The sequence below is a fragment of the Acinetobacter sp. MB5 genome, from assembly GCF_003261585.1.
GTDB lineage: Bacteria > Pseudomonadota > Gammaproteobacteria > Pseudomonadales > Moraxellaceae > Acinetobacter.
Map to the genome: position 1 here is coordinate 403341 of NZ_POVU01000002.1, position 57671 is coordinate 461011.

Genomic DNA, 57671 nt, shown 5'->3' on the forward strand with positions numbered 1-57671 from the left:
AGCGCAATCAAGGAGGTTGCTTCGGCAGGTTTTAAAATTACAGCATTACCACCTGCCAACGCAGGCGCCAGTTTTTGCACTTCGCTGGCAATCGGTGAATTCCACGGGGTAATCGCCGCGACCACACCTACAGGCTCATGCACACTCATGCTCATGAAGTCGGGTGCACGTTGTGAGGTCAGTTCATCATTCATGGTTTCACAAGCAGCAGCCACATAACGCGCTGTTGCTGCGGCACTCATGACCAAGCCACGCGTTTCCGCTAATGGCTTGCCATTATCACGAGTTTGTAACTGCGACAGTTCATCAACACGCGCTTCAATAATGTCAGCGACTTTATATAAAATTTTGGCACGCTCATGCGGCAAGCTGTTACGCCATGTTGGTTCACGCCAAGCCTGATCTGCTTTTTGAATCGCTTCTTCAATATCTTCCGCGCTTGCTGTTGAAATTTCAGCATTCACCGAATTGTCTGCAGGAAATGTGCTTTGGATGACATTGCCTCGACCCAAACGCCATTCACCTGCAATATAAAGTTCCTTCACCATGACTTTATCCTTCTTAAATCTGAATCGTTCCAACACTATTACGGCATGCGCGAATCACGCTCAGTGCCGCTAATGTTGAAGTCTTTGGGTTTGAAGCGAGCGGCACGCCCATCAGTTCAATGGTCATTTGTCCAAAACGACCTTCTGCGACGATGGTATGTTTGTTTTTGCTGATACTTGGATCAACCGTAAGCTCAACCGTGGTCTCATCCATGCCCATGCCTGCAAGAGCAATGGTCGCTGCGACATTGGCATTGGCTGGAAATTTCAACGCAGCTTCGCGTGCAGTTCCACGATAGAACACCGTAGCTTCAGTCACTTCATCCAGATTGACCAACTGCTCGGCATAACTCCCACGCCAGCTATTCGGGCTTTTACAACCCTTATAAACCACCTTGTCGAGACCACCTTCTTTCGCTGCGGCAATGCCATCAATCCCCGCAATGGCGCCTGCCAATAAATGCAAGTGCGCTTCATGTTGCTGAGCGGTTTCTTTCAGCTCTGCAAGAAACTCGCTGTCTGCCAAAGTCCCAACGGAGATCAGACCAATCGTCCAGCCTTTTTCTAATACCTTTTTGGCGTGTTCTTTCACCGCAGCCTGACCCGCGACTTCAATCACATAATCTGGCGTGCCAACACATTGATTCACATCTGAAATCACATGCACGCTGTCTGATAATTTTGCTTGCACATCGGCAATGCTCGACTCAGGCACCACAACCCATTTCAATTCGAGGTCATGCGGCAAATGGGTATAGACTTCTGACGCCATTGCGCCAAATCCAATCATCATGAGTTGCTTCATGGTGTCCCTCAAATATGTTTGTTAAAACCGCCAGAAACATCGAGTGCTGTTCCTGTGGTATATGAAGCCAGTGGAGATGCCAAGAACACCAGTGCATGTGCAGGTTCGTCGGGCTTACCTAAACGCTGCATCGGAATCCCGCGTTTTTTGGCAATATTGCCGATCCATTCTTCCCAAGACTGGTTCAGATCTGAACGGTTTTCATAACGGCGTTTCCATTGTGCCGACTCAACCATGCCCAATAAAATGGAGTTGACGCGAATGCCGTACTGCATAAATTCATGTGACAACGAGTGCGTTAAATTCAACAAGGCTGCACGTGCTGCCGAGGTCGCAATCATGTGTGGTTCAGGTTGCAGTGCCAGCAATGAATTAACATTGGTCACCGAACCGATTGCAGAGACTTTCAGATTGTCTAAAAATGCCCGAATCGGGTGTAACACACTGAAATATTTCAGCTCGATTTCTTTCATCCAGTCTTCATCTTGTGTGTTGTCAAAATTGGATACACGACCTTGTCCAGCGTTGTTAATCAACATATCGACATTGCCAAGATGCTGTGTCACCGCTTGTGCGAAGGTATCAACTTCAGCCTGATTCAGCACGTTACAGCTTTGGGTAAACACATTGGCATGCGGATATTTTTCTAAAATATAAAGTTTAGATTCAGCAAGGCGTTGTTCATCCCGACCACACCATGCCACTTTGGCACCTTCAGCCACTAAAATTTCGACAGCAGCCAAACCAATGCCTGAAGAGCCACCTGTGACAACTGCTACTTTCCCTTCTACTTGGAAGCTCATAATTGATCTCTCATCTCAATGCTGCTTTGCAGACAAAATAATTGCGTTAAAGGCTTTCGGTTGATCGACATAACTGAGATGTCCTGCTTCTGCAATCTCAATATAATTTTGGCAATCCATTTCCTGAGCCAGTTCTGCAATCGCTTGCGGTGGGGTAATGCTGTCTTGCTGTCCAGCAACGATCACGCATTGCCCACCAAAATCTTTTAAATAATTTCGAATTTCGTCATAAGCCAATAAGTACGATGCTTGAGTAAAACCGCCCAATTGCAGGTTTTGCATCACACATTCAATCAGCTCAATGGTCTGTGGTAATTTCAAATAGGTGAGATTTGGACCGCGGGTTTGGGCCAATCCCAAATTTCCTAGCTCTGCGAGCATCTTTGGTCGTTTCGCATAAACTTCGGCCTGTTTTTCAGCCGAATAACGTTGGTAGCCTTGTGCCACATTTGCAATCACTAACTGTTTCACGAAGTGGGGATACAAGCGAGCAAATGCGCTCGCCTGCAAAGCCCCTAAGGAATGCCCTACAACAATGGCTTGTTCAATTTTTAATGCCGTAAACAAAGCCGCCAAGCGCTGTGCATAATCTTCAGCATTGGGAGTTGACGTTGTTAAAGCATCTGACAAGCCATAGCCTGGAGCATCCCATGCAACTACATGGAAATGCTGACTTAACTCGTCGAGTTGATTGACCCACGAGCCAGAACCAGAACTGATACCGTGTAATAGCACCAGATACTGATCGCCTGTTCCGGCTTCCCGATACGCCTGCTGATAGCCATTAATATCAACGTGCTGAATCGGAAATTGTTTCAATTTTTCGGTGAGTGTCATCTGCATTTCCCTGTATTACATTAGTTACGCTTGATCTGAGACAACGGATGCTCAGGCGGATAATTTGGAATGGTTGGTTTGCCTGCACCGAGCATCACACACATCAAGGCATCTTCTGTTCCCGGGTTAAACAAACCACGGTAAATACCTGGTGGAATTGAAATCAGGTCACGCTCTTTCAGACGGGTCTGGAACTTTTCACCGTTATGTTCAATGAACAGATCAATCTCACCGCGCAGCATAAAAAACACTTCTTCAACGTCATGGTGAATGTGTAACGGGCCTTCACACTGCGGAGGTAAAACCATGGTAGAAAAGGTAAAGTTTTCTGCTGGTACAGTGTTGCTATCGTTGGCAACACCTGTTGCACCTGTACCCATGTAACGCATTTGCGCACGGCGATATTTCGGGTCGTAATCGGCTTGGAATTTCAAGGCATCAAAGTCATATTTACGTGTTTCAAAACGTGCAATACGGGTATTCAACCATTCTTCTAAATTTGTGCCTTCTGGCTGTGTCCATGTTTCAAATTGCTGAGTACTCATGTCCTACTCCTACTGAAAAAATTGAATTAATAACGTTTAAGCAAGGGTGCGAGGAAAAATGAACCTGCAACTGCAACCACAGCCAAGAACGTAATTCCTAAATTAAAACTGCCTGTTTTCATCACAATCATGCCGATGAGTACTGGGGCAATCGCACTGGCAAAGTTAGCAAGTCCATTGAAAATCCCACCTGCGGTTGCACCGACATCTGCGGTTGTGACGCGGGCCAACAAGGCAAATACCGCAGCAACTCCAAATCCCCATGACATTGCACTGACAGACATTGCAGCAATAATTAACAGTGGATTGGTCATGGCCACCATGACGTAAAGTGAAATCCCTGCCACCAGCAATCCACCAAAAACCTGAACCGCACGTTTACCTAATTTGTCTGAGAACACTGCGCCAATCACTTCACCAATCAACATGGAAATGAAAGGCAGGCTTGAATAAAAACCGAATTCTTTTAAGTTGAAGCCTTTGTCCTGCATCAGGTAAGACGGCACCCAACTATTGAGTCCCCATAAATAGGTCATGAGGGCGATATTGAAGAAGCAGACCAACCAAAAAGAGCCATTTTTCAACAATGTTTTGGTATTGAATACATGATCTTGGAAGCTCACGCGCTTGCCAGAGTTTTCAAGATCAATGGTTTTACGAAGTTTCAAGTTACGTAACCCGACAACCACCAGAATCATCACGATCAGCGTTAAGCCTGCCATGACAAAGAACGTCCCGTGCCAGTCATGTTTCGCCAGTACAGCCGCCGTAATCGGAAACCCTAAAAATGCGCCAATCGGTGTGCCGAGCAAAAACATGGTCGATGCACGTGCCTGCTGATGATCGGTATAGGTTTGTTTCACGATGCTATAGGCCAAGGCAAAGAGCGGGCCTTCAGCAATCCCAAGCAATACGCGTAAAAACAACATCGTGCCGTAGTGGGTGGTGAAGCCCATAAACAACATGAGGATGCCCCATAAAGTCACGCTCCAGAACAGCATTTTCTTCGGGTTAAAAATATCCCCAAGAAAACTTAAAAAAACTGAGGAAAATCCATAGGCTAAAAGGAAGCTCGTCATTAACCAGCCAAGTTTTGCCTTGTCTTGTGCAATCCCCATTGCATCTTGAAAGTGCGGATCTGAGAACAACACTGCAATACTAATCTTGTCAAAAAAAGCGAGTACGACACACGCCATAAGCACAAAAGCGGGTATCCAATGCCTCAAACCTTTCTTTTCTTCTACATCGTTCAGCATGTTTACATTCCTTCGATCTGGCTCAACGTGGTGAAAAAAAACGCTATGGTTTTAATTTCATGACATTAAAGTCAGGGTTTTTAAGTTGTTCAGGATCTAAAACTGTTCCGTTTTGAATCCAGCGTTTTGCCAGCTTGACCAGCTTGGAATCATTCACGGCGATCATGTTGATCAGTCTTTGTTGTTCGTCCAAATACAAATAACTTTTTTGCGTTGGACTTGTTTCGCGCACCACCAGCATCGGTTGACGATCTGGCTGATACGTCCCCAAAATTTGAATATTGAAGTGATATTGATCAGACCATAACCACGGAATATCGGCGTATTCGGTTGCTATTCCCAACATGGACTTGGCTGCGGCAATCGCCTGATTTTGTGCATTTGCCCATGACTGGATGCAGTAACCCAAGATCGGATGGATCGCCACATCACCTGCGGCATAAATATCCTGATCGGAAGTCTGACCATAAGTGTTAACTACTATGCCGTCTCTCACTTCCAAGCCAGCATCGCTTCCCAATTCTTTGGCAATTTCAGCCCCTGCACCGACCACAACACAGTCAAACATCTGACTTGGCTCTGGCAGGTTTTGAACTTCAACCGTTTGGTTTTGGGATTCGTTCAAATTAAGTTGCTTGCTATTTAAATGAATGACTGTGCCTGCGTCAGTGTGAATCTGCTTTAGAAAATCCGACACTTCAGGGCTGACACTACGACCACAGAGACGATCGGCATACTCATACACATGGACGGTTTTGCCTTGCTTGCGTGCTGTTGCTGCGATTTCCAGCCCGATCCAGCCACCGCCCACGATCGCAATAGACTCAGCCTGTTCAAGCCGTGCCGATAAACGCTCACAATCTTGGACACCGCGTAACGTCATGACATTGGGAATCTGATTCCACGTTGCGACAGGTACACGTGCACGACTTCCTGTCGCGATTAATAACTTGTCGTAAGGCAAAACTTTTCCACTTTCCAAGAAGACTTGCTTTGCATCCCGATCAATACGCTGCGCTAAATCTGGCTTGTGTAAATTGAGTGCAAAACCCTCAATTTGCTCTGAAGAAAACAGATTTAAACTTTCATAACTCGCATCTTTCGAGAGGACTTGTTTTGACAAGGGTGGACGCTCATAAAATACCTGATGTTCATTTGACACCACATGAATTTCACCTGCATATCCATTTTGTCGCAACGTACTGACTGCCCAGCCTGCTGCTTGTCCTGCACCTACAACAACGATTCGTTCCATGACTTTCACCTTTTACCTTACGTTACGCTTTCACCTGACGGCGGGTTTCATGATCTAAACCACCTTCAATCGCCCATTCGGTAAAGAGTTCCAAAGTATGCTCTTCAATGCGTGGCTGCCAAGCTTCCGTCAAATAGTCATCGTTGGTGTAATACTCAAACGCCCCGCCAAGTGGTGAATGCACATACCAGAAATACGCTGAAGAAATCGGGTGACGACCTGGGCCAATAAAGGTTGACCAGTCCGCACGGTTCATATTCAAACCACCACCAATCACCTCATGAATGTCACGAACCACAAATGCAACATGATTTAAACCTGCGGCTTTATTTGGCAGTGAAAGCAAGAACAAATCATGGTGATAACCTTCACCACGGCAGCGTAAAAACGCACCACGATTACGGTAAGCATCGGACAAATGAAAACCCAACTTCTCTTTATAAAAGTTTTCTGTGGTTTCTAAATCTGGAGTGAAGAACACCACATGCCCAATCGCAACAGGTTCACCTTTATCATAGACAGGGCTTGCCGCATTGATACGTTGAATATTGCCGTACTGGTTAATCCCTTCGGTTTTCTTGTCAGGCAATTCTTTGGTAATCGAATGCTGAAAAACGATGGTCATGCCGTTCGGATCACGACATTGAACGTGATGGTCAGATTGTTCAAAACCGTCTACATCTTTCAGGTTGTGTGCAAGCTGCTGCAAATCGGCATCACTTTCTACACCCCAAGTGACTTCGCGTAGAGTAGAACCTGCTTCAATCGCTTGAGGCAAACGAGTGTCAGCAAGATCAAATACATAGATTTTGCTGCCATTTTGGGTTTGAAACAGCTCAGTCTGTTCAATATCACTCGTGGTTTGAGATAAGCCAAAGTCAGTCAAGAACTTGATGGCTTTCGCTTTATCTTCAACACCAAATTTTAGAATTTCAATTCCTGTAATCATCTTCTTGCTTCCTTAGTTAAAGACAAAGCCACCATTGACGGGAATGTTCTGACCTGTCACAAATGAAGCCAGATCAGACAGCAAATACAATGCTGTACCGTTTAAATCGTCTGGATGCTGTTGTCTTTGAATTGCCCGACCAGTGACATAAAGACGATGACGTTCTTCAGGGACATATTCGGTGGCTTCGACCAAAGTCAGACCTGGTGAAAGCGTATTGACACAAATGTTAAATTCACCGAGTTCTCGTGCCATGGAACGGGTCATGGAAATAATTGCACCTTTACTTGCAACATAAGCCATCAACTTTGGTGCACCCCAAAGCGCAGTATCCGATGCCACATTGACAATTTTTCCAGCACGTGACTGTTTCAGGTAAGGCGTACAGGCTTTCACCATCAACCATGTCCCTTTTACATTCACCGTCATGACCCGATCCCAAAGTTCAGGGTCATATTCTGTTAAATCCTTACCACCGACGCCTGTTGCCAATGCCGCACAATTCACCAAGCCATCTAAACCACCGAGCTGCGCTACAGTAAATTGAACTGCTGAAGTAATGGATTCAGCCTGTGCCAAATCCAACGCAACTGCATGCACCTGCAAACCTTGTTGCTGTAGCTTTGTCGCTTCCTCGGTTACCAAGTCCAATAAAATATCAGCCATGACAACCCGAGCGCCTGCTTGTGCAATCGCCTCAGAAAATGCCAAGCCCAAGCCACGTGCTGCACCTGTCACCAAGATTTTTTTGCCGTGTAGTAATGCGTTACTGGTCATAGCACAATCCTTATGGCGTCTCTGGTAAAGCAGACGTATCGAGCACTGCAATTTTCTTGAGTTGCTTCTCTGCTTCTTTCTTCATCAAACGGCGTAAACGAGCCAGACCAACATCGTGCTGATACAGAAATTCCTTTTCTTTGGCATTTGGCGCAAGGTTTTCTAAAATGATTCGGTCTTGTTCAAGAACGTCCCAATGTAGTTTTTCAAGATGATTACGATACAAGAAACGCCATACATTACGTTGCCATCCACTCACCTTGCGGCAGCGCCAGAAAAATACGCGAGTATTGTTCGCATCAATCGGTGTTGCAAAACCAACGATCCAGAATTCCCCCCCTGGGCCAAACTGCTTGCGATATGGAATCGACAAACGTAACCAGCTTGCACCTGTATTGGCATATTCCACCCAGTCAAAGTTGACACCAGTCTGACCTTCTTTTTCAAAGATAAAACCGTTTTCCGTAGTGCGGTGTTTCATTTCAGCAGTACGTTCACCATCTGCCATAGAATGTGATGTGCAGTGTAAATATGTGCCGTGCATCGGATCCATCACATTGTCAATCGCATACTGGTGATTCACTTTCCAGTCCGCCTGACACAAGAATGAACTCCATTCTTCGCTTGCCAGTTGCTCTGGAAACTCAAGCGGTTGTGCTGCTTCATTTGGGTCAATGCCAAACCAGAGGAAAATTGCACCGTGCTGTTCAATCACTGGATAGTTTTTTAAACATTTGGTGCCTGTCATTGGACATTCATGGACTGCAGGGACATCGGCCACCACTCCATCACCACGTACTTCAACACCGTGATACCAACACGCAATACGATCGCCCAGATTCCAGCCTAAAGAAAGACGTGCGCCGCGGTGCGGACAACGGTCTTCTAGCGCATGGATTTGACCTTCTGCATCACGCCAAACCACAATGTTTTCACCTAAACGGGTAATCCCGACAGGATTAGCTGCCACTTCCCAACTGGCCAACACTGGATGCCATTGATCACGGAGTCCTAGTGCTAAATATTCATCGGTTGTTTGCGCAACTGCTACAACTGCATTCATGTTTACATTCCTTAGATCAATAGCCGAGGCGTTGCATTTCTTCAGAGAAGGTTTCTGTTGTCCATTTTTCACCAGACTCAGAACGGAAGCCTTGCTGGTTCAATGCCTGAACAACATCATCTAATTCAGTCACACCACTGGAAAAAACATCCATCAGTTGTGTGACAAAATCCTGTTCATAAACGGTGGGTTCTTTATAGCGAGTTTGCCAAACCAAGAGTTCAGACTGACCTGGAATCTGAATGTTATTGATCCCTGCTTCACTGGCTGGTGTTGCATGAATCCAACTGGCTAGCTTTTCATTAAATGTTTTCATGGCACTTCCTTATTTCGATCCTAAAACTGGATCTGGATTTCCTGTCCTTCAACACGAACAGGATAGGTACATAAATGGCGGCAGCCCGGCCCACTGATTAACTCACCTGTCGTGAAATCAAATACTGCTTCATGCAATGGACACTCGACGGTCTGATCCTCAATAAAACCTTCTGTCAGTAAGGCATAGGCATGTGGACAAACGTTTTCGATTGCAAAGTAGTGATCATTGATCACAAATACGCCAATTTTCTTTTCGTTTACATCCACTGCTTTAGGTTCATCTTCCGAGACATCATCAATGCCACAAACTGAAATCCAACTCATCGTTTGAGCCCTCGATTGTGTTTTATATACAAAACTTTGGTTTATTTTCAAAACGTACAAAAAGAATAATATCAATTTAGTTTTTATGTCAAAATTATTAAAAACATATATTTCAATTATTTAATTAATTTAAAACATATTGTTACGTTTTAAATAAAAAAATATGTTTTGCATGTAAATATTGATTTGTGTATTTTTATCTATAAAATAGAGCCAAAATAAAGCAGTATGCACCAATTCATACCACCTTTTTAAATGCAGGAATTTTGTTCAATGAGCATAATGATTGACGAAGATGTAACCGAATCTGAAGAAAGCAAAAATGACGAGCGCTACCTTGTACCAGGGCTTGTACGCGGTCTGGCCATTCTGCAAGCTTTTAACAAAGAAGCGCAGGAAATGACCATTTCGGAAATTGCAGAAATTTTAGATGTGAACCGTTCTAGTGCATTTCGATTGATTTATACGCTGGAATCTTGCGGCTATTTGAGAAAAGCATCGCAAAAAACTTATGCACTCGATTCAAAGGTCATGGAGCTTGGCTTTAACAGTTTATCCAAACTTTCCTTGCTCGATTTATCTACACCATTGATGAAAGAATTACGTGATAAAACCAAAACAGCTGTTCATTTATCAATTTTGGAAGGTACACACATTGTTTTTGTAAACAATATTCAGTCTACTGGGCCTTTCACCAGCACCATTACTTTTGGTACGCGCTGGCCTGCACATGCAACCGTGATTGGACAACTGTTACTTTCAAGTTTACCCGATGCCGAGATTCGTCAACGCTACCGTAAATTTAACGAGTGGGATACCTATTCAGAACTGACACCAAGCAATTTAAAAGAACTGATGACACGTCTGGAGTATGTAAAAACTCAACCATTTATGGTGAGTTGGGGACATTACAATCACGATATGGCCGCATGTGCAGCACCGATTTATAAACAATCGACCAATGAGATGGTGGCAGTGATCTCAGTAAGCGGGCCGATTACGTCTTATGAAGAAAGTATTTTCAAAAATGAAATAGCCAAACAAGTGGTTGAGACAGCCAATAAAATTTCAAAATTTATTTATTAATTCGTTATTCAATTTGGGCAAAGGATTGCCTTACTTCTTCACCTCTTTGACAAATAAAAAATACATTTACCCTCACGTATTCAAATCCTCATTCCCATACAAAAAAGTATGTTAGCGTAAGACTTGCCTGATATTGCCTTCTTTATTCAAAGCTACAGATTAAACTGCACTTCAAGGACACCTGACTTATGTTGATTCATGCGGATTTTTCTCAATCCATTATACTAACACCTGAACAATATGAATGGATTGCCTCACCCCAAAAAGGGGTTGATCGCGTCATGCTCGATCGTATTGGGGCTGAAAAAGCGAGAGCAACCAGTCTTGTTCGTTATGCACCTAATTCTATTTTTCCACCGCATAGTCATCCCCAAGGTGAAGAAATTCTTGTTCTTGAAGGAACTTTTTCAGAGCAAGATCATGACTATCCCGCTGGATGGTATTTGCGTAATCCCGATGGCACGTCTCACCAACCGTTCAGTCATGAGGGTGCTGTCATTTTTGTTAAATTACGTCAGATGAGTCGTGATGATCAGCAAACTGTTCGGATCAATACCAACCTTTCTGAAGCTTGGCATGTAGAGAATAATCAAAAAATTTGCTCACTTTTTCAAAATCATAATGAACAGGTCGAATTACGCCAAATACATCAAAATGATCAATTAAACATTGCACCCGATCTATTGACTGAAATTTTAATTCTAGATGGAACACTGAAAATCAATCAGCAAGTATTACCAACAGGGAGCTGGATTCGATTGGCGAAGGGTTCAAGCGGTTGGCAAATCACAGCAGAGACACAGGTGAAGCTCTATATCAAAACCATGAAAAAGATCACCAATCTTGACTAAATTGGCGTTGTTAAATGTTTGATCGTACGTACGCACCACTCGATTTTTATTTTTTAGATTTAGCTTAAATTAGCCTAGCAAATACATAAGCAACAAAAATGCTTAAATACCAGCGCGAACTGCTTTTTCAATTTCTGATTTAAAGAATCAATTGAGACTTTAAAATAAAAAAGCCCTGACATTGTCAGGGCTTTTTGAATTTGGCGGAAGCGGTGAGATTCGAACTCACGGAGGACTCACACCCTCGTCGGTTTTCAAGACCGGTGCATTAAACCGCTCTGCCACGCTTCCATGTGCGTAAGAATACAAAGACTCTTATTTTAATTCAAGAAAAATTTTCACAAAGCTGCATCAAACGCATATTATTTCATCAAAAACCATCAAACTTATGCTATCTTGTTTATTTTTAAAACAATTTATATAAATAACCTGCAATATTCAAAATCAACTCACATAAAAAAACCACATCCTGAGATGTAGTTTAAATGAAATTACTCAATATTTTATGCAGTCACACGGCGCAACTTCATTTGTTTAAACAAAGTCAAAACCGTAATCAGACTTAAAACCGCAGCAAACATCAACCAAAATGCAGGTGAAGTTTTACTACCCGTCTGTTGCACAATAAAGGTTGCAATCACAGGGGTTAAGCCACCAAAGACCGAGGTTGCCAAACTATACGCCACAGAAAAACCCGAGGTACGCACATCACGTGGCATAATTTCGGTTAATGTCACCACCATTGCGCCATTATAGAAACTATAGAGCAATGACAACCACAACAAGCTGATCATCAAGTGACCCAAGCTAATGCTATGCGTTAACCAGTTCAATAACGGATAAGCCGTCACTAAAATCAAGAATGAGGTTGCAAGCAATAAAGTACGGCGTCCAAACTTATCCGATAAATGCCCACCAATTGGAAGGAAAATAAAGTTACTCACGCCCACCATAATGGTCGCAATCAAACTTTCTTTGGTGGTTAAGTGTAGAACTTCTTTACCAAATGTTGGCGTATAAACCGTAATAAAGTAGAACATGGTGGTGGTGGTTGCGACCAGCAGCATACCTGAGATCACAATACGCCAATTGCTCGCCAAATTACTCAAAATTTCTTTAGTGGTTGGATGGTGCTGACGCGAAGCAAAATCTTCCGTTTCTTTTAAAGAACGGCGCATCATGAAAATCATCGGGATAATCATACAACCCACAATAAATGGGATACGCCATGCCCAATCATGAACTTGCGCTTTGGTAAACACAATACTCATGCCATAACCCAACAGCGCGGCAAATACCACGGCAACCTGCTGGCTGGCAGACTGCCAACTGGTAATAAAACCACGGTTATTATCTTTAGCAATTTCAGACAGATATACGGAAACACCACCCAGCTCCACACCTGCCGAGAAACCTTGTGCCAGACGACCGACAAAAATCAAAACCGCAGCAGCAATACCGAGTGTTTGATAGCCTGGTGTAAAGGCAATAATCACTGAACCCAAAGCCATAATGCTTAAGGTCACCATCAAGCCTTTACGGCGTCCAATACGGTCAACATAAGGACCGAGAACCAATGCGCCAATCGGGCGCATCAGGAAACTGACTGCAAAAATCAGAAAGGTTTTGATCAATGCTGCATAAGCACTGTCTGACTGGAAAAAAGTTTCACCAATAAATTTGGCGTATAAACCAAACAGGAAAAAATCGTATTGTTCTAGAAAGTTACCACTGGTGACATTAAAAATGGCACGCACTTGGGACTGTTTCTTTTCAGCGACCTCTGTGGTTTGCATAGTTGATTCTCCATAATCAATAAACAGAAACTCTTTGAGCATAAGTAAGCAATATTGATGGAAACTTAAAATAAAATTAATAATGTGTTTTTTCTAAACAATTGATCTCGATTTTTTGTAATTTTTATCTTTTGGTTAACTATTCAAAATAAATAATTTATAAATATCTAATTTAATTATTTATAACTCAAAATATTGAAATAAAAATCAAAGAAGTGATACAAGTCACATTTAAATTAAATCAAGTGATTGGAATTTAATTATCAATATAAACTACACAATAACTCACTTAAAAACTTAATTTTATGTGAATTTTACTGTATCTTTAAAATCTACCTGCTGCATGTTTTTCATGAGTTGCTGCATAAATAATTGCGCTGCACGTGACAACTGACGCTTAGGCGCAACGCAGAGTGCAAGGGTCACAGGTTGAATTGCCGCATCCTGATAAGGAATAAAATACAGTTCACCACGTTGCACATGAGTATAGACATCGAGCCAGCTCATCAAGGCAATTCCGACATTTTTCTTGAGCAAAGACAACATGGTCCGAATGTCATTCGATTCAATTTTTTGCTGCGGTAACATTTGCTGACGTTTATAAATGGCATCGACACGATCATGAATCACCAATGGCGCTTGGGCGATAATATGCCGATCTGCATAAGTTTGTGACAAGCTGAGTTGGCTATGCTGTGCCAGTGGATGTTCAGGCGACATCACAAAACCCAGTGGCAGTTCAACAAAAGACAAGACATCCAAATGCGCATGCTGTACAGGGTCGAGAATCATGCCGAAGTCTAGTTCAGCCTGCATAATCTGCTGGGCAATCATCTGACTGTCCTGAATCTGGATTTCAAAATTCAGCCACGGATGTTGCTGTTGTAATTCGACAATACTCTCAATCACAAAACCATCGCTGAGCGCAGCAATCAAGCCAAACTGAATCGAACCACGGTTTAAGCCCTGAATTTCATCTAAACGGATACAGGTTTGCTGAAAGTCTTTTTGCCAACGCAGTAAATCGCTATACAGTAACTCACCTGCCAAAGTCAGCTTTAAACCACTGGGCAAGCGTTCAAACAACGGCACACCAAACTGTTCTTCGGCCAGCACAATTTGCCGATGCACAGCCGACACCGAAATAAACAGTTGTTCTGCGGCTTTACGCAGACTGCCTGTTTTAGCCACCACCATAAAATATTCTGAAAAACGCGAAAACGGCATTGAGTTGTGCATAGGCATTCTAAAAATTAGAACAGATAATCAAAATCATTGTAATAGACGAGAATGGATTTTGGAATCATAGTGAAAACAGTTCAAAAATAATTCTTCTAGGCAGGTTCTATGAACTCACCGATTGCATTTCAAACACTCAGCTTACCAGCTCATTGCAGCTTTCATGAAGCGGACTGGTTTCTGCTGGCGAAATACTGGTATCCGATTGCCCGCAGTGTCGATGTTGGTGAACAGCCTGTTAAAGCCACTTTGCTCGATGAAGCTTTAGTGATATATCGCATCAACCAAGAAATGGTCGTTGCTAAAGATGCTTGCCCACATCGTGGGGTGCCACTGACTTTAGGCAAACATGATGGTGAAGGTGTGGTCTGCCCTTATCATGGTCTACGCTTTGGCGAACACGGACACTGTAACCGCATTCCATCGAGTCCAAACCAAGCCATTCCAAGCAAGCTGAATTTAACCACGTTCCCAAGTGTTGAGCGCTACGGACTAATCTGGACGTGCCTGCTCCCCCAAAGCGACACAGATGTTCCATCTATGCCTTTGTGGGATGAAATTGACGTTCAGCACGTCATCTGCCCAGCGGTCGATATTGCAGCATTTGCGGGTCGTCAGGTCGAAGGCTTCTTAGACGTTGCACATTTTGCTTGGGTACATTCAGGTACCTTTGCTGATGCCGACAATCAACTGGTCAACGACTACCATCCAACCGAAACCGCATACGGTTTTGCTGCCGATTACTGGAGTACGGTTGGCAACTACCCTGCCAGTGAACACTATAAAGGCACGCCTGACTTTAAATGGTTACGACACTTTGAGTTACATGTCCCTTTTACTGCCACTTTGACCATCCATTTTCGTCATGGCGGGAAAATGGTGATTATGAATGCAGCCTGCCCTGTTTCAGCCAAAAAAACCCGTCTATTTGCCCCTCTAGTAAAAAACTTCGACCTTGAGGATGATGAACAAGCCATTATTGACTACAACCTGAAAATCTTTGAAGAAGACCGTCTAGTGGTCGAATCTCAAAAACCTGAACGCTTGCCACTCGATCTCAGCTTAGAAGCTCATATTCCTGCTGACCGCAGCTCGGTAATGTTTCGGCGCTGCTTAAAAAAAGCAGGGTTTGGTGATTTCTTTTTGGTTTAAACCTGACTCGGATTTTAATCATACTTTGGTTCAAATCTTGCAAGGTTTTCTCATCACAATAAAAAGGATAAGCACATGGAAAAGTTAAAAGTGGTTGTCGATAGTATTGGTCGTCAAGGAGAAGGCAATTTAGCCATCACGCTACTGCCTGTACAACCCCACAACTTGCCAGCATGGCAGGCAGGTGCACATATTGATATTTATTTACCTAATCAAATGACACGTCAGTATTCGTTGACAGGCAATCCAACCCAGCAAGATCAGTATGTGATTTGCGTTAAAAAGGAACAACTGTCGCGTGGTGGTTCACAGTACATTCATGAACATTTACGCGTTGGGCAACACATTGAAATTTCTCCGCCACGCAATCTATTTCCGCTTAAAACGGCTGAGGAATATTTACTGGTTGCCGCAGGCATCGGGATTACCCCAATCTTGGCAATGGCAGAACAACTTGAAGCACAGAAGAAAACTTTTGAGTTGTATTACTGTGTCAAAACTCCGCTGCATTTGGCATTTACTAGCCGTTGGCGACAAGGGTTTAAATTTGGAAAAATCCATGTGCTGTACAGTTCTTTAGGTGAAAGTCTCCGAATTGAACATCCCGAAAGTTTGCAACAACCTTTAGCAAGCAAACGCCTGTACTTGTGCGGCCCAGAAAGCTTTATGCATGAATATCAACAATATGCCATGCAACTAGGTTGGCAAGCCGATCAAATTCACTTGGAAGCCTTCCATCCACCACAACGGCAACCGAGTTCACTCGACAGTGCTGCCGATGCTGGGTTTCAAATTAAATTGCAACGTTCAGGACAAATTTTTCATGTGCCTGAACAGAAAAGTATCGCTTCAGTACTGCTTGAACATCAGGTCAGTATTCCCTTATCGTGTGAAATGGGCATGTGTGGTGCATGTCTGACCCGCGTCTTGGCAGGCGAAGTTGACCACCGAGACAGTGTACAAAGCGAAAATGAAAAAAATGCCAGTGAACAGTACATTGCCTTGTGTTGTTCACGCGCCAAAAGCCCAGTGCTTGAGCTGGATTTATAAACAAGATAGAGAAAAAAATTAGGGGTCACTATGAACGCAATTCCAGTCACGCAACTGCTCAACAAACCTTGCTACAGCCAATTTGACAGCGACGATTGGGATATTTTGGCACAACATTGGTATCCCGTTGCCCGTATTGAAGATGTCAGCAGCACACCGCAACAGGTCATGTTGCTCGATGTCAAACTTGCCTTATATAAAACTGAAAGCGGCCTGATTCGCTTGGTTCGGGACATTTGCCCGCATCGTGGTGTACCACTGACCAAAGGCTGGGTGGAAGGTGAAGAAATTATTTGTCCTTATCATGGCTTACATTACAACAGTGAAGGTAAATGCACCTTAATTCCAGCACAACCAGAACTCACCAAAATCTCGGATCGCTTCTCACTGACCAGTTTTCCAGTGGTTGAAAAATATGGTTTGATTTGGACAAGTATTCTCAGTCGTGACGAAACTAAAGCCAACTTTCCTGTACTCGATACTTGGGATCAACCTGAACATCAGGCAATTTTACCGCCATTTGTGGATATTGCAGGTTCAAGTGGTCGTCAGTTAGAAGGCTTTATCGATGTTGCCCATTTCGCTTGGGTACATCACAGAGCCTTTGCCAACCGTGACAATCCTGTTGTACCTAAATATTCAACGGTCAAAACCGATTATGGTCTACATACCGAATACGTCAGCAATGTCAGTAACTATCCACATGGAATGCAACATCTTGCGCCTGACGATTTTTTATGGAAACGTACTTTTGATGTTTATCCACCCTTTTCAGCGATCTTAACCGTTGATTTTCCGAACGATGGCGTTTTAAAAATCCTCAATGCCTGCTGTCCTGTGTCGCACAACAAAACCCGTTTGTTCGTGCCACTGACCCGTAACTTTGATACCACAGGTGACTTGCAAGCGGTGTATGACTTTAATGCACAGATTTTTGCTGAAGATCAGGACATGGTTGAATCACAAAAACCTGAAGAATTACCCCTAGATTTGACTATGGAAGCCCACTTTGAAGCCGATCGTTCATCGACCACATATCGACGTATTTTGGCGGACTGGGGCTTAAGCAAACGCTATACCGTCTAATCATCGCAACGTTGTTGATTGCAAGATCCGTGACCTGTCACGGATTTTTGCTTTTCAATTCCAGAAATTTTCGGCAAACTTTATTCGAGCTGTTCTTTAGCCCAATTTTTAGTCAAAACTGCTGTATGAAATCTGCTTTCATCGGCATTTTTAGCAAAAACATCTGTGGTGAAAAGTGCTACAATAAAACGTTTACAGATTTTTCAGGGTAGCCAATTCGCGGCACCTATTTATAAGTTAGGACTAGCAATGACTGATAATGCAACGATCTTGCAGCATGTACCAGTAGGCAAAAAAGTGGGTATTGCCTTTTCTGGTGGTTTAGACACTTCAGCAGCTTTATTGTGGATGAAACAAAAAGGCGCTGAACCATATGCTTATACTGCAAACTTGGGTCAGCCTGATGAAGACGACTACGATGCCATTCCAAAGAAAGCAGAACAATATGGCGCTGTAAAAGCACGCTTGATTGACTGCCGTATGCAACTTGCGCTTGAAGGTATCGCAGCGATTCAATGTGGCGCGTTCCATATCAGCACTGGTGGTATTCCTTACTTCAACACCACACCATTGGGTCGTGCAGTTACAGGGACAATGCTTGTCACTGCCATGAAAGAAGACGACGTCAACATCTGGGGTGACGGTTCAACGTATAAAGGCAACGACATTGAGCGTTTCTACCGTTATGGTTTGTTGACTAACCCGAACCTTAAAATCTATAAACCTTGGTTAGACCAACAGTTTATCGATGAGTTGGGTGGTCGTGCAGAAATGTCACAATTCCTGATCGACAACGGCTTTGACTACAAAATGTCAAAAGAAAAAGCCTACTCAACTGACTCAAACATGCTGGGCGCAACGCATGAAGCAAAAGATCTTGAATACCTCAATGCAGGCATCAAAATCGTAGACCCAATCATGGGCGTTGCGTTCTGGAAAGAAGACGTTCAAATCAAACCTGAAGAAGTTTCAGTGACTTTTGAAGAAGGTATGCCTGTTGCACTGAACGGTCAACGCTTCGAAAATCCGGTTGAATTGATTCTTGAAGCAAACCGTATCGGTGGTCGTCATGGTCTAGGTATGTCGGATCAAATCGAAAACCGTATCATTGAAGCTAAATCTCGCGGCATCTATGAAGCTCCAGGGATGGCACTTCTTCACACCGCTTACGAGCGTTTAGTGACTGGTATTCACAATGAAGATACCATCGAACAATACCGCATCAACGGTTTACGTTTAGGTCGTTTGTTGTACCAAGGTCGCTGGTTCGATTCACAAGCGCTTATGCTTCGTGAAACTGCTCAACGTTGGGTTGCAAAAGCAATCACTGGTACAGTTACAATTGAGCTTCGTCGTGGTAATGACTACACCATCATGAACACTGAATCTCCTAACCTCACTTATGAAGCTGAGCGTTTAACCATGGAGAAAGGTAACTCAATGTTCACTCCAATGGATCGTATCGGTCAATTGACGATGCGTAACCTCGACATCACGGACACTCGTGCCAAACTTGGTCTTTATACCGAAACTGGCTTGTTGTCACTTGGTCAAGGTTCAGCAGTTCCTCAACTTGAAAATAAAAGTAAATAATTGATTTTATTTTGAGTTTAAAAAGCCACCTGAACTTAGGTGGCTTTTTTTTGTGCCTCAACATCATCATAATCCCGTATCTCATGCTGGCTGATTTGATGTCGGCCACAAGCCTTTGCCCGATACAATGCCTGATCGGCAAAATATAATAACTGCTGGGACGAAATCTGGTGCTCGGTACTATACACAGCGACTCCCAAGCTAATCGTAATATGTGGGGAAATCTCTGATTTTGCATGATGAATCTGCAATTCATCTACAGCTTTGGAAATGTGCGATGCAATCCTATATGCCTGATGTACGTCAGTATTTGGCAACAAAACTACAAATTCCTCACCACCATAACGCGCAACAAAATCTTGATCACGAACTGTATTTTGAATTGCATGCGCAATGGCTTTTAAAACAGCATCACCTTGAGGATGTCCATAATAATCATTATAAAATTTAAAATAATCGATATCGATAAACACTACGGCCAACGGCTGTTGTTCTGATTGTGCCAAAGCATGATAACGCTCTAGGGTTGCATCCAAACTCCGCCGATTTGAAACATTGGTCAAGCCATCAAATTGACTCAATGTTAAAAGCTGGTCGTTATATTCTTTTAAAATTTGCTGATCGACGCCAATCAATTTGGTCTTTAAAAAACTCATCCGTTCCTGATGATTCATAATTTTGGTAATGCCAAAACCAATCATATTGCTCCCAACAAAAACCCTCAGACAGACGACTAGATCAAACTTAACCTGAAAATAAAAAAACGTGGCAAAAATAGCAGCACTAGAAATCAAACCAACCACAAACATATGTAGTGGTTTCACACCTGTCATCACATAACCAAAAATAAAAACAAAAGCTATAAAAACAAATTGTTGTCGAATTGAAGAAGTATATTGAGATAAGGTTAAAACGGCGGTCAAATAAATTGCCCAGCCTATAATAAACAAGGCGACATAACCAAAATAATGCTGAGCTTTGGGATGACGGGCAATCAGCACCAGAAGGGATAGACAGAATGCCCCATTCGATGCACTAAGCAAACCTCGCCAATAATCATGTTCAATATAGAGTGCTGGAATAATAAAATAATTGCGAAATACTATAAAAATAGCACAACAAAGGTAAATGATTCCGCCAATTTTTGAGAAACTTAGAAAACTACTGATTGCTCGTTTTTGATGATAGACCCAAAATTCAGTTTCATAAGGTTGAGGTAAACTACGCCCTGCCCGCTGTTCATGCTCAGCGAGAATGGTCTCAATATCTTGCTTTTGTAATTGTAATATCTTGATGTTTTGGTGATTGGCTATCATAAAATGCAAACCAACGGAGTTCTTATTAAAGTTAGCACACTTTTTATCTAGACAATGCTTTTCTTGTCAGATTTCCTCATCTCTAAAATTACCATTCTGCGGTAAATTGCATTATCATTTGTTTTATTTCTTAGCCTGAACCCCCTTGAAGACATTAACTCTTATTCAGCCAGATGATTGGCACGCTCACCTGCGTGATGGTTTAGCCCTCAAGCGCACAGTTCCAGACCTTGCAAATCAATTCGCTCGTGCGATTTGTATGCCGAATCTTGTTCCACCTGTAAAAACTGTGGAAGAAGCCAATGCTTACCGTGAACGCATCATGCAACACGTCCCAGAGGGTGTGCATTTTGACCCGCGCATGGTGTTGTACTTTACTGACCATACCTCACCAGATGAAGTGATTAAAATTAAAGAGTCTGAGCATGTTAATGCCATCAAACTCTATCCTGCGGGTGCAACCACCAACTCTGACAATGGCGTGAGCGACATTCGTAAAGTGTATGCAGTCATTGAGCAACTTGAAAAACATCAAGTGCCATTATTGCTACATGGTGAAGTAACGCATTCACATGTCGATATCTTTGACCGTGAAAAACGCTTTATCGACGAGATTCTCTCTCCAATCTTGAAGCAATTCCCTGCGCTTAAAGTCGTGCTTGAACACATCACCACCAGCGATGCTGCACAGTTTGTACTTGAGCAAGACCGCAATATCGCAGCAACCATTACACCGCAACATTTATTGTTTAACCGCAACGACATGTTGGTGGGTGGGATCAAACCGCATTTCTACTGCTTGCCAATTTTGAAGCGCCAGACGCATCAAAAAACCTTGCTTGAAGTGGCAACCAGCGGCAACCCGAAATTCTTCTTGGGTACTGACAGTGCTCCACATGCTCAAAATGCCAAAGAAAATGCATGCGGCTGTGCAGGTTGCTATAGCGCTCCAACAGCGATTGAACTTTATGCACAAGCATTTGATCAGGTTGGTAAAATTGAACGTCTTGAAGGCTTTGCCAGCTTCTTTGGTGCAGACTTCTACGGTTTACCACGCAACACCAGCACTATTACCCTCGTCAAAGAAGACCAAGTGATCCCTGAAAGTTTCGACTATTTGGAAGATCAAAAAATTATCCCGCTTCACGCTGGAAAAACCATCCATTGGAGAAAAGTGTGACCGATTCTACTGCACCCTTAATGGGTCAGCGTTTTCGTGGTTTTTTGCCTGTGGTGGTCGATGTTGAAACCGCAGGCTTTAATGCCCAAACCGATGCTTTACTCGAAATTGCCTGTATTCCAATTGTTTACAATGAACAAGGTGAATTCGTCCCAGGTCAAGCATTTCATGCACACATCAATCCATTTGAAGGTGCTCACCTTGACCGTCGCTCACTCGACTTTATCGGGATTGATCCTTTTAGCCCGCTGCGCGTGGCGATGGCCGAAGATGAAAAGTCAGCGCTCAAACGTATCTTTAAATCTTTGACTGAAGTCCGTCGTGCCCAGCAATGTACCCATGCGGTACTGGTCGGTCACAATGCACACTTCGACTTGGGCTTTTTACAAGCCGCAGTTGCACGTACTGGTACCAAAAACCAAAGCCCATTCCACAGTTTTTCTGTATTCGATACGGTGACTTTAAGTGCCCTAATGTTCGGTCAAACGGTTTTGGCGAAGTCGTGCATTCAGGCAGGAATTGAGTTCGACGGTAAAGAAGCACACTCTGCTTTATACGATACGCAAAAGACTGCTGAACTGTTTTGCTATATTTTGAACAAACTGTCTCCGCACCTGCTTGACAGTTTAACGGCGGATCACTAAGATACCGCCATCCTCGCAACGTCCCTATCGTCTAGAGGCCTAGGACATCGCCCTTTCACGGCGGTAACCGGGGTTCGAATCCCCGTAGGGACGCCATCTACTTGATTATTCAATCATTTTAATGACGCAAACAGCACAATCAAAAACGGTGCGATCAACGTCAAAATAAATCCACTAAACAAAGCCAATTGAACATCACTACTGCGACAGTTTTGCTTAATAAATGGCAAAGTTGAATCCATAGCCGTTGCACCACAGACACCGATCACACTTCGCGGCAAACTGCGCCCACATAAAAACAGCAATAAAATCCCGTAAAACTCACGGATTAGATCAGTGAGCAAGGCAAAGCTACCCATTTCTTTACCCAACAAATTCGCCACCAAAGAACCTGACAAACTAAACCAGCCAAAACCACTTGCAACCGTTAATAATGCAGTAAATGAATGCGGTAACAGCCAATGTGCAATATACGCTGCGATAAAAATCGCGAGCAGCATGGCACAAGGTACCCAAATCTGCTGTCTGGTTAAACGCGCTAAACGAACAGTCGATAAATCAATGCCGATCAAGACAATTAAAATCAGCAACAAGACATGTGAGAATTGAGCAGCATGCAAATCATGCGGCAAGACCCAATAACTCAGCATACCTAGTCCAACCATCAGCATGGCCATACAGCATTCCTGCAAGGGTTTGAGCAAGTCACGAAAATCACGCGTTGAATTTTCAACACCATGCTCTTGAACAGGTCGGGCAAGCAACAATAAAAAACTGCTGACCGATAAAATACTGGCGTAGATGAAGCTTTCACGTAAGACTTTCCAACCAACATTGGGTTGAAATAACACATCTGCAAACTGATAGCCAATCACCATGAGCAAAGCCCAGACCAAATAACCAATACTGCCAATTGCCAATGTTTTGATCGGTAGAGTCAGCACCCGACCCAATAGCCATCCACCGAGCAAGGCAAGCAAGATGGGTACAATAGAACTCAATAAAAGTGTAGCCATATTCGATTAAATGATTAAAAATGCAGTATATCATGCACTTTTTTTAGCCTTTTGTTCAAAAAAACTTAAAAATCACATTTAGATATTTTTGAATTTCATTGCCCATTTCTCAAATTTAACAAAAACTGGACGGCTATTGCACATTTAATGGTTTTCTCTAAAATAACCCGCTTCATTTTTTGTATTTCTCATTTCCCATGCAGTCATCTCACTCTCCGAATGATGCGTCGCATCAGGGCAATTCTGCGCCACTTAAACGCGCTATGAGTACTCGACACCTAGTTATGCTGTCATTAGGCGGTGCCATTGGTACTGGTCTATTTCTGGGTTCGGGTGAAGTCATTGCACAAACGGGGCCTGTAGGTGCCATTATTTCTTATTTTCTTGGTGGCCTAATCGCCTATATGGTGATGCTGTGTTTAGGCGAACTGGCTGTACATATGCCTGTTTCAGGCTCTTTTGGCGAATATGCCAACAAGTACATTGGACCAGGCACAGGTTACATGATTACCTGGTTATATTGGCTAACATGGACAGCCACACTAGGCACAGAATTTACTGCTGCCGCGCTCCTCATGCAAGAATGGTTCCCCCATATTTCCATGTGGATCTGGACTGTTATTTTTGCAGCGATTGTTTTTATCTTAAATATTAGTTCGACTCGCATGTTTGCTGAGTCTGAATTTTGGCTGGCTTTGGTTAAAGTGGTCACAGTCATTAGCTTTATTTTGCTGGGGCTTTTGGCAATTTTTGGCGTGATTTCTTATCACGGTGAAACCCACGCGCCATTGTTCAACAACCTGCTGGCTCAAGGCTGGTTCCCGAAAGGCTTTATGCCAATCTTTGCGACCATGCTGATTGTGAATTTCGCCTTTTCTGGTACGGAATTGATTGGTGTTGCGGCTGGCGAGACTGAAGATCCTGCTCGAAATGTCCCTAAAGCAATCAATGCAGCAATCTGGCGTCTGTTGATTTTCTTTGTGGGGACAATTGTCGTGATCTGCGCATTGTTACCTTACCAACAAGCAGGATTGAGTTCTGACCACGTCAGTAACAGTCCTTTCGTGACCGTATTCAGTTATATGGGAATTCCCTATGCTGAAGATATTATTCGCTTTGTGATTATTACGGCACTGTTGTCTGCGGCAAACTCTGGCTTATATGCTGCATCTCGCATGATGTGGGCATTGTCAATGAAGCGTCAATTACCTGCGATTTTCTCCAAACTGACCAAACATGGCACACCCATTATTGCCATTATTGTCACCATGTTTGGTGCCATTCCAGGCTTATTGTCTGAACAATTCGCACCAGAAACCATCTTTAAGAACTTGTTGGGTGTTGCTGCCTTTACCATGGTGATTGTCTGGACAGCGATTTGTGTGTGCCAGTTCAATTTCCGTCGCCAGTGGTATAAAACTGGACACAGCATTGCTGACTTACGTTTTGCTGCACCGTTGTTCCCAATTACACCAATTCTCGGTTTTGTCTTCTGTGTGATCACCTGTATCAGCATGACGCAAGACAGCTCAATGCTACCTGGCTTCTATAGTTGCCTGATTTTTATTGCTTTGTGTTATGTAAGTCACTACTTCTTATACCGAGATAAAGACTGATTAACAGGACAACTGTGTTTTATTATAAAAGTGTAGCTCTGCTACACTTTTTTTTTATTGTTTTTATAATCAAATACAACAGTTTATTAAAAGTAAGACTGAACCGATGAAAATTATTTTTATTCATGGCATTAAACAGCAAAATTTTGACGCCAGCTCATTTCAGGAGCATTGGCTCAATGTGTTTAATACAGGCATGAATAAAATTGAGCCTGAAGTCACGGTTGACCAACTTGATCTCGCCTTTCCTTTTTATGGCGATATCCTCGATGAGTTCAATCACCGTAAAGCCATCAACCTCGAAACCTTAAACCCCAATTGGTCATTCTTTGCGAGATTGCCGCGTATCCGTCAGCAACATAGCGATGCACTCAAACAGGCGCTCGAAGAAATTCCTTTACTCCCTCACTATGCTGAGCTAGAACCTTATTCGCTGAAAAACCGATTTTTTGTGCTATCACAGCTCGCAAAAGACCGCATGCTCAAAGAAATGGTGATGCTACTCAATCATTTTCCAGATCTTCATGAATCACTCATCCAAAAGTTTCTGTGTGAGGTCTATCTGTACTGGTATAACCCAGAATTTAAACAGCAAGTTCATGAGCGAATTTTATCTTGCTTTGAACCCAATCAGCATCATATTGTGATTGCCCACTCACTCGGCACCGTGATTGCCTACAACTTACTGCACGAACTTCCTGCCGATTATGAGATTAAACGCTTTATCACCTTGGCATCACCATTGCCTTTTAATGTGATTCAAAAGCATTTGCCTCATCCGATACATCGTCCCAAAGCCTTGAGTGGTGACTGGCACAACTTTTATTCTGAAGATGATTACTTAACCACCTTCCCAATGCTACCTCCACTTTTTAATCTCTCTCCACAAATCAACAATAAGCTCATCACGACTTTTATCGACAAACCTCATGAGATTATCGGTTATCTGCAACACCCGATGGTGATTCGACGAGTATTGGAATTAATTTATGATATGCCTCAATTTCAAGCGCGTGCTTGATTGAATGCAAACACATGTTTAAAACTTAAATTCAGCATTTTGTTGAAAAAACATACGTAAAATCATAAAAATAGCGAATTTCGATTATTTAACATTCATTCATAACTATTTTTCATATTTTTTCATAAAAAATATTTGACATACTTTTAGATTAACCCTATTATACGCCCACCTTCTGATGTGTCCCTATCGTCTAGAGGCCTAGGACATCGCCCTTTCACGGCGGTAACCGGGGTTCGAATCCCCGTAGGGACGCCACTTAATATCAGAATACTCTAGAAGTCCCTATCGTCTAGAGGCCTAGGACATCGCCCTTTCACGGCGGTAACCGGGGTTCGAATCCCCGTAGGGACGCCAAATTCAAAAAAGCCCAGTATTTATTACTGGGCTTTTTTTATGACTGAAATTTATATCAATATCATTGACACTATCGAGCCACACCGTTTATTTAGCTCGCCAATTTTAAAAAATCCTGTTTGATCTGCTGAATGTCAGGTGTGCGCTTATATCGAATTACCTCATAACCTGCTTCTGCAATTAATGCATCTCGATTTGCATCCTGAGCTTCATTGCCTTTATGGCTTGAGTCATCCAGCTCCACAATCGCAACAATATTAAAATGCTGATCGAGAACCACAAAATCTGCAATTTTTCGATTAAACAGACTTCGAGTTGAATATCCTTTTGCCGTCATAAATGCACTAAAAGCAACCTGTGCGAGCACAATATGGTCAGGCAACGCCTCTTTTAATCTTAGGAATGTGGGCTGTTCATTCATAGTTAAAATCCGTTTACCTTTAATTGGGGTTCGTTCTTTCTGATTGCCTTGCTTTTTAAACGCTCCCAACACCACCCCAATGACCAACACCAGTACAATAACCCAAAGTAGCATCATCAATTATTTTCCTTTTATTATTCAGAATATTTTAGGCTCACTAAATTTATATTTACTTTAAATCGCAACACATATCAATCTAAGTCAAATAAAATGCGAAGCGTCATTTAATAGATCACTTTCACAAATATTCAATTAGAGAAAAACATAGATCTCTATTTAAACTCAGTACTGACTCGCCTGAATCAATTGCCGCGTATATTCAGTTTGTGGTTGTAAAAATAATTGTTCAGTCGGCTGTAATTCCACCACTTTGGCATGATGTAACACGAGTACCTGCTGACACAACGCCCGAACAACTTGTAAATCATGACTAATAAACAAATAACTAATCTGTAACTTTTGCTGCAAATCACGCAATAATTTCACAATGGCTTTTTGTGTGGTGCGATCCAGTGCTGACGTAGGTTCATCTAAAATTAATAATTTCGGCTGTAAGACCAATGTCCGTGCCAAAGCCACACGCTGACGCTGACCTCCCGAAAGCTGATGCGGATAACGTAATTTAAAACTGACAGGTAATTCGACTTGCTGTAATGCCTGTTCAATCCGCTGCTGCATGTCTATTTCAGACATATTGAACACACTCAGACCTTCAGCAATCAGTTGTTCAACGTTCATGCGAGGATTTAAGCTGCTATACGGATCTTGGAACACCATTTGAAAATTACGGCGTAATGGACGCAACAGGCTTTCATTACAACGATTCAGGTCTTGCCCCAACAGTACAATTTCCCCATCACTTGCAACCAAACGTGCAATTGCCAGTGCCAACGAGGTTTTACCTGAACCACTCTCGCCCACAATCCCGATTGACTCACCTTCTGCCAAAGACAAATCTAAAGGTTCAACTGCAACTACATAATCTTTGATTCGATTCAATAAACCTTGCTTAATGGGGAAACGCACACCTAATTGTTTTAATTCAAGCAAAACTGAACTGTTTGGCGCTGGCAATGCCTGACCAAAATCATGATCCAGTAATTCTCGGGTATATGCCGTCTGTGGGGATTCAAAAATTTGCTGTACCGAACCTGTTTCCTCGATCCTACCTTGATTCAGCACCACAATGTCATCGGCATAACGACGCACTAAGCCCAAATCATGACTAATCAAAATCATCGCCATTTGACGTTTGCTTTGTAGTTGTTTCAGTAGTTGTAACACTTGCGCCTGCAACAACACATCAAGTGCTGTGGTCGGCTCATCGGCAATTAAAATTTCAGGCTCCAAAGCCAGCGCCATCGCGATCATCACCCGTTGCCTTTGCCCACCTGAAAGTTCATGTGGATAGCGTTTGAGTTTTTGTTCAGGCTCAGGCATGCCAACATCGATGAGCAATTCAATCACACGCTGCCGAACTTGCTGTTTAGACAAACCCTGTAACAGCAGACTTTCACCAATTAACTTTTCAACCCGATGTAAGGGGTTCAAAGCCGTCATCGGTTCCTGAAAAATCATGGCGACTTGATGTCCACGCAGCGCACGCAATTGTATCGGTGACATCTGCAAAACATTTTTCCCATGGAGCTGAATCTGTCCTGTCACCCGCAAATGATGCGGCAACAGGCCCAAAATCGCCAAGCTACTGATCGATTTTCCTGAACCACTTTCACCCACCAAGGCAACCGTCTGTCCTGCATGCAGGGTTAAATGAAAATCTTGCAACAACGGTTGTTGCTGAGGATTTAAAATCGACAGTTGCTCAATCTGAAGAATTGGAGATTTAGTTGCGTCTTGGGTCAAATGCATCACGCGCTGCCTCTCCAATATAAATCAGTAACGATAAAACCAGTGCCAGACTGACAAAACCTGAGAGCGCGAGCCACGGCGCATTCAGATTATTTTTCCCTTGTAGCAATAACTCTCCGAGGGATGCCGCATCGGGCGGTAAGCCATAACCTAAAAAATCCAGTGCAGTCAGTGCAGTAATATTCGCAGTCAACATAAATGGAAGTTGTGACAAACTTGAACTGAGAGCATTGGGCAAAATGTGCCGTAAAATAATTCGACCATCTCGCACACCCAGAGCACGCGCAGCACGAACATAATCGAGATGTCGTGCACGTAAAAATTCAGCCCGCACCAAGCCCACCAAGGTTGGCCAGCCAAAAATCAGCATGATCAGGAATAACCAGTACACATTCGGGGTAAACATACTCACCAAGATCATCACCATGAACAGCATCGGCAAGCCACCCCAGACTTCTAAAATGCGCTGTCCAAATAAATCCACCCAGCCACCGTAATAACCTTGAATCGCCCCAACCAAAATACCAATCAACGCAGAAAAGAACGTCAATGCAAAACCAAACAGCAAAGACACCCGCAAACCATAGAGCACTCGGGCAAACACATCACGCCCCTGATCATCCGTTCCCAACCAGTTTTCTGTGGTCGGTGGTGATGGTACAGGCACAGCCAATTCCAAGTTCGGCGTTTGATAGGAATAATGCACAATCGGCCAGATTTGCCAGCCCTGTGCATCAATCATGTGCTGGACAGCGGGATCACGATAATCCGCTTCGGTTTCAAATACGCCACCAAAAGTGGTTTCAGGGTAGCTTTTGATCACAGGAAAATAAAAATGCTGCTGATAACGCACCAACAGCGGTTTATCATTAGCAATCAGCTCGACTGCACTGGATAAAACAAAAATAATCAGAAAGACAATCAGACAGAAAAAGCCGAGTCGATTTTGTTTAAAGCGTTGAATACCTTGTTGCAACATCGGTGACATGATTACATCCCCCGAGCATCAAAATTAATTCGAGGATCAATCACCTGATACAGCACATCACTAATCAAACGCAGCACTAAACCGAGCAAGGTAAATAAAAATAATGTCCCAAAAATCACAGGATAATCACGCTGGCTAATCGCTTCAAAACCCAACAGGCCAATACCGTCCAGATTAAAAATAATTTCGATAAAGAAATTCCCGACAAAAAACATACCAACCAAAGCTTCGGGCAAACCTGCAATCACAATCAGCATTGCATTACGAAAAATATGCCCGTACAGCACCCGATTTTCACTCAGCCCCTTGGCTTGTGCTGCCAAGACATACTGTTTCCCCATTTCTTCCATAAAAGAATATTTGGTGAGATAGGTCAGACTGGCAAAACCACCGAGTACCATCGTCAATAACGGTAAAGCCATATGCCAGAAATAATCGCGAATTTTGCCAAGAAAGCTCAGTTGGGCAAAGTTATCAGACACCAAGCCCTGTAGTGGGAACCATTGCCAATAGCTACCGCCTGCAAAAAACACAATCAGTAAAATCGCAAAGACAAAGGTCGGCACGGCATAACCCACCGCAAGCAATAGCGACGTGGTTTTATCGAACAACATGCCATGCCGTTTGGCTTTTTGAATCCCCAAGGGAATCGAAATCAGATAAATCAGCAAGGTACTCCATAACCCCAAAGAAACTGTGACAGGCATACGCTCCCACAACAACGTCGTCACTGGTTTATCTTTAAAAAAACTCGTTCCAAAATCAAAACTGGCATAACCTTTGAGCATTTTAAAGAAACGGATATAAGCAGGCTGATCAAAACCATATTGTGCCTTAATCTGCTCCACCATTTCAGGGCTTAAACCACGTGCCCCTTGATAATGGGTATCGGCATTGGCAAGCGTTTCTGCGCCAGCGACCGTTTTATTGACCCCTTGAAAGCTTTCAGCTTGTTGAATGGCTTGCTCAACAGGCCCACCCGGGGCAATCTGAATCACCACAAAATTGATCAGCAAAATACACAACAGCGTCGGAATAATCAGTAATAGCCGCTTTAAAATATACGTGCCCATCTGCACTCCTTGTTGTTTTAGTGCTGGCGCAAATAGCTGGTGATCTTTTGGGTTTGCTTCGGATCAGCCCACCAATAATCAATTCCCGCAGAGAGTTTTGGCTTGACGCTTGGCTGGCGATACATATTCCAGTAGGCATACCAGTTTTCACCTTTACCATAGGTCAAAATCTGATAATAACCTGCACGCAACAAGCGATCGAGTACACGCGTATACAGCACCAATTGCGGACGATTAGGCGCTTGTACCAAATGCTGAATCGTTGCATCGATGGCAGGATTTTTAATGCCTGAATAATTATAATTCCCAACCTGATCGGCTGCGGCACTACCCCACATTTGGAATTGTTCATTGCCCGGAGTCAAGCCTTGCGGAATACCGCCTGTGGTCAGGTCATAATCATAACGGCGCATCCGTTCCAAATACTGTGGCACATCCACCTGACGAATACTCACGCTAATGCCTAATTTTTTGAGATTTCTGACAAAGGGCATCAAGGTACGTTGTAAACCATCCTGATGAATCAAAAACTCAAGGTGAATCGGTCGACCTTTTAAATCCAACAATTGCTGATTTTGAAAGCGATAGCCTGCCTTGAGGAGCAATTGTCGTGCTATCAGTAAATTATTACGGTTGAAACCACTGGCATCGGAAACGGAGTATTTCCAGTTTGTCAGTACACCTTGACGCATCACAGGGTCAAGCTTTGGCAACCATGGTTTTAAAATAGTCAGTTCTGCGGCGCTTGGTCGTCCTGTCGCAGCCAGTTCACTGTTGGCAAAATAACTTTGTAAGCGTTGATACTGTCCATAAAACAAGGCTTTATTTTGCCATTCAAAATCATAAGCATAAGTAAGGGCTTGACGAAAGCGAATGTCATTGAGCGGTGGACGACGCGTATTGAACATGAAACTTTGTGCCGTAATCGGGTTATGGTGCTGAAAACGGTATTTCACTACCAAGCCTGCTTTAAAGGCAGGAAAGTTATATTGTGTCACCCATTTACGTGCAGTAAATTCTTCATGCAAGGTGTATTGCCCTGACTTAAAGCCTTCAAACGCAATATCCAAATTACGGTAGTAAATATACTTCAGTTGATTAAAGTTATAGCGCCCACGATTCACAGGTAGATCTTTGGCCCAGTAATTGGGATTGCGCTGATACGTAATACTTCGCCCCGGATCAATCCGAGCAATGGTATAAGGACCTGAACCTAAAATCGGATCCAAAATTACACGGGTAAAATCTTTATGTCGCCAATCATTTTGTGAATAGATCGGCATACTGGCCAAGATCGAAGGCATTTCAGGGTTATTTTTTGATTTAAAAGTACACTTCACCTGATATTTGGATAGCACTTCGGTTTTTTCCAGATCCGCCAGATACATTTGCAAACCAGGATTGGATTTGGTCTGGAAGGTATCAAAACTGAATTTGACATCTTGCGCCGTAACAGGCTGACCATTGCTAAAACGGGCTTTGGGATTGAGCTGAAAAATCACAAACTGGGTATGTTCAGGGTCAAAGGTAACTTTTTCAGCCAAAAGCGGATACATCACGCCAGGCTCATCCAGTGAATTCGACATGAGACTATCAAACAGATAGTTCACACCATCAGCTTCACTCCCCTTACCATTCATGCTGTTTAAATTATCAAATGTCCCATTGCTTGGACGAATCAGATAACCGCCTTTGGGTGCATTCGGATTGGCATAAGGCATATTGAACGCATGGCTATATAACGGCTGTGTCCGAATAGCAATATAATTTGTCGTCTGTAACTGAGCCTGTAAGTTTGAACTTAATAAGAGTAACAGACTTCCCCAATAGGCAAATTTCACGCAATTTCAACCTTGAATAATCACAGCACAATCACTGTATTTTTATTATAGAAAAAATCCCTCTGTCGAGGGATTTTTGGTCTTTGTTTTATGAGTTTGGCACTTGCAGTGTCGTTCCTAAACGCAGTTGTGCATCTGGCTCTATATTGTTCATTTGTGCCAGTTGCTTCACGTCCATATTGTATTTATTGGCAATACGAATGAGTGAATCTCCAGATTTGACTTTATAAGTCGTGGTCAATTTTGGAACCAAAATCGTCTGACCGAGACGTAAACCCGCTTTTGCACTCATATCATTTAGATCTGCCAGATCTTTGGTGCTTAAACCATAACGACGTGCAATCGCGTTCAGTGACTCACCAGATTTCACCGCATAACTTTCAGTATTTGCAGTATCACTGGATTTTACTTTGGTCGTCACTACTGAAGATTTGGTATTGGATTTTTTCTGATTTTCATCCGTCAGTTGCAGTTTTTGTCCTGCACGTAATTGACTTGAAACAGATAAGTTATTCCAATCAGCAATATTTTTAGTTTGCAAATGATATTTCTTGGCAATACTGATTAATGTTTCGCCACGTTTTACCGTGTAGGTATCTGGTGTGTCCGCAACATCATCACTCACTTTGCTAGAACTTGAATCACCCATCAATTTAAGGCGCTGTCCTGGATAAATATTCAGTGATTTACCCAAACTATTCCACTCAACCAAGTCATCTTGTGAAATACCATATTTACTTGCGATTAAACCGACTGAATCACCACGTTGTACCGTATAGTATTCAGGTGTTTTTGTGCCGTTACTCGATGACACTGTTGTTTCAGACGTCATTGAGCCTGCTGGGACTTTCAGAAGCTGTCCAACCATGATTGGCGCATCAACTTTAATATCATTCAGTTTGGCTAAATCTGTTACAGACATATTGGCTTTGCTTGCAATCACACCCAGTGAATCACCACTTTGAACCTTATAGTTCTCAGTTTTAACTGACTTGCTGTCATTCTCAGCAGTTGGCTGATCAGCCTCACTTTGGCTCACTTCATGTAGAGGAACATTGATTTTTTGTCCAACCAATACATTACTACTAATGTTTAAACCTGGTGTTAAATCCGCCAACTCCTGTACCGACAAGCCATAACGATCAGCAATGACTTTGAGATATTCCCCACGTTTCACGCTATAGCTTTTGGTTTTAATCTTAACTGATTTGTTACGAGCAGTTGAGGTATCGGCTGTTTTGCTTTCTGCTGGTTGTTTCAACGTCAACTTCTGACCAACCATTAAATTGCTAGACAATGAAAGATTATTCCAATCTGCCAAATCTTTAAGACTTAAACCAAACTGATCTGCAATTGCTGTCAAACTATCATTCGGCTTGACTGTATAACTCTCTGGGCGTGTTGATTTGCTGCTCGCACTTGCCTGCTGTTGCGGTTTTGCATCATATAAATACAATACTGTTCCCACAAACAATGGTGCATCTGGATCAATCTGATTCCATTTAGCAATATCTCGCCACGACACTCCATTTTTCATGGCAATAATGGCTAAAGTATCACCTGCAATGACTTTATAGTTACTGCGCTTGCCTTTAGGTGCAACCACCACAACATCCGTGTCGGTCTTAACAACATTTTTGCCTTGGTTACGTTTCGCATCTTCTGAATCTGGAGAAACTGATTCTGCTAACTCTTTCGGATAGGAGAAGCTTTTACTGACTTCTTTACCTTGCTTCTCTGCGACTGACAAACTGGTTTGAATCGCTGTCAGCTTAATCTTACCATCATACGGATCGACAATTTCTGTTCCAGCAGGCGCAATCGCTTTAATCTCGTCAACAACTTGCTGTTTTTCAGCATTGGATGCTACTGGCTGCAACACTTTTGCCAGTGTTTCTGCCTTCTCATCTTGCTGTTTAATTTCAGTTTGAATCCGATCTTTTTCTGCATCAGAAATTGGCGGCTCAATCGAAATTGGTTTTTTAACATTACTCGCTGTCGTCACCGCAACTGGAATACGTGGTGCACTTGGAACATCAGCATTATTCGCAAATGCTGCCAATGCATCCGCGCCTTTAGGCGTTGGCATACGACTACTGCCCCCAACCGAATTCCTTGTCGATGTACTCCGTGCAGTTGTGCTGACTGAAACATTACTACTCGGCTGACTAATTGCAGCTGCGGTTGTATTATTCTGAATATCTGGTGGTGTTGTATGCGTTGGTGTTAATACCTGATCACGACTTGAAGTGGTCGTATTATTACTTGCCCAGAACCCACCCGAACCCGAACTTGATTTTAATGCCAATAAGCGCTTATCAATCACTGGGCTGATGTCAGATGGAATTAAAATTCGTCCAGGGCTTGCAGGGTCGATGGTATCACCACGATAGCCTGGGTTAAGCGAATATAATTCTGTACGGCTTAAACCTGCGGTTGCTGCAATAGCATCCAATGACACGCCTGCTGCAACTTTGACTTCTCTAAAGTGAGGACGGTTCGCAATTGGCGGCAGACTGACCCCATACTCTCTTGGATTCTTCACAATCTGAGCAACCGCCAAAAACCGTGGTACATAGTTCATGGTTTCTTGCGGCAATTTCAACGACCAATAATCCGTTGGTAAACCCAGTGCCTGATTTCGGTTAATTGCCTGTTGAACACGCCCAGGGCCTGCATTGTATGCGGCCAGTGCCAATTCCCAAGAACCAAACTGGTTATATAAACTGCCTAAAAATTCATAAGCAGCACGAGTAGACTCGACAACATCACGACGTGCGTCATACGTTCCACTTTGCTGTAATCCGTAAATACGACCTGTACTTGGAATAAACTGCCACAAACCAGCTGCAGAGGCTGAACTGGTTGCCGCAGGGTCATACGAGCTTTCAATCACAGGCAATAAGGCCAATTCAGTTGGCATACCACGGCGTTCAGCTTCTTTAACGGTATGATACAAATATCGGCTGGCACGCGCACTCATGCGGTTTAGGTAAGGCTGACGCGATACAAACCAGTTACGCTGCGCCTCAATACGTGGGTCCCAATGTGTTTCATCCATTTTAAAACCGACTGTCATGCGCTTCCACACATCACCATGTTTTAAAACCTGTAGACGATCCCCTTCCACCGCACTCATATCTGTTGCTGAAAGTAAATCTTGTAAAGAGTCTAGTGAATCTGCATCTAAGTAATCAGAACCGACTTGTTTGGATTTATTTGGCATTTGTGTTGTTGTTGCCGAACTACATCCCGTAGTTAAAGCGATTGCAGCAACTGTAGAACTTAAAAAAGAAATTTTAAAAATTTGCGGTGCGGAAAGTTGCCACAATGCTGTGGTAGGTTTAAACATATAGGGTTCCAAACAAAATCGTGAGACTTGCAATATTCACATAGCATTGTATTTAAGCGTGTCTATCACACAAGGCTCAATCCTACGCTGATCTTCATATAAATGTTACAAGAAATTAAAAAATGTTCAGTGATTACTGAATCCAGCTATTTTGCGCGTTAGAATAAGGTATTTTTGCAGTTCACTAAGTTTGGGTTTTGTATCATGTCACAAACAATCACACTTTACGTAGACGGCGCTTGCCGTGGCAATCCTGGTTTAGGTGGTTGGGGAGCCTATATTTTAGAGGATGAAATCCAGCATGAAATTTGCGGTGGCGAAGCTGAAACCACCAACAACCGTATGGAGCTCACCGCTGCTATCGAAGGCATTAAGTTTTGCCCTAAAGAAGCCAACCTGATCATTTGGACAGATTCCAACTATGTAAAACAAGGCATTACCGAATGGATTCACGGCTGGAAAAAGAAGAACTGGAAAGATGTCAAAAACCCTGATTTATGGAAATTGCTAGATGCAACCTGCGCAGGTCGCAACATTGAATGGAACTGGATTAAGGGACATGCTGGACATGCTGGTAACGAAAAAGCCGATCAGTTAGCCAATCGCGGCGCAGACCAAACTGCCGCTAAACTAAAACAACCTGCTCAATCGCAAGATATAAAAAAGCCTGCAACTGAAACCACAGACTGGCTGCTAAATGACCCCTTTGGTTTGGACTTCGGCAGTGAGGATGTCATTGAACCAGACCTTTCAAACGAGCCAGTTTTGGCAGATGAATCAATGCCAGAAACTCAAACTGAAATAGCAAACTCACACCCACAAATTAAAATTACAACGGCAACCATCGAACAGCATGGGCCTCGTCAGTTCATTCTCGATACAGAAACCACAGGTTTTTATTACCAAGATGGCGACCGCATCATTGAGGTTGGTGCAATTGAAATGATCAATCGCAAACTCACTGGCAGCTCGATTCACATTTACATCAACCCTGAAAAGCCTGTGGGAGATTCAGTACAAGTCCACGGTATTACCGATGAGTTCCTCACCGACAAACCTAAATATGCCGAAATTGCTCAGGTGCTTTTTGACTATTTACACGGTGGAGAAATCATTGCACATAATGCCAGCTTCGATATGAACTTCCTCGACATGGAATTCCGGAAAGTTGGCTTACCTGCCCTTTCTGAAGTCTGTGGTGTGATTGATACACTAGCCTTAGCCAAAAGTAAGCATCCCGGACAAAAGAACTCACTCGATGCTCTTGTTCGTCGTTATGAAATTCCTGCACGTGACCGTACCTTCCACGGTGCCTTACTCGATGCCGAGATTTTATCTGACGTTTATCTCGCCATGACGGGTGGACAAGTTTCCTTTGATATGGATGCCTTGTCACATAATGATCAACAAAACAGTACCTCTATTCGTCGGGTACAATTTGATGTTACGCTTCCTGTGATTTTACCTTCTGCTGAAGAAAATGAAGCACATGAAAACTGGGTGAAGCAATATCAGGAAAAAAATGGGGAACCCTGTTTATTTGCTAAATAAATTACCATTTTCATGAAGGGAAGCGCTTTCACTGCCACTGTTTTCAGTTATATTATTGTAAATAACATCAGTGGCTTAATTCTCACTGCGACAAGACACAGCATAATTACAGGACAGGTGCAGATTTATGTCTTACCAAACCTCGATTCATTTTGATCCAACCGCATTATTAATTATAAAAAATGAGGTCGATAACTCAATTAAACTTGTTGAATCCGCAGTTGCAACGCTGGTTGAAGAACAACAATTGCCTTTTGGTATTGATGATGCCTTACTCCAACTTGAACAATGCTCTCAAATCCTGTTGCTGATTGATCTTCCTGATATTGCTCAGATTGCTCAATATAGTGCTGAGCTCATGCGCAAAATCATGAGTAACCCTCAAGAGATTATTACTAGCGATATTCAGCATCTGAGTGAAGGTGTTACAACCTTAAAATGCTACATTGAATTCAGTTGTGTCCAACAGGTTTCTATTCCGCAGTTTTTATTGCAAAGCCTGAATCAACTTGAGCTTTCATTGAACAAGCCACTTACTCGTGAAGGCTATCAGGTTCAAAAAGAACTCGACTGTGTTTCACCTGAACTTAATCTTCCTGTAGAAACGGCACTTGAAAAAAGTGACCATATCCACCGCCTCTACAAAAACTGTTTATTAAAGTTATTGACCAACAAAGCACAAAAACTAGATTTTGAAGGCTTTAAACTGGTGGGTAGCTACGTTTCTGGTATTGCACAGCAAACACAAAGCGAACAATATTGGAACTTGGTTCGCATTGTTTTCACACATCTAAGCGATACGTTAGTGACTGAACCACGCTTACGAGTTCTGATTAATCTTGAAACTCAAATTGCTCAGTTTTTAGCACAACCCCTCGGTTTCATGCCATCTACAAGTGACATGTCTGACATTCTCACGCTCTGTATCACACAAGATAATCAGCATTCTGATTATCTACGTCAGCAATTGAGCATTGGTGATGAAATTTTGTCTGACTCAGAGTTGTATTTGTATCGTAAGCAACTATTTGGTCCTAATCAGGAAACCATGCACACTGTATGCAACCTGCTGAGTGATGAAATTACAGTGATTCGTAAAGACATTGAATTTAATTACATGACATTCAATGACGAGCATACAGCCGAAATCAAGCAACAATTGCTGAATGTATGTAACACATTAAGCATTTTAAATTTAACTGAAATTAGCCAGCAGCTTGCCGAACAGCTTAAACGTCTTCATTCTGCACATGACTTTCAAGATGAATCACTCACCCAATCCATCATGAATAGCTTACTGACAGCACTCAATGATTTAGGTTTGCTAATTCGTCAATATCGTTCAAACCTATTACAATATCCTGTCCACAATCCAAATATTGCCCTTGATCGCCTAGATAATGCCTATAAAGTGTTAGTGACCGAGCTTAAAGCACTAGTCGATCTATCCAGTCAAAGTGTAATTACATACGCACAATCTCAAGACAACATGCTGCTTGAAAATCTGGCTAGCCAATTTAAAGAAATTGCAGGAGCGGTGTTGTTCTTATTGCAATACGATAACCTTTATCATGCATTTATGAACTGTGCGACGTTTATTGAGCAACAAGTTGAAGCAGAAAAAGGGCTTGAAGCTGATCAAATTAAAGACATCTTGGATGTTTGCGCAAGTGCTGATATGCTCATTGACACAATTCATCAGCATCATCCAATCATGTACCGCATGTTTGATGTTGCCTTTAATAGTAGCCAAAAACTAAAAAGTGTAGCCTAATGTCTGAATTATCACTTGCTTATATTTTTCAAAATCAACAGTTGTTAGTCGACCAAAATCTACAGCTTCCAAAAGTTGAGAAATTGGCAAGTGATTTAATTTTTAGCTCGGGAGATCAGGTGATCGCCCGAGATCTTAAAGAAGATGAAGCGATTCCTGAAGGTTTCCAGCTTCTACCTATTCGTCAACTCATTACCCAATGGTCGACCACAGAGTTTGAGCAAGCCAGCCGTGCCATGCAACTCCTCGAATGGCGCAGAAACCACCGTTTCTGTAGTCATTGTGGCGAAAAAACTCATGCTCATGCTACTGAATATTGTATGGTCTGCCCTACATGCGGTTATCACCAATATCCACGTATTCAACCTTGCGTCATTACCATTATCACCAAAGGTTCTGACCAACTCTTGCTGGCAAAATCAGTCCGTCAAAAAACCATGTATGGCTTAATTGCAGGTTTTGTTGAAGTTGGTGAAACTCTAGAACAAGCTGTTGCTCGTGAAACTCTGGAAGAAGTTGGGGTAACAGTGAAAAATGTGCGTTACTTGTCAAGCCAGCCTTGGCCCTTTCCAAGTAACCTGATGCTCGCTTTTCATGCCGAATATGACAATGGTGACATTCAGCTTCAAGAAGAAGAAATTCAGGATGCTCAATTTTTCCATTTTGATCAACTTCCTGAAATTCCACATGAAGGCAGCATTGCTTACCGCATGATTATGCATATCACTCAAGGGCAAGCACTCTAAATTTAGCGTGGTGGAAAGAGTTGGTTCAGTTGTTTGAGAATTACGGCTTTAGTTTGAAAATAGCGACTAAACCAGCTCGATACTGTTGCAATAATGGTAATATGCCCCGTTCGAGGGATCACAAAAACTTCACTATGATTCCCCACTTCATTTAAACGGCGGTGCATATCGTAGGTATTGTAATCACCGACCAAGTTATCTGCCTCAGCCAATAATAAAAAGTGGCGAATTGAGTTCGATTCTACAAAATAATATGGCATCACCTGCTGATAAGGCACCCCAATATCAAAAGCAGGCTCAGCATATTGATCGCCTTTATAATCAAAATGATATGGCCCAGCAATTCCCACAACAGCACGAATTCCATCTCGACAAGCCAGATCATAGCTTTGTGGATGATAGATCGCCGACATCACATTAAAGCTACCCGCCGAATGTCCCATTAACACCAAGTTTTCCGTTGAAATCTTCAGATCGACCTGCTGTTGGTGCAAATAATTGAGTGCCAGCACCAAATCATCAATATAACTTGGAAAAATATGCTGTGGTGCCAAATGATAATTTAAAATGGCAACATCAAAACCCTCTCGCGTGAAACTTTCCGCAAGGAAGACATAATCATCTTTATTGCCATGTGCCCAAGAACCACCATGTACAAAAACCAAAAGTGGTCGGCTCTGGCGTGGCTGCTGCGCACAATACAAATCTAAACGCTGGCGTGCTTTTAAACCATAAGCCAGATGATGTTTGAGTTTAAAACTTTTACGTGGCGTACAGCGGTTTAAAGTTTGACTGGCTAAATCATAAAAACGAAAATCAGCCAGTTTTTGTTTACCCTGACTGATTAGACGTTGCATACTTTGAAACGTATTAAATGAAATCGGCATAAATCAGATATTATTCATTATAAGGTGTAGCAGTTGCCGTTGTTGGTGGAACGTTATTGGAGTCGACCGCAACAGGCGTTTGCACACTTGGTTGAACACTGGATGGGTCAATATTATCAATTAAAGTTACGATTTTAGTCACATCCCCAACTTGCGATAATACACTGTTTAAGTCTGCGATTTCACCATTATTCAAACGTCCCATAACATACAACACGCCATTTTCTGTATGTACCAGAACTTTGCTGTCTGAAATGACAGGAGCCTTGGCAATGAGTGCACGAGTATTTGCCGTAACTGCTGCATCTTGCATAATTGTTGAGTAACTCACCTGATTACCAACAGTAATGTAGTTATGCACCGATTTTACATCACTCATGGCTTTGAGATTATCTTCTGCCAGTTGTTTCAAATGCTCGTCAGGCACTTCCCCTGTTAACAGCACACTGCTATGAAAACTCTTAATATTGACACGTGCCTGCTTAAAGCGAGCATCGAGCTTATATAAATTAATCAGTGCGGTACGTTCAATTGATTTATCAATGACAATTTGCCCGAGCGAACGTGAACCACTTTGCGTCCCCACAGGGGTCGTTCCTGTTTCTCCAGCAATAAAGCTTGCACAACCCGATAAACTTGCAGCACATAATAATGCCAATACAATACGCTTAGACACTCAGAAAAACTCCTTCGTCGCTATTTTCTTCTATCTTTCAATAATCTGCTTCGTAGTCTCGTTACAGCTTAATGAACTCTCAATCTAAAGTAAATGCACCTTCAATCCAGTCCAAATCATAAGTGAGCTGAGAAAAGTCTTGCTGTAGCATTTTTGCAATTTGTTGCTGTGTTTGGATACAAATCACATCAAAACGGCAAGCAAAATCCTGATAACTGACATGCTGTTGCAAAAAATGTTCTGCAGTACGCATAATTTTGCGCTGTTTACTCAAAGAAATACTTTCCACCGCATCACCAAATGTCCTAGATGAGCGCGCCTTAACTTCAATGAAAAGTAACTGTTCAGCATTGACCATGATCAGGTCAATCTCACCAAAACGGCAGCAATACCCTTGCACAAGCAAACGAAACCCTTGCTGCTCTAAATGGAGCTGAGCCAATTGCTCTGCCCAAATTCCAAATGCATTACTATTTTTCATATCAAATGATAAGCTCTAATTATATGAATCACTCTGATACACCTAAAAATCAGGTAAACTACGCTTTTTAGTTATCGTGTCGGAGAATGTATGAGTGCTCAGTTATTTGTTGTTGCAACCCCTATTGGGCACTTAGATGATATGACATTCCGTGCGATTGAAGTCCTTAAGTCTGTGAGTCTGATTGCAGCAGAAGACACTCGCCAATCTGCTCAACTGCTTAAACACTTCAATATTGATACACCACTCACTGCCTGTCACGATCATAACGAAGCCAATAAAATTCATCAACTTATTGAAAAATTAAAACATGGTGAAAACCTTGCACTGATTAGCGATGCTGGAACACCTTTAATTAGCGATCCAGGCTTTAAATTGGTTCGTGCAGCTCAAGAACATGGTATTCGTGTAACGCCTGTCCCTGGTGCATGTGCAGCAATTGCAGCACTCAGTGCAGTGGGTTTACCGAGCGACCGTTTTAGCTTTGAAGGGTTTTTACCGTCCAAGTCTTCACAACGTCTCAGCCAACTCGAAAAACTCAAAGACGAAACACAAACTCTAATTTTTTATGAAGCACCACATCGTATTTTAGAATGTGTCAAAGACATGAAAGAAGTTTTTGGTGCAGATCGTGCTGTCGGTTTTGCACGAGAAATTACCAAGACTTTTGAAACCATTAAGAAAATGACGCTGGGTGAATTGGTTGAATTTATTGAACGCGATCATAACCAGCAAAAAGGTGAAATTGTACTGGTGATTGGTGGAGCCGCGACCGAGAAAGACCTGAGCCAAGCGAAACTTGATGAATGGCTACTACGCTTGCTACAAGATGTCTCTGTTAAAGCAGCCTCACAAATTGTTGCTGATCTCACAGGCATGAAGAAAAAAATTGCCTATCAGCGCGCTTTAGAACTAACTCAAGCGCAAGATTAAGCCCTACGGGAGCATTTACGCAAACCAGTGAATGCTCCCCCATAACAACATCACTAGAAGCAACATGTGGAAGATTTGTACTGGCGCAAATGCCAATCCATATTTCCAACCACCTGATAGGCTTGCATTAATACTTTTAGCAAAAGCATGCATCAAAAGCCCCAACATGACCGCGAACAACAAAATATTCCCTTGTGCCGATCTTGGATCTCCTTGTAAAACCACAGCGGCCATCGCAGCATGAATCTCAAAAAATGAAGCCAAAACAGTGCCTGCTATTAGTCCTGCATGCCCCAGTAACACGCCTAATCCATATACAACAACTTGTATTAACGTCAAAATCAGTGCAATCAGAACTGCCTGTTTTAAGCTAAACATCCGTGAATCTATAGACTGGCTTTCCATATTTTCTTGTACCTGATGCCCACCTATACGCAAAAGCCAAAGAGCCGCAAAAACTAAAACGGTGCCTGCAATTAAACATGGAAGCAAAATTAGCTTAAACCAAACCCAACTGCTATTGGCAATAATCAATAGCAGCTCGATTAGCGTGGAAACACAGGACATGAGTGCTGCTGCTGCATAACGTACGGGATGACCCTGCCCTGCACGCACCTTCACTCCGAGCGTTGCAATTGTTGCAGTACTCGAAACAAACCCAGAAGCTAAAGCTGAGAAAATCAAAGCCTGCTGATTTGAAAATAGACGTTGCGCCAAATGTGCCAAGGCTTGTACCGATAAAATCAACACCAGTAATTTCACAATCAGATAAGGGTTGAGCACAGGCCCCCATAATGGCTGATTGGGCATAAGTGGCAAAGCAATCAGTGCTAATGCCAAAAGTAATAAACCATCCCGCAGTTCAGTTTCAGTAATCCAATGGCTTGCGATGCCATGCAGGTCTTCCTTAGCCCACAAAATAATGGTCACCGCAACAGAAACACCCGCTGCAATCGCAATATTCCACCAACATAACGCTCCAATAAAATAACTCATACAAAATGCCAGTTCGGTAGTCACACCCTGATCATCTTTTTGAGTCCAAACCGAATGCCATGCGAAACCACCCACCAAAATTGCACCGATAGCACCAATTTCGATACCAAATGCAAAACACAAAACGCCCAGCAATGCGCTGAGACAAAACGAGCGTAGTCCTGCGAAGTCTTCTTTTTTTTCTTGAAATTGATGGCGTTCACGCTCCAGACCAATCAGCAAACCACACCCTAGAGCTGCTGCTAACACAGCAATCGAATCTTGAAATTCCACGGCTGAATACAAGGTATGCAAAGGCAAGTCCATAACATGTCCAGATTATTTTTATAATGTCACACTCATTATGAAGCATTCTTTTTAGAATTTGGATAATAAAAAAGCACTAGATCAACTAGTGCTTTTTTACGTCTTAATCGTTTGCGCCTTCATCAGGTGGAACTTCTGTGATTCTGCCACCGCGTGCTAAAAATGCAGCAACTTCATCTTCTAATGCTTGACGCTGTTTTTGTTTAGCAGTCACCGTAAGAGTTTCTGCTTCTGCAAGATCAACATCACTGACACTATTTTCAGTATCACTCGCACCTTTTTCTGCGGCTTTCGCTTCATCATCATCGACAACTGCATCTTCTGCATCGTCGTAATTATTCATTTCGTCCGTCATGACTAACTCCCAAAATTATGCATTGTGTGAGCTGTTTTCAGCATTTAACAATTAGGGAGAAATGTATCAATCTATTCCTCAATCGCAAAGAGGTTAATTTAAAAATTTCTCAGTTTTTAGACAAAAAAACATCGGCCAGTCACAAAACTGCATAACGGGTCGATTTTAGTGCACTTAAACCACTGGCTTGCTGCATAAATAGATCTTTAGCAAGCGGATGTTTTTGCACTTGTTTTAGCCCAAAATTTCTTACCCAGATAAATGGGGTAAATTCAGAGCTCTCAAGCCAACCAATCGCTGACATGCTATGCATCATGGCTTCATTTTGTCCTTTGCGTAAATGAGCATAACGGCGTAGCGTTTGCTCATGTGCCCAAACACCGCGGGACAAATCATGTAGTAGTACATCACAGAGTACAGCAGCATCTAAACAGCCAATATTGACCCCTTGCCCAGCCAACGGATGAATCACATGTGCAGCATCACCAATCAAAGCCAGACCTGCTTTGACATAATGTTCAGCCGAACGCGCTTTGAGTGAGAAGCTTGCGCGTGGTGTCACCTCAACGACTTCGCCCAGCATATGCAAACTGGCTTGATTGAGCAGTTGCATAAAGGCTGCATCATCGAGTTTCTGATATTCTTCAGCATAATCATCAGGCAAAGTCCAAACAATCGACTGCCAGTAACCCTGCTCTTCAGGTTTCAGACTGCACATCGGTAAATATGCCAATGGGCCTGTCGGCAAGAAAATCTGACGTGCGACATACTCATGCGGCTGTGTGGTTTTAATCGCACAGCTAATTGCAGCCTGATGATAATCCAGAACGTCTAAACCAATCAGTGCCTGATGACGTACAAATGAGTTAGCACCATCTGCCCCAATCACTAGCTTAGCATGCAACATCTCACCATCTGCCAAAGTGATTTGCCAACCTTGAGCAAGCTGTTGTAGATCTGCCACTCGAACTTGAGTCCGATAATCCTGAATCTGTTGCTGCATTTTTTGCTGAATCGCAAGATTCAAGACACTCGGTTCAACCATTGAGCCGAGCCACTGCTCAGCAATTGGAAAATTTGCGCTGGTCTGACCAAAATTAATTTCGCCATAGCCATTTTGATTCCAAACCTGCATGCCTGTATAAGGCATATGCCGAGCCAGTAGCTCCCACACGCCGACTTGTTGCAACAAATGCATGGTGGCATGGCTTAACGCTAACACGCGTGGATTCGGCTCAGCCAACACCTTGTCTGCATCCAAAATGGGTGCTGCATCGAGGACTGTCGCTTGTACACCGCCTTGTGCCAAGAGCAAAGCCGTTAAGCCACCCACTAAGCCGCCACCAATAATCACGACATCATATTGACTCATGCTTTTAACCCCATGGCATAACTGGCCACCAAAGGTTTTACCCCTGGAACCATATCAAATGCAATCAGACCTGCATTACGCAAGACTTTCAGTACAGGGTTATTGTTACTAAAACCACGCACAACACTGTCACAGAACTTGATCACACGTTGCTGATCTTTCAATCGAGATTGCTCATAGGCTTTCAGCATCTCCGCATCACCAATGTCATCAGAAACTTCGAGCTGATGACGGATAAAACGCAACAACACATCCGCATCACGCAGGCACAGGTTAAAACCCTGCCCTGCGACAGGATGTAAGGTATGTGCCGCATTCCCCATAATCACCACACGACCCACCGTTTGTTGGTGGGCAAGTACTTGTGATAACGGATAACTGAAACGCTTGCCTGTTTTCTCAAAACGTCCTGCTCGATCACCATAAGTTTGCTGTAAGGCATCAAGGAAATGCTGATCATTTTCCTCACCCAACCACTCATGCTCTGTGCCTTTTTTCACAGGCCAGACCACTGAACGGCGATATTCACCTGGTAAAGGCAATAATGCCAATGGGCCTAAAGGACTAAAACGCTCAAAACCGACATGTTGATGCGGTTTTGACGTTTGTACCGTGGTGACAATCGCAACCTGATCATAATCATGCTCATCAACCCCCACACCGAGTGCCTGACGGCATAACGAATCACGACCATCGGCAGCGATCAGTAATTTTGAAGTGAATTTAAGTTCTTCTTCGCCACGTTTTGCCTGAATCGTGACTTGGTCAACATCTTGCGTTAATGCAGTCACTTGTATGCCATCGATCAATTCAATCAAAGGCTGCTGACGGACTTGAGTCAGTAAAACTCGTCCAAGCCAAGCATTTTCAATAACCTGTCCGAAGCTCTCGACATTTTCCTGTTCAGCCACCAAACGCGCCTTCCCAAAACTGCCTTGCTCGGTGATATGGACTTGCAGAATAGGCGTCGCATGCTGTTGCAACACATCCCACAACCCCAGTTGCTGATAAATCTGCACACTACGACGTGACAAGGCACTATTTCGCGCATCAAAACTAGAGTGATACGGAATTTCCTGTTGCCCTTCAGCAAATTGAGGATATTGAATCGCCTCAAGTAATTTGACTTCAATCTTGGCCTTAGCCAACATCAATGCCAAACTGAGTCCAACCATACCACCACCAACAATAATCACTTGTTGTTGCATTTTTGAACTCCTATTTAGACAAACGTGCTTCAGCCATTAAATGCTCAATATCCGCAATATCTTTGACCACATCTGAAGTCAGCACACGTGGGCCTTGCTGAGTCGCTACGACATCATCTTCAATCCGAATGCCGATACCACGCCATTTTTCATCCACAGTTTCATCATCTGGTGCAATATAAAGCCCAGGTTCAACCGTCACCACCATGCCAGCTTCATAGGCACGCCATTCACCAGCGGTTTTATATGCACCCACATCATGCACATCCATACCCAGCCAGTGACCTGTACCATGCATATAAAATTGACGATAAGCTTCGGTTTCTAAAAGCTCGTTCAACTCACCTTTGAGTAGACCTAAATCGAGCAAACCTTCGGTTAAAATTTTGGTTGCAACCGCATGTGGCTCACGATATGAGTTTCCAATTTTAACGGCATCAATTGCAGCATATTGCGATGCCAGAACAACTTCGTACAGCGCTTTTTGTTCTGCCGAGAATTTGCCATTGACAGGAAATGTTCGAGTAATGTCTGAGGCATAACATTCATATTCACACGCAGCATCTATCAGAACCAAATCACCATCTTTCAGCACTTGATTGTTTTCGACATAATGCAGAATGCAGCCATTCGCGCCACTACCGACAATGCTGTTATACGATGGGACACAACCATTTTGCCCAAAAATATAATTCAACTCTGCTTCAAGTGCATATTCCATCATGCCCGGATAAACAGCTTGCATGGCACGTGTATGTGCCTTGGCACTGATCTTGGAAGCAATCTGCATCAGTTCAATTTCTTGCATTGATTTAATCAAACGCATTTCATCGACAATTCGATCCAACTGCACGACTTGTGCTGGAGAACCATGCCCTTGACGCTGCTGAGCATCTGCTTTTTTCAGCCATTGGCTGACACGGGCATCAAATTCGGCCTGATGACCAATCCGATAATAGAGACGGTCTTTATTCAGCAGTTTTTCAAGAATTTCTTCATCGAGCAGATCAATCGCATAAGCTTCATCTGCATCATAATCATCAATTGCGCCATCAATGCCAGCCCGATATCCATTCCAGATCTCAAGCTCGCGGTTTCGTTCACGGCAAAACAAGCTATAACTATATTCATCACCCGACTCAAATGTTTCAATCACCGCAACGGCTTCTGGCTCAGCAAATCCTGTCAAATAAAAGAAGCTGCTATCTGCACGAAACTTATAATCTGCATCACGATTACGATAGGCCACAGGACTTGTCGCAATAATCGCAATACTATTTGCACCCATTTTCTGTGCCAGTTGTGCACGGCGCTGTTGAAAGTCAATTTGAGTCAATTTCATGATGTTCTTCTTTATCAATCTAATAAGCGAATAAGGTGATGCACATCATCCAATTAACTTGGACGATGTGGAGTAAACATTTCTACAACAGTGCTCGTTTTTTGCTGTTTCTTTTGCAGCAATGAACTTTCTGAAACTTCTGTCTTCTTACGTCCAATCGATAAGCTCACAGGAATGAGGCGTACAAACTCATACAACTCCTGATAACTGATTTCACCTTCTTCATCATTGTCCGAATCTTCAAACTCGACCGCAGCAACTTCTTGCAAATGCTCAATCAGTTCCATTTCATCTTGACGCAAATGTCCAGATGCCAAACCAAAACCGAGAACGACACCTGCACACCAATCAGCAAGCGCTTGTACACGTTCTTCAAGCACATGGTCATCATCTGGAAGTAAAGGTAAATAGTCGAGTTCATCTTCTGACAATGCATGAGCCACATCTTCAGCTTCATCAGCCAAAAGCATCAGCGCATCTTCGTTTAATGTGGGTACATTCAGTGTTTCTAAAATTTGTAACCATTCTTCACGGCTTGGCGGTAGAGTCACACAAACTATACCTGTCAACAGGCCATGTAACTCACTTGGGCTTGAAATCTCTTCAACTGAAGAAAAATTACGTTCCCACTCTGACCAACCAGAAATATCGTCTTGCATTCGTTTATCCAATCTCTATACTTCGTATATATTACCTTTGTTTGCAACACTGTGCGACCACGTTATGTTAGAAGAATTAAAGCGCCTTCAGGCACATATTGCGGTAGTGAAAAACCGTTTAGCACACTTTGAGCGTGAAAATACATCTTTACTTGCTTCTAAACAGCAAAGTGATGAGCAAAATCATGCTCAATTAATGCAAAAAAACGCCATCATCACCAAAAAGCAAGATGAAATTAATACGTTGCAAGACAACTTAGGCAACTTGCAATCTCAATACAAACAACTCAACCAAGATGCAACCACCTTAGCCGATCGTTACAACCGCTTAGAAAAAAGTTGTACTGATCTTAAAAATCGCTTTCAGGAAATCTTAAATGAGCGCAATGAACTGCGTGTAACTAAAGAAAAACTGCAAAATGATTATCGTCATGCTCAACAGGAAATTACATCGCTAAAACAAGAGCAAGAACGCCTCATTCAAAAAAATGAACAGGCAAAATCCAAAGTTGAAGCAATCATTCACCGTCTGTCTGTGTTGGGTACGGAGCAAGATCAATACACGCAAGAAATTCAACAACTTGAAAATCCTGCAGAGCAAAATGAGGAAACTTCGCCATGAGTGAAGCAGTTACTGTCGAGTTACGTATTATTGAACAGGTCTTTCGTCTTGCTACAACCTCTGAGCAAAAAGCTGACCTAGAAAAAGCAACAGAATTACTCAACGAAAAGTTTCAAGAATTTCGTCGTAATGCTCCACGAGCAGAACACCATAAACTTGTGATTATGGTTGCTTTAGAACTCATGCAGGAAGTGTTGGCTTTGAATAAATCACTGCAAGAATATAGCCATTGCGAACGAATTCTCAGCACATTACTGGCTGAAGTTGAAGAAATGGTCGAGTAACTGCACAAATCCGCAACACTTGAAAAACAACTTAACAATGACGAGGCTTATGGAATTTGCATCCTCCTTGTTATTGGTTATACTGTCTATAGTCTCTGAGATGTTCGCCAGCGGGTCGAATTCCCCTGAGCCGATATCATTACTTTAGGATTGCGTTCTGCGTATTTAGAGCGTATGCCTACCTTAGAGTAGGAAACCCAGCAAGTATGCGTCGCGTCCACCTTGAACTTTAGGGTTCAAGGGTAACGACATGCAGCGGCATCTTCGGAGTACTATCTTACTATTGTAGCGAACATAAATAAGCTGAATTTCCATATCCAGCTTTTCTTTTAAGAATCTATTATTCCCATTCTTTCCAGTTCTGCATTGCCTTCCAGATATTAATCGCATCGACTGTTGCTTTAACATCGTGTGCACGCACCATACATGCGCCTTGCTGAATAGAAAGCAAATGGGCTGCGACACTCCCAACCGCACGTGCTTTTGCATCCACCTCATCCACAACAGCACCAATAAAACGTTTCCGAGATAATGCTGACAAAATTGGATAGCCCAATTCATTCAACTTCCATAACTCATTGAGTAGTTGTAGGTTATGCGCTGTATTTTTAGCAAACCCAAAACCTGGATCAATCAGAATATTTTCCGCTGCAATTCCTGCTTGTTGTGCCAAATCAATTTTCTGTTTTAATTCGGTCATAACCTCAGTCGTGACATGCTCATAATTTGCCAACTGATTCATGGTGGTTGGCTCACCACGCATATGCATCAAGATCACAGGAATCTGAAGTTCTACTGCTGTTTCCAATGCTTTTGGACGAGTCAATGCACGAACATCATTCCAAATATGAGCGCCTGCGCGTACTGCCTCACGCATCACCGCAGGTTGACTAGTGTCAATCGACAAAATCACATCTTGATCAGATAGTGCCTCAACCACAGGAATTACACGTGCTAACTCTTCCTCAACCGCAACTTCCGCTGCACCTGGACGTGTTGATTCTCCACCAATATCAATTACTGTCGCACCATCAACAATCATTTGCATCGCATGATCTATGGCTTGTTGCTTTGAGTTATGCAAACCACCATCACTAAAGGAGTCAGGAGTGACATTTAAAATCCCCATTACATGTGGCTGTGATAAATCTAAAAACTTTGATCCACAGCTAAGTTGACGTTGTGGCAAAGAAATGTATTGCATAACCCGATCCTAAAACAAATTTTTAATTAGTTTAAAATAAAAAAGAGCCACCGAAGTGACTCTTTTAATTATCAACTCATTGCAGGTAATGGCGGAGGTGTTGATGGACCATCTTTCGGCGGTTCAAGATCTGATACAGGATTTTCTGCAACGTAAACTTTTGGTGGCCGTGGTTCACGGCCTTCCATAATGTCACGTACCTGTTCGCGATCAATTGTTTCCCATTCCATCAATGCTTTAACCATCACATGAGCTTTTTCTTTATTTTGCTCAAGAATGTCCCATGCAACTTTATATTGCTCGTCCAGAATACGACGAACTTCTGCATCAACTTGTTGTTGAGTTGCTTCAGAAATCGTACGGCTACCAATACTGCCTAAGAAAGACTGTTGGCTATCATCTTCATAAACCATGACACCCATTTTGTCCGACATACCGTATTTGGTCACCATAGCACGTGCAATTTTAGTTGCACGTTCAAAATCATTTGAAGCACCTGTAGACTGCTGGTTAATAAAGATCTCTTCAGCAATACGACCACCAAACAAAATTGAGATTTCATTTAGCATTTTGTCTTTGTAATTACTGATTTGATCTTGCTCAGGCAACTGCCAAGTTACGCCTAACGCCCAACCACGTGGCATAATCGTAACTTTATGCACAGGATCAGTTCCAGGGAGAACTTCTGCCACAATTGCATGACCAGACTCATGGTAAGCAGTCGCACGGCGCTCTTCATCACGAATGATCATTGATTTACGCTCAGGGCCCATATAGATCTTGTCTTTAGCATCTTCAAAATCATGCATATCGACCGTATTTTTATTACGGCGAGCTGCAAACAAAGCTGCTTCATTCACAAGATTTGCTAATTGAGCGCCTGAGAATCCAGGTGTACCACGGGCAAGAACTTTTACATCAACGCCCGTAACAGATGGCAATTTACGCAAATGCACATTAAGAATTTGTTCACGACCTTTGATGTCTGGCAAACCAACCATCACCTGACGGTCAAAACGGCCTGGACGAAGTAATGCTTTATCAAGAACATCGGCGCGGTTTGTCGCCGCAATCACGATAATTCCTTCATTACCTTCAAAACCATCCATTTCAACCAGCATCTGGTTTAAGGTCTGTTCACGTTCATCATGACCACCGCCTGTGCCTGAACCACGATGACGACCCACTGCATCAATCTCATCAATAAAGATGATACATGGTGCATGACGTTTAGCTTGTTCAAACATATCGCGAACTCGCGAAGCACCAACACCCACGAACATTTCAACGAAATCAGAACCCGAAATACTAAAGAATGGGACTTTTGCTTCACCCGCAATTGCTTTAGCAAGCAAAGTTTTACCCGTACCTGGAGGACCGACCATTAAAACGCCTTTAGGAATAGATGCTCCAAGACGTTTAAACTTAGCAGGGTCTTTCAAGAAATCTACAATTTCAACAACTTCTTGTTTTGCTTCATCACAACCAGCAACATCAGAAAATGTCACTTTGATTTGATCTTCAGCAAGCATTTTGGCTTTAGACTTACCAAAACTCATTGGGCCATTTTTGCCGCCTGCACCACCACCCATGTTACGCATAAAGAACATGAATAACAAAATAATCAAAAGCACAGGGAAGCTTGCAATGAGTAGTTGCATCAAAACACCTTGACGCTGTGGTGCAGTACCTTCAACCACAACATTGTTTTTGATCAAACTTGGCATAAGTTCAGGGTCTTGAACCGCTGGGCGAATACTTTCAAAATCTGAACCGTTCTTTTTTTCGCCAGTGATTTTTTCGCCATCTATAGTGACTTGTTTAATTTGGCCCGCGTTTACCGCAGCAACAAACTCAGAGTAGTTCATTTCTGACGGTTTCTTGTGATCACTGATATTGCTGAAAATTAATATCAGTGCTCCAAGTATCACTAGCCACAACACGGCGTTTTTGAAGAGATCGCTCAAAGCTTTATTCCCATATCATCAATCTAATTTAATCATGCCCTACTACTAGGGTGATCTATTCTCAAACAAGCGAGTCATCACACTCAAGCTGCCTTGAATTGTACAACATGCACAATTTTTATCGACTTGGCAAGTCAACTTTATTGCGATGTCTTCTTACGACCCTGCCCAATCAGAAAAACTTCTTTTGAGCGTGCTCGTGATGCCGCTGGCTTTGCTGTTTTCAATACATCAAAACTATCGACAACTTGTTTACGAAACTCGTCAAACCCTGTTCCTTGGAAAACTTTAACTACAAACTGCCCATTTGGCCCGAGAACCTTATTCGCAAAATCTAGAGCAAGTTCACAAAGGTAAATTTGACGAGGTTGATCAACAGCCCTATTACCTGATGTATTGGGGGCCATATCTGAAATTACAACGTCAACTTGACGTCCATTTAAAATATTTAACAATTTTTCGAAAACTTCTTCTTCACGAAAATCGCCTTGCAAGAAAGTAACATCTGGCAGAGCATCCATTTCCAAGATATCAGAAGCGACAACCAAACCCTTTGAGCCGACGAGTTTACCTGCGATTTGTGACCAACTCCCTGGAGCTGCGCCCAAATCCACAACTGTCATACCTGGCTTGATAATTCTATATTTCTCTTGGATTTCAAGAAGCTTATATGCAGCACGCGCGCGATAACCTTCCTTTTGTGCTTTTTTGACAAAAGGGTCATCTAAGTGCTCTCTCATCCACGCACGACTACTTTTAGACAGCTTTTGGTTGGTAATGCGTGTTGCCATAATCATCTATATTTAAAAACATTAATTGTCTATTGTACGAAAAAAAGATATTACTTGCAGTATTGATCTGTATAGAAACACATGACTTTTTCTGATGCTGTTTATCGTTAGTCTGAGAAATTTAAAACTTGTTGATGTTTTAAACTTATCCTTAATAAAAAATGCTTATATTCATCTTTTGATGATTTAGCCACTGACAAAAACAATTTAGCATACTTTTTCAAAAAATTAATCATCAAAAAATATGCATTTATGTGATTAGGTCTAAGTTTTTTATACGGTTCGCTGTACAATTTGCTATACTGTTGCGCTTTTCAAAATCAGGTTTATTTCATGGCAACGTTATCTATTCAAGAACGCAAACGTTTACGTCAAATTGGTCACGCCTTAAATCCAGTTGTTATGATTGGTGGTCAAGGTTTAACTGACAGCGTAATTGAAGAAACAGTTCGTGCTTTAGCTGATCACGAATTGATCAAAATCAAAATTGCGGGTGAAGACCGCGATGCTCGTGCAGAGATTACTGATGCGATTGCACAAGCGACACAATCAGAAGTTGTACAAAAGATTGGTAAAATTGTTCTGCTTTATAAAAAGGCAGCAAAACAAAATCAAAAACTATCTAATCTGGTTCGCCACGCTCACCTTTCTAAATAATCAGAGATTTGTATGGCAAGTTACGAGCTACAAGCTTTTCATCGCCTTGATGAGATTTCATTGGTTGGTGCAATTGAATATCAGGCACCTTACACCCTGAATATCGGCTTTTGGCTGCGTGACCCGCTACAATTGATTCATTGGCCAGACTTACAAGCATCTCACCCTCGCCATGACTTTCTATGGGAAAAAACCTGTTTTGAGTTATTTATCGGGGTGAAAAATGAAGATTATTATCGTGAAATAAACCTGTCTCCATCTCAAGCTTGGCAATGCTATCAATTTGAAGAATATCGTTATCCAGAAGATATGCCACCTCAAGCAGCGTATGATATTGAACTGGTCAACTTACAGCGTACCCATTACGGTTTAAATGCTACACTTGATCTAAGCCTGTTTATGCAAAAATACCAGCTCAAATGGCAAGACTTATTTATAGGTCTTTCTGCTGTTCTAGATACAGCAAAAGGCTTAAATTTTTACGCGATGCAACATAGTGGTCGCCAAGCTGACTTTCACAATAAGCGCGATTGGCTACATATTTTCTAAATAAAAACGGGCACATAAAATGCCCGTTTTCTATTTAAAGAAACGATTTCACTTATTCAGTTTCTTTTTCTTTCTCAGGCTTTACTTCAGTCGGTTTTTTCTCTTCCGTATCTTTAACTTTATGCCAAGCCTCTACAGCATTACTTTTTGTGCGCTGTATTGTTTCAGCAACATGTTCTTTATGCTTTGAAGAAAATTGAGTGACATCTTCTTTCACTTCTTTCGTTAATTTAGAAAACTCCTCAACAATAGAAGCAAATTCTATTTTCACAACTTCCTTCAATTCAATCAGGTCATCTTGTGACAAAGTAAATTTATCGCGAAAATCATTAAAATGAACAAGAAAATCTTCTTTGAGTTTTTTAACTTGCTCTTGGAGAGTCGCACTAGCTTCTTTGACTTCTGCACCAATATCAGCAGCCTGCTCTGCAGCTTTTTCTTTCACCTCCTCAAGTTTAACTTCTGCTGCTTCAACTTTTTTCTCAACTTTTGCCTTCACTTCTGTTGCGGCTTGTTCAAGTTGTTCTGTTTTTTCTTGTAGCGTTGTTTTTGTCGCCATGATTCAGCTCCTTTTTCACAAAGAAATTGATTTATTAATGGTTACCAATCTAGCAAACTGCAGTATTTCCCACCATAAAATTGTCTAACAATTAACGAATTCTCACATAATGACACTACTTTTTTCTCAAGTGATGCATATCCTTTTTACATACCTTTAGTCTGATTGATTATTTATAAATTACGTGGACTTTCCCAATCGATATGCGTACAATATGTTTTTAAGTTACAAGCGAGCAGACCAAGGGAGGGCATGTTTTTTAGACAGCCGCCTTTTTTTATGTCTACTCGCTTTTTTACAGCTTAAAAATTCAGGAGCTTTGGTTTGAGCACCCCCGCCATTTTAGCCCTCGCAGATGGAACTATCTTTAAAGGTACCTCTATCGGCGCTACGGGATGTACGACTGGTGAAGTCGTTTTTAATACTGCCATGACTGGCTATCAAGAAATTCTAACTGACCCAAGTTATGCACAACAACTTGTGACTTTAACTTATCCGCATATCGGGAATACGGGTTGTAACGCAGAAGATTCTGAATCAGGTCGTATCCATAAAGTATGGGCGAACGGTTTAATCATCCGCGATCTTCCATTACTTCACAGTAATTTCCGTGCTGAACAATCTTTAGGCGAGTATCTTGCACAGCATAACGTTGTTGCGATTGCTGACATTGATACCCGTAAATTGACACGTATTCTTCGTGAAAAAGGTGCACAAAACGGCTGTATCCTTGCTGGTGAAAACATCACTGAAGAGCAAGCTCTTGCTAAAGCACGCGAATTTGGCGGTCTAAATGGTTTAGACCTTGCTAAAGAGTGCTGTGATCCTGAAGGCTTTGAATGGACTGAAGGTTCATGGGCTTTAGGTCAAGGCTTTGCACAACCTGAATTTAAATATCATGTCGTTGCATATGATTACGGTGTCAAAACCAACATCTTACGTATGCTTGCAGACCGCGGTTGTAAATTAACTGTTGTTCCTGCACAGACTCCTGCTGAGAAAGTTCTCGCATTAAATCCTGATGGCGTATTTTTGTCGAATGGTCCTGGTGACCCAGCGGCATGTGACTACGCAATTGAAGCTGTAAAAACTATTGTTGAAACCACAACTTTACCTGTATTTGGTATTTGTTTAGGTCATCAAATCCTTGCTCTCTCTTCTGGTGCAAAAACAATCAAAATGGGTCATGGTCACCACGGTGCAAACCATCCTGTACAAAACCTTGAAACAGGTACAGTGATGATTACATCGCAAAACCACGGTTTCGCAGTTGATGCAGATACACTTCCAGCAAACTTAAAAGCAACACATAAATCGTTGTTTGACGGCACGCTACAAGGTATCCACCGCACAGACAAACCAGCGTTTAGCTTCCAAGGTCACCCTGAAGCAAGCCCAGGCCCACATGACTGTGCCCCACTGTTCGATCATTTCATCGAACTTATTGAAGCCGCTAAGAAGTAATTAAGGAGCGAATAATGCCTAAACGTACGGATATTAAAAGCATCTTAATTATTGGTGCTGGTCCTATTGTGATTGGTCAAGCCTGTGAGTTTGACTATTCTGGTGCACAAGCCTGTAAAGCACTTCGTGAAGAAGGCTACCGCGTTATTTTGGTGAACTCTAACCCAGCGACCATTATGACCGACCCTTCAATGGCCGATGCAACTTACATCGAGCCAATCACTTGGCAAACTGTTGCACAAATCATTGAGAAAGAGCGTC

55 protein-coding genes, 4 tRNA genes and 1 other RNA gene (2 of these 60 cut by a window edge) are annotated in these 57671 nt (G+C 42.6%); 24 read left to right on the top strand and 36 right to left on the bottom strand.

The window, feature by feature from the left end; genetic code table 11:
• The 12 genes in view from C1A47_RS04585 to C1A47_RS04640 are tightly spaced (at most 43 nt apart) and all read right to left on the bottom strand, a layout consistent with a single transcriptional unit that may run on beyond the window.
• Positions 1-548 carry the start of an aldehyde dehydrogenase gene (locus tag C1A47_RS04585; RefSeq protein WP_111892868.1) on the bottom strand. It extends 919 nt beyond the left edge of the window, so only the first 548 of its 1467 coding nucleotides appear in the window; it begins with the start codon at positions 546-548; the stop codon falls past the left edge of the window.
• 13 nt (positions 549-561) lie between these two features.
• A complete protein-coding gene (locus tag C1A47_RS04590; RefSeq protein WP_111892870.1) occupies positions 562-1353 on the bottom strand; it encodes an aspartate dehydrogenase in 792 nt (263 codons plus the stop codon).
• An 8-nt stretch (positions 1354-1361) separates the two neighbouring features.
• Positions 1362-2156, bottom strand: a complete 795-nt coding sequence (locus C1A47_RS04595; protein ID WP_111892872.1) for an SDR family oxidoreductase — start codon at positions 2154-2156, stop codon at positions 1362-1364.
• A 15-nt stretch (positions 2157-2171) separates the two neighbouring features.
• The gene (locus C1A47_RS04600; RefSeq protein WP_171294328.1) at positions 2172-2993 is read right to left on the bottom strand and encodes an alpha/beta fold hydrolase; all 822 of its coding nucleotides are present in this window, start codon (positions 2991-2993) and stop codon (positions 2172-2174) included.
• Between the two features lie 20 nt (positions 2994-3013).
• Positions 3014-3538, bottom strand: coding sequence for a cupin domain-containing protein (locus tag C1A47_RS04605; RefSeq protein WP_111892876.1), 525 nt, complete (start codon positions 3536-3538; stop codon positions 3014-3016).
• 26 nt (positions 3539-3564) lie between these two features.
• On the bottom strand, positions 3565-4794 hold the full coding sequence (locus C1A47_RS04610) for an MFS transporter (protein ID WP_111892878.1): 1230 nt from the start codon (positions 4792-4794) through the stop codon (positions 3565-3567).
• Between the two features lie 43 nt (positions 4795-4837).
• Positions 4838-6049 carry an NAD(P)/FAD-dependent oxidoreductase gene (locus C1A47_RS04615; RefSeq protein ID WP_111892880.1) on the bottom strand — a complete coding sequence of 404 codons (1212 nt, stop codon included), beginning with the start codon at positions 6047-6049 and terminating at the stop codon, positions 4838-4840.
• A gap of 22 nt (positions 6050-6071) precedes the next feature.
• Complete coding sequence (locus C1A47_RS04620; protein WP_111892882.1) at positions 6072-6998, bottom strand: VOC family protein; 927 nt, start codon at positions 6996-6998, stop codon at positions 6072-6074.
• A gap of 12 nt (positions 6999-7010) precedes the next feature.
• Positions 7011-7775, bottom strand: a complete 765-nt coding sequence (locus C1A47_RS04625) for an SDR family oxidoreductase (RefSeq protein WP_111892884.1) — start codon at positions 7773-7775, stop codon at positions 7011-7013.
• 10 nt (positions 7776-7785) lie between these two features.
• Entirely contained in the window at positions 7786-8838 is a 1053-nt protein-coding gene (locus C1A47_RS04630; protein ID WP_111892886.1) for an aromatic ring-hydroxylating oxygenase subunit alpha, read from the bottom strand.
• A gap of 16 nt (positions 8839-8854) precedes the next feature.
• Positions 8855-9154 (bottom strand): recombinase-like helix-turn-helix domain-containing protein, encoded by a 300-nt coding sequence (locus C1A47_RS04635; RefSeq protein WP_111892888.1) that lies wholly within the window; start codon positions 9152-9154, stop codon positions 8855-8857.
• Positions 9155-9174: 20 nt separating this feature from the next.
• Positions 9175-9480 (bottom strand): non-heme iron oxygenase ferredoxin subunit, encoded by a 306-nt coding sequence (locus C1A47_RS04640; RefSeq protein ID WP_111892890.1) that lies wholly within the window; start codon positions 9478-9480, stop codon positions 9175-9177.
• Between the two features lie 273 nt (positions 9481-9753).
• Here C1A47_RS04640 and C1A47_RS04645 point away from each other — a divergent pair, with 273 nt between their 5' ends.
• Positions 9754-10566 (top strand): IclR family transcriptional regulator, encoded by an 813-nt coding sequence (locus C1A47_RS04645; RefSeq protein WP_111892892.1) that lies wholly within the window; start codon positions 9754-9756, stop codon positions 10564-10566.
• Positions 10567-10754: 188 nt separating this feature from the next.
• On the top strand, positions 10755-11417 hold the full coding sequence (locus tag C1A47_RS04650) for a cupin domain-containing protein (RefSeq protein ID WP_111892894.1): 663 nt from the start codon (positions 10755-10757) through the stop codon (positions 11415-11417).
• A gap of 201 nt (positions 11418-11618) precedes the next feature.
• Here C1A47_RS04650 and C1A47_RS04655 read toward each other — a convergent pair.
• The 3 genes from C1A47_RS04655 to C1A47_RS04665 all read right to left on the bottom strand — a co-directional run bounded on the left by C1A47_RS04655 (position 11619) and on the right by C1A47_RS04665 (position 14452).
• A tRNA-Ser gene (locus C1A47_RS04655) sits at positions 11619-11708 on the bottom strand.
• A gap of 212 nt (positions 11709-11920) precedes the next feature.
• Positions 11921-13213 (bottom strand): MFS transporter, encoded by a 1293-nt coding sequence (locus tag C1A47_RS04660; RefSeq protein WP_111892896.1) that lies wholly within the window; start codon positions 13211-13213, stop codon positions 11921-11923.
• Positions 13214-13516: 303 nt separating this feature from the next.
• Positions 13517-14452 (bottom strand): LysR family transcriptional regulator, encoded by a 936-nt coding sequence (locus tag C1A47_RS04665; RefSeq protein ID WP_413772947.1) that lies wholly within the window; start codon positions 14450-14452, stop codon positions 13517-13519.
• A 108-nt stretch (positions 14453-14560) separates the two neighbouring features.
• Here C1A47_RS04665 and C1A47_RS04670 point away from each other — a divergent pair, with 108 nt between their 5' ends.
• From C1A47_RS04670 to argG, 4 genes are all read left to right on the top strand, one after another.
• Positions 14561-15604, top strand: a complete 1044-nt coding sequence (locus C1A47_RS04670; RefSeq protein ID WP_319921964.1) for an aromatic ring-hydroxylating dioxygenase subunit alpha — start codon at positions 14561-14563, stop codon at positions 15602-15604.
• Positions 15605-15679: 75 nt separating this feature from the next.
• Complete coding sequence (locus C1A47_RS04675) at positions 15680-16654, top strand: PDR/VanB family oxidoreductase (RefSeq protein ID WP_111892900.1); 975 nt, start codon at positions 15680-15682, stop codon at positions 16652-16654.
• Between the two features lie 30 nt (positions 16655-16684).
• A complete protein-coding gene (locus C1A47_RS04680; RefSeq protein WP_111892902.1) occupies positions 16685-17740 on the top strand; it encodes a Rieske 2Fe-2S domain-containing protein in 1056 nt (351 codons plus the stop codon).
• A 249-nt stretch (positions 17741-17989) separates the two neighbouring features.
• Positions 17990-19333 carry an argininosuccinate synthase gene (gene argG / locus C1A47_RS04685; RefSeq protein WP_111893099.1) on the top strand — a complete coding sequence of 448 codons (1344 nt, stop codon included), beginning with the start codon at positions 17990-17992 and terminating at the stop codon, positions 19331-19333.
• Between the two features lie 35 nt (positions 19334-19368).
• On the opposite strand, the gene C1A47_RS04690 is transcribed toward argG, so the two are convergent.
• Positions 19369-20649, bottom strand: coding sequence for a GGDEF domain-containing protein (locus tag C1A47_RS04690; RefSeq protein ID WP_227539730.1), 1281 nt, complete (start codon positions 20647-20649; stop codon positions 19369-19371).
• A 145-nt stretch (positions 20650-20794) separates the two neighbouring features.
• On the opposite strand from C1A47_RS04690, the gene pyrC reads away from it, so the two are divergent.
• The 3 genes from pyrC to C1A47_RS04705 all read left to right on the top strand — a co-directional run bounded on the left by pyrC (position 20795) and on the right by C1A47_RS04705 (position 22569).
• Positions 20795-21829 (top strand): dihydroorotase, encoded by a 1035-nt coding sequence (gene pyrC, locus C1A47_RS04695; protein ID WP_111892904.1) that lies wholly within the window; start codon positions 20795-20797, stop codon positions 21827-21829.
• Positions 21814-22473, top strand: coding sequence for a ribonuclease T (gene rnt, locus C1A47_RS04700; RefSeq protein ID WP_111892906.1), 660 nt, complete (start codon positions 21814-21816; stop codon positions 22471-22473). Before pyrC ends, rnt begins: the two co-directional genes overlap by 16 nt.
• Positions 22474-22493: 20 nt before the next feature.
• Positions 22494-22569 (top strand) — tRNA-Glu (locus C1A47_RS04705).
• Between the two features lie 17 nt (positions 22570-22586).
• Here C1A47_RS04705 and C1A47_RS04710 read toward each other — a convergent pair.
• Positions 22587-23489 (bottom strand): lysine exporter LysO family protein, encoded by a 903-nt coding sequence (locus tag C1A47_RS04710; RefSeq protein ID WP_111892908.1) that lies wholly within the window; start codon positions 23487-23489, stop codon positions 22587-22589.
• 197 nt (positions 23490-23686) lie between these two features.
• Here C1A47_RS04710 and C1A47_RS04715 point away from each other — a divergent pair, with 197 nt between their 5' ends.
• The 4 genes from C1A47_RS04715 (at position 23687) to C1A47_RS04730 (ending at position 26483) form a co-directional block, all read left to right on the top strand.
• The gene (locus tag C1A47_RS04715; protein WP_111892910.1) at positions 23687-25105 is read left to right on the top strand and encodes an amino acid permease; all 1419 of its coding nucleotides are present in this window, start codon (positions 23687-23689) and stop codon (positions 25103-25105) included.
• Positions 25106-25211: 106 nt separating this feature from the next.
• A complete protein-coding gene (locus C1A47_RS04720; protein WP_111892912.1) occupies positions 25212-26126 on the top strand; it encodes a hypothetical protein in 915 nt (304 codons plus the stop codon).
• 182 nt (positions 26127-26308) lie between these two features.
• A tRNA-Glu gene (locus C1A47_RS04725) sits at positions 26309-26384 on the top strand.
• Positions 26385-26407: 23 nt separating this feature from the next.
• Positions 26408-26483, top strand: a tRNA-Glu gene (locus C1A47_RS04730).
• 91 nt (positions 26484-26574) lie between these two features.
• Here the strand turns inward: C1A47_RS04730 and C1A47_RS04735 are convergent.
• The 6 genes from C1A47_RS04735 to C1A47_RS04760 all read right to left on the bottom strand — a co-directional run bounded on the left by C1A47_RS04735 (position 26575) and on the right by C1A47_RS04760 (position 36027).
• On the bottom strand, positions 26575-27021 hold the full coding sequence (locus tag C1A47_RS04735; RefSeq protein WP_205669578.1) for a DUF2726 domain-containing protein: 447 nt from the start codon (positions 27019-27021) through the stop codon (positions 26575-26577).
• Positions 27022-27186: 165 nt separating this feature from the next.
• Positions 27187-28773 (bottom strand): ABC transporter ATP-binding protein, encoded by a 1587-nt coding sequence (locus C1A47_RS04740; RefSeq protein ID WP_111892914.1) that lies wholly within the window; start codon positions 28771-28773, stop codon positions 27187-27189.
• Entirely contained in the window at positions 28748-29761 is a 1014-nt protein-coding gene (locus tag C1A47_RS04745; RefSeq protein WP_111892916.1) for an ABC transporter permease, read from the bottom strand. The genes C1A47_RS04740 and C1A47_RS04745 overlap by 26 nt, the downstream gene beginning before the upstream one ends.
• Before the next feature lie 2 nt (positions 29762-29763).
• Entirely contained in the window at positions 29764-30834 is a 1071-nt protein-coding gene (locus tag C1A47_RS04750) for a microcin C ABC transporter permease YejB (protein ID WP_111892918.1), read from the bottom strand.
• A gap of 17 nt (positions 30835-30851) precedes the next feature.
• Positions 30852-32675: an extracellular solute-binding protein gene (locus tag C1A47_RS04755; RefSeq protein WP_111892920.1), complete on the bottom strand. Its 1824-nt coding sequence runs from the start codon at positions 32673-32675 to the stop codon at positions 30852-30854.
• An 88-nt stretch (positions 32676-32763) separates the two neighbouring features.
• Positions 32764-36027, bottom strand: coding sequence for a LysM peptidoglycan-binding domain-containing protein (locus C1A47_RS04760; RefSeq protein WP_111892922.1), 3264 nt, complete (start codon positions 36025-36027; stop codon positions 32764-32766).
• A 204-nt stretch (positions 36028-36231) separates the two neighbouring features.
• On the opposite strand from C1A47_RS04760, the gene dnaQ reads away from it, so the two are divergent.
• The 3 genes from dnaQ (at position 36232) to nudC (ending at position 40098) form a co-directional block, all read left to right on the top strand.
• Entirely contained in the window at positions 36232-37578 is a 1347-nt protein-coding gene (dnaQ, locus tag C1A47_RS04765) for a DNA polymerase III subunit epsilon (protein WP_111892924.1), read from the top strand.
• A gap of 127 nt (positions 37579-37705) precedes the next feature.
• Positions 37706-39352, top strand: coding sequence for a chemotaxis protein (locus C1A47_RS04770; RefSeq protein ID WP_111892926.1), 1647 nt, complete (start codon positions 37706-37708; stop codon positions 39350-39352).
• On the top strand, positions 39352-40098 hold the full coding sequence (gene nudC / locus C1A47_RS04775; protein ID WP_111892928.1) for an NAD(+) diphosphatase: 747 nt from the start codon (positions 39352-39354) through the stop codon (positions 40096-40098). The genes C1A47_RS04770 and nudC overlap by 1 nt, the downstream gene beginning before the upstream one ends.
• A 2-nt stretch (positions 40099-40100) precedes the next feature.
• Here the strand turns inward: nudC and C1A47_RS04780 are convergent, their stop codons facing one another.
• From C1A47_RS04780 to C1A47_RS04790, 3 genes are all read right to left on the bottom strand, one after another.
• The gene (locus C1A47_RS04780; RefSeq protein WP_227539731.1) at positions 40101-40955 is read right to left on the bottom strand and encodes an alpha/beta hydrolase; all 855 of its coding nucleotides are present in this window, start codon (positions 40953-40955) and stop codon (positions 40101-40103) included.
• Positions 40956-40995: 40 nt separating this feature from the next.
• Positions 40996-41661, bottom strand: a complete 666-nt coding sequence (locus C1A47_RS04785; RefSeq protein WP_111892932.1) for a BON domain-containing protein — start codon at positions 41659-41661, stop codon at positions 40996-40998.
• Positions 41662-41740: 79 nt separating this feature from the next.
• Positions 41741-42142, bottom strand: a complete 402-nt coding sequence (locus C1A47_RS04790; protein ID WP_111892934.1) for a YraN family protein — start codon at positions 42140-42142, stop codon at positions 41741-41743.
• A gap of 90 nt (positions 42143-42232) precedes the next feature.
• Here C1A47_RS04790 and rsmI point away from each other — a divergent pair, with 90 nt between their 5' ends.
• Positions 42233-43075 (top strand): 16S rRNA (cytidine(1402)-2'-O)-methyltransferase, encoded by an 843-nt coding sequence (rsmI, locus tag C1A47_RS04795; RefSeq protein WP_111892936.1) that lies wholly within the window; start codon positions 42233-42235, stop codon positions 43073-43075.
• Positions 43076-43090: 15 nt separating this feature from the next.
• Here the strand turns inward: rsmI and C1A47_RS04800 are convergent, their stop codons facing one another.
• The 6 genes from C1A47_RS04800 to C1A47_RS04825 form a co-directional block, all read right to left on the bottom strand.
• Positions 43091-44377 (bottom strand): MgtC/SapB family protein, encoded by a 1287-nt coding sequence (locus C1A47_RS04800; protein WP_111892938.1) that lies wholly within the window; start codon positions 44375-44377, stop codon positions 43091-43093.
• A 103-nt stretch (positions 44378-44480) separates the two neighbouring features.
• Entirely contained in the window at positions 44481-44732 is a 252-nt protein-coding gene (locus C1A47_RS04805; RefSeq protein WP_111892940.1) for a hypothetical protein, read from the bottom strand.
• 139 nt (positions 44733-44871) lie between these two features.
• Positions 44872-46104: an FAD-dependent monooxygenase gene (locus C1A47_RS04810; RefSeq protein WP_111892942.1), complete on the bottom strand. Its 1233-nt coding sequence runs from the start codon at positions 46102-46104 to the stop codon at positions 44872-44874.
• Positions 46101-47312, bottom strand: a complete 1212-nt coding sequence (ubiH, locus tag C1A47_RS04815; protein WP_111892944.1) for a 2-octaprenyl-6-methoxyphenyl hydroxylase — start codon at positions 47310-47312, stop codon at positions 46101-46103. The genes C1A47_RS04810 and ubiH overlap by 4 nt, the downstream gene beginning before the upstream one ends.
• A gap of 10 nt (positions 47313-47322) precedes the next feature.
• Positions 47323-48654, bottom strand: a complete 1332-nt coding sequence (gene pepP, locus C1A47_RS04820) for a Xaa-Pro aminopeptidase (RefSeq protein ID WP_111892946.1) — start codon at positions 48652-48654, stop codon at positions 47323-47325.
• A 53-nt stretch (positions 48655-48707) separates the two neighbouring features.
• The gene (locus C1A47_RS04825; RefSeq protein ID WP_111892948.1) at positions 48708-49313 is read right to left on the bottom strand and encodes a UPF0149 family protein; all 606 of its coding nucleotides are present in this window, start codon (positions 49311-49313) and stop codon (positions 48708-48710) included.
• A gap of 64 nt (positions 49314-49377) precedes the next feature.
• Here C1A47_RS04825 and C1A47_RS04830 point away from each other — a divergent pair, with 64 nt between their 5' ends.
• From C1A47_RS04830 to ssrS, 3 genes are all read left to right on the top strand, one after another.
• Complete coding sequence (locus C1A47_RS04830; RefSeq protein ID WP_111892950.1) at positions 49378-49935, top strand: hypothetical protein; 558 nt, start codon at positions 49378-49380, stop codon at positions 49933-49935.
• The gene (locus C1A47_RS04835) at positions 49932-50219 is read left to right on the top strand and encodes a cell division protein ZapA (RefSeq protein ID WP_111892952.1); all 288 of its coding nucleotides are present in this window, start codon (positions 49932-49934) and stop codon (positions 50217-50219) included. Before C1A47_RS04830 ends, C1A47_RS04835 begins: the two co-directional genes overlap by 4 nt.
• Before the next feature lie 89 nt (positions 50220-50308).
• A non-coding RNA gene (ssrS, locus tag C1A47_RS04840) (6S RNA) lies at positions 50309-50494 on the top strand.
• Between the two features lie 65 nt (positions 50495-50559).
• Here the strand turns inward: ssrS and folP are convergent.
• From folP to rlmE, 3 genes are all read right to left on the bottom strand, one after another.
• Positions 50560-51423: a dihydropteroate synthase gene (gene folP, locus C1A47_RS04845; protein WP_111892954.1), complete on the bottom strand. Its 864-nt coding sequence runs from the start codon at positions 51421-51423 to the stop codon at positions 50560-50562.
• A gap of 71 nt (positions 51424-51494) precedes the next feature.
• Positions 51495-53390: an ATP-dependent zinc metalloprotease FtsH gene (gene ftsH / locus C1A47_RS04850; protein ID WP_111892956.1), complete on the bottom strand. Its 1896-nt coding sequence runs from the start codon at positions 53388-53390 to the stop codon at positions 51495-51497.
• Positions 53391-53530: 140 nt separating this feature from the next.
• On the bottom strand, positions 53531-54181 hold the full coding sequence (gene rlmE / locus C1A47_RS04855) for a 23S rRNA (uridine(2552)-2'-O)-methyltransferase RlmE (RefSeq protein WP_111893105.1): 651 nt from the start codon (positions 54179-54181) through the stop codon (positions 53531-53533).
• 333 nt (positions 54182-54514) lie between these two features.
• On the opposite strand from rlmE, the gene yhbY reads away from it, so the two are divergent.
• Together yhbY and C1A47_RS04865 are read left to right on the top strand one after the other, a co-directional pair.
• Positions 54515-54838 (top strand): ribosome assembly RNA-binding protein YhbY, encoded by a 324-nt coding sequence (yhbY, locus tag C1A47_RS04860; RefSeq protein WP_111892958.1) that lies wholly within the window; start codon positions 54515-54517, stop codon positions 54836-54838.
• Positions 54839-54850: 12 nt separating this feature from the next.
• Positions 54851-55387, top strand: a complete 537-nt coding sequence (locus C1A47_RS04865) for a DOMON-like domain-containing protein (RefSeq protein WP_111892960.1) — start codon at positions 54851-54853, stop codon at positions 55385-55387.
• Positions 55388-55439: 52 nt separating this feature from the next.
• Here C1A47_RS04865 and C1A47_RS04870 read toward each other — a convergent pair whose 3' ends face one another.
• Entirely contained in the window at positions 55440-55946 is a 507-nt protein-coding gene (locus tag C1A47_RS04870) for a hypothetical protein (protein ID WP_111892962.1), read from the bottom strand.
• Between the two features lie 324 nt (positions 55947-56270).
• Here C1A47_RS04870 and carA point away from each other — a divergent pair, with 324 nt between their 5' ends.
• Entirely contained in the window at positions 56271-57410 is a 1140-nt protein-coding gene (carA, locus tag C1A47_RS04875) for a glutamine-hydrolyzing carbamoyl-phosphate synthase small subunit (RefSeq protein ID WP_111892964.1), read from the top strand.
• Positions 57411-57424: 14 nt separating this feature from the next.
• Positions 57425-57671: the 5' end (the start) of a carbamoyl-phosphate synthase large subunit gene (carB, locus tag C1A47_RS04880; protein WP_111892966.1), read on the top strand. The gene runs 2981 nt beyond the window's last position; only the first 247 of its 3228 coding nucleotides appear in the window; it begins with the start codon at positions 57425-57427; its stop codon lies off the right edge, out of view.

Coding starts and splice junctions, on each gene's coding strand:
- C1A47_RS04595 (WP_111892872.1), bottom strand. CDS start 2,156: ATGAGCTTCCAAGTAGAAGGGAAAGTAGCAGTTGTCACAGGTGGCTCT.
- C1A47_RS04825 (WP_111892948.1), bottom strand. CDS start 49,313: ATGCAAGACGATATTTCTGGTTGGTCAGAGTGGGAACGTAATTTTTCT.
- C1A47_RS04740 (WP_111892914.1), bottom strand. CDS start 28,773: ATGCATTTGACCCAAGACGCAACTAAATCTCCAATTCTTCAGATTGAG.
- rsmI (WP_111892936.1), top strand. CDS start 42,233: ATGAGTGCTCAGTTATTTGTTGTTGCAACCCCTATTGGGCACTTAGAT.
- C1A47_RS04830 (WP_111892950.1), top strand. CDS start 49,378: ATGTTAGAAGAATTAAAGCGCCTTCAGGCACATATTGCGGTAGTGAAA.
- C1A47_RS04835 (WP_111892952.1), top strand. CDS start 49,932: ATGAGTGAAGCAGTTACTGTCGAGTTACGTATTATTGAACAGGTCTTT.
- C1A47_RS04630 (WP_111892886.1), bottom strand. CDS start 8,838: ATGAATGCAGTTGTAGCAGTTGCGCAAACAACCGATGAATATTTAGCA.
- C1A47_RS04790 (WP_111892934.1), bottom strand. CDS start 42,142: ATGAAAAATAGTAATGCATTTGGAATTTGGGCAGAGCAATTGGCTCAG.
- C1A47_RS04745 (WP_111892916.1), bottom strand. CDS start 29,761: ATGTCACCGATGTTGCAACAAGGTATTCAACGCTTTAAACAAAATCGA.
- C1A47_RS04865 (WP_111892960.1), top strand. CDS start 54,851: ATGGCAAGTTACGAGCTACAAGCTTTTCATCGCCTTGATGAGATTTCA.
- C1A47_RS04640 (WP_111892890.1), bottom strand. CDS start 9,480: ATGAGTTGGATTTCAGTTTGTGGCATTGATGATGTCTCGGAAGATGAA.
- C1A47_RS04590 (WP_111892870.1), bottom strand. CDS start 1,353: ATGAAGCAACTCATGATGATTGGATTTGGCGCAATGGCGTCAGAAGTC.
- yhbY (WP_111892958.1), top strand. CDS start 54,515: ATGGCAACGTTATCTATTCAAGAACGCAAACGTTTACGTCAAATTGGT.
- C1A47_RS04810 (WP_111892942.1), bottom strand. CDS start 46,104: ATGAGTCAATATGATGTCGTGATTATTGGTGGCGGCTTAGTGGGTGGC.
- C1A47_RS04665 (WP_413772947.1), bottom strand. CDS start 14,452: ATGCACAACTCAATGCCGTTTTCGCGTTTTTCAGAATATTTTATGGTG.
- C1A47_RS04600 (WP_171294328.1), bottom strand. CDS start 2,993: ATGACACTCACCGAAAAATTGAAACAATTTCCGATTCAGCACGTTGAT.
- C1A47_RS04635 (WP_111892888.1), bottom strand. CDS start 9,154: ATGAAAACATTTAATGAAAAGCTAGCCAGTTGGATTCATGCAACACCA.
- C1A47_RS04760 (WP_111892922.1), bottom strand. CDS start 36,027: ATGTTTAAACCTACCACAGCATTGTGGCAACTTTCCGCACCGCAAATT.
- C1A47_RS04680 (WP_111892902.1), top strand. CDS start 16,685: ATGAACGCAATTCCAGTCACGCAACTGCTCAACAAACCTTGCTACAGC.
- rlmE (WP_111893105.1), bottom strand. CDS start 54,181: ATGGCAACACGCATTACCAACCAAAAGCTGTCTAAAAGTAGTCGTGCG.
- argG (WP_111893099.1), top strand. CDS start 17,990: ATGACTGATAATGCAACGATCTTGCAGCATGTACCAGTAGGCAAAAAA.
- C1A47_RS04750 (WP_111892918.1), bottom strand. CDS start 30,834: ATGGGCACGTATATTTTAAAGCGGCTATTACTGATTATTCCGACGCTG.
- folP (WP_111892954.1), bottom strand. CDS start 51,423: ATGCAATACATTTCTTTGCCACAACGTCAACTTAGCTGTGGATCAAAG.
- C1A47_RS04670 (WP_319921964.1), top strand. CDS start 14,561: ATGAACTCACCGATTGCATTTCAAACACTCAGCTTACCAGCTCATTGC.
- pepP (WP_111892946.1), bottom strand. CDS start 48,654: ATGAAATTGACTCAAATTGACTTTCAACAGCGCCGTGCACAACTGGCA.
- C1A47_RS04615 (WP_111892880.1), bottom strand. CDS start 6,049: ATGGAACGAATCGTTGTTGTAGGTGCAGGACAAGCAGCAGGCTGGGCA.
- C1A47_RS04805 (WP_111892940.1), bottom strand. CDS start 44,732: ATGACGGACGAAATGAATAATTACGACGATGCAGAAGATGCAGTTGTC.
- C1A47_RS04780 (WP_227539731.1), bottom strand. CDS start 40,955: ATGCAACGTCTAATCAGTCAGGGTAAACAAAAACTGGCTGATTTTCGT.
- C1A47_RS04690 (WP_227539730.1), bottom strand. CDS start 20,649: ATGATAGCCAATCACCAAAACATCAAGATATTACAATTACAAAAGCAA.
- C1A47_RS04605 (WP_111892876.1), bottom strand. CDS start 3,538: ATGAGTACTCAGCAATTTGAAACATGGACACAGCCAGAAGGCACAAAT.
- C1A47_RS04715 (WP_111892910.1), top strand. CDS start 23,687: ATGCAGTCATCTCACTCTCCGAATGATGCGTCGCATCAGGGCAATTCT.
- dnaQ (WP_111892924.1), top strand. CDS start 36,232: ATGTCACAAACAATCACACTTTACGTAGACGGCGCTTGCCGTGGCAAT.
- C1A47_RS04620 (WP_111892882.1), bottom strand. CDS start 6,998: ATGATTACAGGAATTGAAATTCTAAAATTTGGTGTTGAAGATAAAGCG.
- C1A47_RS04735 (WP_205669578.1), bottom strand. CDS start 27,021: ATGATGCTACTTTGGGTTATTGTACTGGTGTTGGTCATTGGGGTGGTG.
- C1A47_RS04870 (WP_111892962.1), bottom strand. CDS start 55,946: ATGGCGACAAAAACAACGCTACAAGAAAAAACAGAACAACTTGAACAA.
- C1A47_RS04720 (WP_111892912.1), top strand. CDS start 25,212: ATGAAAATTATTTTTATTCATGGCATTAAACAGCAAAATTTTGACGCC.
- ubiH (WP_111892944.1), bottom strand. CDS start 47,312: ATGCAACAACAAGTGATTATTGTTGGTGGTGGTATGGTTGGACTCAGT.
- C1A47_RS04645 (WP_111892892.1), top strand. CDS start 9,754: ATGAGCATAATGATTGACGAAGATGTAACCGAATCTGAAGAAAGCAAA.
- C1A47_RS04770 (WP_111892926.1), top strand. CDS start 37,706: ATGTCTTACCAAACCTCGATTCATTTTGATCCAACCGCATTATTAATT.
- C1A47_RS04660 (WP_111892896.1), bottom strand. CDS start 13,213: ATGCAAACCACAGAGGTCGCTGAAAAGAAACAGTCCCAAGTGCGTGCC.
- C1A47_RS04800 (WP_111892938.1), bottom strand. CDS start 44,377: ATGGACTTGCCTTTGCATACCTTGTATTCAGCCGTGGAATTTCAAGAT.
- C1A47_RS04610 (WP_111892878.1), bottom strand. CDS start 4,794: ATGCTGAACGATGTAGAAGAAAAGAAAGGTTTGAGGCATTGGATACCC.
- C1A47_RS04710 (WP_111892908.1), bottom strand. CDS start 23,489: ATGGCTACACTTTTATTGAGTTCTATTGTACCCATCTTGCTTGCCTTG.
- C1A47_RS04625 (WP_111892884.1), bottom strand. CDS start 7,775: ATGACCAGTAACGCATTACTACACGGCAAAAAAATCTTGGTGACAGGT.
- nudC (WP_111892928.1), top strand. CDS start 39,352: ATGTCTGAATTATCACTTGCTTATATTTTTCAAAATCAACAGTTGTTA.
- C1A47_RS04650 (WP_111892894.1), top strand. CDS start 10,755: ATGTTGATTCATGCGGATTTTTCTCAATCCATTATACTAACACCTGAA.
- C1A47_RS04675 (WP_111892900.1), top strand. CDS start 15,680: ATGGAAAAGTTAAAAGTGGTTGTCGATAGTATTGGTCGTCAAGGAGAA.